We start from the raw sequence: 57671 nt of genomic DNA on the forward strand, positions 1-57671 counted from the left end.
GATTTCAATACCGCATGCTTCACAATAACCAAAATCTTCATTTCGCAAACGTTCTAACGCATCTTCAATTTTCTTAATCAGTTTACGTTCACGATCACGAGTACGCAATTCGATACTGAATTCTTCCTCTTGGCTTGCTCTGTCTGAAGGATCAGGGAAATTAGCTGCTTCATCCTTCATGTGCGTAACCGTTCGGTCAACTTCTTCCATCAATGATTGACGCCAAGCCAGCAATATTTTTTCAATATGTGCTAACTGCTTTTCATTCATATATTCTTCACCTGGGGTTTCCTTGTAGGGGGTGATACCCATACTACCTATTGCGTCGTTTTTCACGTTGTGTTGTCTCTCATTGTTTTTTTCAATTAATTGTTCGGTCATTTTAGCCTCCGTACCCAACTCGTACCACCTAGGTTTACAGAAAGCGGTTAGGTATACCAAAAAACTATTGTATCATCAATAAAATTATCGCCAACCCCCACTTACTCTGTCATTTCCCTGAATGTCTTGCCAACACATTACGTTTTTATACCGTAATTCATTAAGTATAGCTTGTACTTTTAATTTTTGATCATACCCATGTTCTAGTAAGATCAAGCCACCAGGCAAAAGATACTCATGGCCTTGTTTAATAATACATTGTAGATCACCTAAGCCTTCTTGACTACTCACTAAAGCATTTCGTGGTTCAAAACGTAGATCACCTTGTTGTAAGTGTGGATCGTGTTCTGCAATATAAGGAGGATTAGTAACCAGCGCATGATATTGTCGGTGCGGAATATTATTAAACCAGTTGGATAGATAAAAGTTTACATTCTGTATTTTATGGGTTTGCGCATTTTCTTTTGCAACATTTAAGGCTTCTTCACTGATATCCCCAGCAACAATGTGCCAATGGGGTCTTTCTTTCGCAAGTGCCAAAGCAATTGCTCCGCTGCCTGTACCTAATTCAAGAACATAGGTATCCGGTTGATTGGGAATAAGCTCTAGGGCCAGCTCAACCAATCGCTCGGTTTCATGCCGTGGAATTAATGTATGCTGGTTGACTTTTAAATTAAGCGACCAGAATTCACGTTCTCCGATGAGATAGGCAATGGGAGTACCTTGAGCTCTTTGAGCCATTAAGTTTTGAAAGCTCTCCCACTGTGATGGCGTTAATAGTTGCTCCGGATGTGCAAAGAGATAGGCCCTGGTTTTGTTGAGGACATGGCAAAGTAAAATCTCTGTTTCCAGATCTGGAGTTTTTCCCAGAGCTGTACGAATACTAGTCATTGCGCCCCAGCTCTGCGAGCAATTCAGCATGATACTCACGTTTTAATGGTTCGATAACCAAGGTTAAATTACCTTCCATCACATCACCGAGTTGATAGATCGTCAAATTAATCCGGTGATCAGTCAGTCGACCCTGTGGGTAGTTATAGGTCCGAATGCGTTCGGAACGATCGCCAGTACCCACCAGTGATTTACGAGTTTGCGCTTGTTCTTTTTTCTGCTTGCTTTGTTCGGCGTCCAGTAAGCGGGTTTTAAGCAATGACATTGCCTTGGCACGGTTTTTGTGCTGAGAGCGTTCATCCTGGCATTCCACTACGACGCCAGTAGGGATATGGGTGATGCGTATCGCCGAATCGGTTTTATTGACATGCTGGCCTCCGGCACCTGAAGAGCGGTAGGTGTCAACGCGTAAATCATCAGGATTAATTTGGATGTCATCAATTTCATCAACCTCTGGCATAATCGCAACAGTACATGCAGAGGTATGAACACGCCCTTGTGATTCAGTCTCAGGGACACGTTGCACTCTATGTGCGCCGGATTCAAATTTGAGTTGTGAATAAACTGAGTGTCCGCTAATACGCACGATAATTTCTTTATAGCCACCATGTTCACCATGATTGGCGCTGATTAACTCTTGTTGCCAACTCTGATCTTCTGCATATCGACTGTACATACGATACAGATCCCCAGCAAAAATTGCGGCTTCATCACCGCCGGTTCCTGCCCTAATTTCGAGATAAACGTTACGTTCATCATCTGGATCTTTGGGAATCAAATGCCATTGGAGCTGTTCGTCAAGTTCTTCCACTTGCTTTTGGGCGCCTTCTAATTCTTCTGACGCCATTGATGCTAATTCTTTATCATCACTTTCAAGCAATTCGTGCAGTGAGGATAAATTATTTTGGGCTTCAAGGTATGTTTCATAACACGTCGCGACAGGTTCGAGTTGTGCGTATTCTTTAGAAAGCGTTTTAAATTGATTCTGATCGGCAATTACGGAAGCTTCCGATAATAAGCGACCCACTTCCTGATATCGCTCCAGCATTTGCTGCAGTTTGAGTTCAAGAGATTTCTTCATAGGATGATTGATGTGTTGTTGTATTAAAAAGATATTGGGCTAAAGTAAACAAATCTTCGCGACCATCTTTAGCGATTTGTCGTAAGCCTGCAGTAGGATTATGAGTGAGTTTGTTAACCAGACGTTCACTAAACTCATTTAAAACGACGTGCTGACATTGCCCGGCGGAAAGTTTTTTTAAGGCGCGTTGCAGCTCTTTTTGTGCCAAGTCTTGCATTTGACTGCGGTAATCACAGATGACTTTTTTGGCCTTAAGCGAACGATGCTTACGGATGTACTTACTTAACTCTTCATCGACTAATCGCTCTGCATGTAATGCAGCATGACGTCGTTCTTCCATTCCTTTATCGATCATGGTTTGTAAATCATCGATATTATAAAGGTGTACTTGTTCTAATTCTTTGATGTCGTCTTCAACATCTCTGGGAACTGATAAATCCAAAAAGAACATAGGCGCATGCTCTCTTTGCTTTAATGCCTGTTCAACCAAGTCTTTATTAATGAAGTGGATTGGGCAGTTTGTTGCAGAAACAATAACGTCTGCTTGTGGCAGGTATTCAGCAATGTTGGTGAGCGGAATAGTTTTTCCATTAAACGAGCTGGCAAGTTTCTCTGCATTTTCCAATGTTCTACTTGCTATCATAAAACGCTCAACACCTTGTTGGCGTAAGTATTTGGCAACTAATGACGCAGTTTCCCCTGAGCCAATTAAAAAAACATTGAGCAATTTATAATTTGTAAACAGTTGCCCGATTAATTGTGTTGCTGCATAGGCAACTGAAACGGGATTTGTCCCAATACCACTTTGAGTGCGTACACGCTTTGACGCACTAAACACATATTCAAAAATAGGGCGTAACTCCGTCTGTATTGCACCAAGATTGCAAGCATGTTGGTATGTTTGTTTCATTTGTCCAAGGATTTGCGGTTCGCCAATCATCATAGAATCCAAACCACTGGCAACACGTAACAGATGTTTGACTGCCTGATGTCCTTTATGCATGTAAATAAATGGGGACAATGAGTCTGAGGATAACTGGTGTTCTTTGGCAAGCCAGTGCTTAATGACCTGTGGATCTTGAGTATCACAATAAATTTCTGTGCGATTACAGGTAGATAAAATAGCTGCTTCACTTACTTCAGGAAGAGACAACAAGTGATGAAGCACGGAATCCTGGGTAGCAGGAGATAAAGCGACTTTTTCACGCACGTTTATTGGAGCAGTTTTATGATTTAGTCCGCAAGCAACAAACACCATAGAATATGAATTATTTGAATATGAATTGTTAAGTTAATCGTGGGATTGTAAACGATTAGTCATTAAATTTGTAGTGTAGACTGTTTTATTTATTTATTCTGACTCAAGTAGAACGTTTTGTAGTCGGGCTTCATCCAACTACTTCTGCTGAATTGACGTAGCTTGGGCCAAAGCCCAACATTTAATTCGGCAAGTTGGCTGCACGCAACAAAAAAATCATCTGTAAAATTAAAGTACATTTTTATTTGGTCGCTAACAAGAGTAGAGGGTTTTATACAAAATCCCAAGCTATGGGGAGTCGATCATGGACATAATCCTACAGGGTGAGCACAGTGGCGAAGAAGCAGCACAAAGTTTGGCGCGTGTATTAGAATTATTTAGAGAACGATATCATATCGCTGGATTTCGCGAAATTCATTTAACGGTGACCTTAATTGATGAACAAGGCGATGATGTTGAATTAGTGGATAGCGAATCGAATCAAGCGTATCGAATTTTTGAGGTATATCGTAAAGGTTATGAATTAGGTGGTAGAAAAGGAACACCAGTATTACAATTGATCGTAGATAACACACGCCCTCGGTGAAGGAGTAACTTATGTTTTTGGCAATTATCGCCATAATACTGACACTAATTTTGGTAGTAGGTATTCATGAAGGGGGGCATGCATTAGTAGCACGCATTTTTTCAGTAAAAATTAAAAAGATATCCATAGGTTTTGGTAAACCCTTATTGCGCTGGCAAAGCCGCGGCGGTTGTGAATGGGTGTGGGCATTTTTTCCTTTAGGAGGGTATGTTCAACTGGAAAATACACGTATTAGCCCCGTAGAACCCGCACATTATTCAGGATGTTTTGATAAAAAACCGATTTGGCAGCGTATTCTCATCTTATTGGCTGGGGCTGCTGCTAATTTAATTGTTGCCTGGTTTCTATTTATTTTAGTGTACAGCATTGGTCTAACGTACACTTTGCCGGAAATTAAAGAAGTCCTTCCAAATAGTGCTGCAGCCCAAGCAGGAATGCAGCCGGGAGATAAATTCATCTCCATTGATGGTGCTGCTACCCCAACATGGAATGATGTAGGGATGCGTTTAGTTATCCTTTGGGGGAAAAAAGACATTCCTGTTACCCTGACCCGCGCTGATGGCAAAGAATCAATAATCATGCTTGATTTAAGTCATGAACATTTTCATAAAGTGAAAAAATCCTTATTAACTCAGCTGGGTATTCAACCCAATTTAGCTGCAGCTAAGAACAAACTACGCGCCGTATCACTTTTAGATGCGATACATCAAACTAATGCATTCATCAGCAATATGATTTATTTTTTTATGATGATCTTGAAGCAATTATTTATGGGCGTGATCCCTTTTTCCGTATTGTTAGGACCTATAGGTATTTTTGCAGCCTCTGTCGTGTCATTGACGCAAGGAATAGCTGTCTTTTTATTCTTCATCGGTAGCTTGAGCCTTGCAGTAGCAGTGATTAACCTTTTCCCCATTCCTGGATTGGATGGTGGTTCGATCCTTTATGCAGTTATTGAAAAAATTCGCGGTAAACCGGTCTCTGTGCCCATGGAAGTTTTATTACATCGCCTGATAGTTATTGTGTTCTGTGTACTCTTGGTTCACTTATTGATGAATGATCTACAGAGAATCTAAATTGATGTAGCCTGGGTACAACATAGCGGAACCCAGGGCTTCAGCTCCCATGACCCGGGTTACGGCTTCGCCTGCACCCAAGCTACATATTTACACGTTCCCCACTGCTCGTGCACAACACCAGACATCCACTTGTTGCACGCCAGATTTTTTTAAAGTGAGTGCCAGTTCATTTGTTGTGCTGCCTGTCGTTAAGAGATCATCAATAATCGCTACATGACGCCACGGAAGTTTTTTAGTCGTGAAAGCATGACGCAAATTTTTTTGTCTTTGTTCTCCATCAAGGCTTGCTTGTGGTTCGGTATTACGAATTTTCTGGCAACTAGTTAAGTCATAAGGCAGTCGTAATTCTTTTGCTAAGCAACGAACGAGAACTGCTGCTTGGTTGAATCCACGTGATTTGATGCGTTGCGGATGCATAGGTACTGGAATTAAACATTGAGGTAAATTCTTATCGTTTGGCAAGGAGTTAACAATTAAATGGCTTAAAAAAGAACTGAGATACAGCCCATCATGATATTTAAACTGATGTAAAAGACTACGTAACGGCTCTTCGAAGATGTAATGAATGAATGCGCGGTCGAAATAAGGTATTTTTTTAATACAATGACCACAGATATGTAGATGTTTATCAGGCAAAGGATAAGCACAATGAGTGCATGCAGGGCCTAACTGAGGCATAAATTCAATACAATGGACGCAAACTGCCATTTTATTGTTATGAAATTGATTGCATAAAGTACACATTGAGTACAAACGCAAACTTTGTGTTAAACTCCATATTTTCTGGCGCACGAGTGTTGGATTCCTTTAATTTTTCCTGGTTTTATAATGGCTGTTATCTACGAAATTAACAAGGCATTTAATCGACATGCCACTGAATATGAATTTGCTGCCAAAGTACAACAAGAAATTGGGGTACGCTTATTAGAGCGTTTACAGTATTTGAATATGAAACCGCAACGTATTCTTGACCTTGGATGTGGACCAGGTTTCTTTTCTTCTGAGCTGACTAAAATTTATCCAAAAGCGCAAGTTGTAGGTTTGGATTTGGCGCAATTTATGCTGGTTCAGGCACAAAAAAAACAAAGTTGGCGGCGAAAATGGCCTTTGGTCGCTGCGGATATGCGCAACATGCCTTTTGCTGCAGGTACGTTTGATTTGATTTTCGCCAATCAAGTGATTCACTGGGGGGGGGCTTTGATCTCCGTTTTTCGTGAGTTGAATCGAGTCATGAAAGCCAATGGTTGCTTGATGTTTACTACCTTGGGCCCTGATACATTTAAAGAGTTGAAACACGCATGGACTGGGGTGAATCATTACGCTCATGTGAATGAATTTGCTGACATGCATGATGTAGGTGACTGTTTGATGTCTGAACATTTCTTAGAGCCAGTTATTGATATGGAATTGCTGGCAGTACATTACCAGACGCTACCTAAGCTATTACAGGCTTTAAAAGCTCAGGGGGTAAAAAACATTAATCCTCAAAGAAATCAGGGACTAACGGGAAAGACTGCCTGGAGACAATTCGAGCAAAATTATTCTACTTTGCAAACTGATAAAGGAAAATATCCGCTGACTTATGAAGTGGTATACGGGCATGCCTGGAAGGGAGAGCAAAGAAAAACAGAACAAGGGATAGAGACGATGATTCCCATTTCACAGATAGTCAGACGCAAGAGTGAAGTGTAGTTGAAACGTAGGCTGGGCTGAAAGCCCAGCAATGATGCTCTGATTATACGTTTTATACGTTCGTTGCAGCCTACAATTGCTGCACACCCTGGCTACATATCTATGGTGTGGTTGTGCGCTCTTGTAATTTCTTGGTTAACTCAATCAGTGCAGAAGCTTTTTGATCAAATAGTTTTAATGCATCAAGCGCAATTTGATAATGGTTTCTGATTTCCTCTTCTAATTTATGTTGAGAATATAGAGCGGCAAACGTAGTTTTTTGATTGGCCAAATCAGAGGAGCGTCCTTTGCCCAAAACCTCGGTGGGCGCATAGCGGTCTAAATAATCATCTTGCATTTGGAACACTATGCCAAGATGGCTGGCATAAGTGCGCAAAGCGACTTGATAGGCTTCGGGTACTGACGGGTGGGCATTCAGAACCATTTCAACGCATGCTAAAATAAGCCGTCCTGTTTTGAGGTAGTGAATTTCTCTAAGCTGCTCTTCATTAGTAGATGATTTGGCTAATTCAGATAAATCTAGGCTTTGTCCACTCACCATTCCGCTGATGCCGCTGGCCTTAACCAGTTCCAGCGTGATCGCAATCACTTGCTTAGCCTGCAGTAGAGGTGAAAGATTGGTTAATAATACTTCAATGGCTAAAGCTTGCATGCCATCACCAACTAAAATCGCAGTTGCTTCATCAAAGGCTTTATGGCAACTCGCTTTGCCACGACGAAAATCATCATTGTCCATCGCGGGCAGATCGTCATGAATTAACGAATAGCAATGCGTTAATTCTATAGCTGCAGCAATAACATCCAGAACCTTTAGATCCAGATTAAGCAAACTTCCGGTTAAATAGACCAGGATGGGGCGGATCCTCTTCCCACCGGGGAATAGAGAATAATTTATTGCAGAACGTATCGTTATCGCAGGTACAGAGGATTCATTGATGAGTTCACTAAGAAATTCTTCATGCCGTTTTATGTAGTTACTTATCACTTAATTGTTCATCCGAGCTGGGTCCAGCAGAGGTTAATGTTTCTATTTTTTGCTCAGCCTTTTGTAACACATCCTGACAACGTCTGGCCAAGCTAATCCCTTTTTCAAATTGTTTCAGGGAGTCTTCCAAAGAAAGTTCTCCTTTTTCTAGTTGCCTGACAATTTCTTCTAGCTCCGTGATCGATTGTTCAAAATGCATGCCCTGGCTCATAGATTTTGTCCTGATTGTTCAAAATGTACTGATTATACTGAGTTGTTCTCAGGATTCAATGTAGGTGAATTAATTTTATTGGAATTGGCTGTAGCCTGGGTGAAGGTGAAGCCGTAACCCGGGTTCTGCTACGCTGCACCCAGGCTACGTATTATGAAGATACAATAAGATAAATCGTGTATATTAATTGCAACAGAATCTGATGGAATAAGCATGAAAACTAAAACCCAATTTGTGTGCAATCAATGTGCCGCAATTTTTAAACAATGGGCCGGACAATGCACACAATGTGGTGCATGGAATTCGATTGCCGAAGAAGGCGTTGCTGCCAATCGTAGTTCACGTAGTGGTTCTTGGGCTAATCAACGTTCTGTAATCACGGCAGTAGAAGATGTTGTTATGGATAAAGAAGTACGTATGGATTGCGGTTTATCAGAGCTCAACCGCGTCCTTGGCGGTGGTTTGGTTTATGGTTCGGTGGTTCTTATTGGTGGGGATCCAGGTATTGGTAAATCCACTTTGTTATTGCAAACCTTGGCTAATCTTTCGATGCAGGAAACTGTTTTATATGTCACGGGTGAAGAGTCTTTACAGCAAGTCGCCATGCGTGCCAAACGACTGGGATTACCTTTAGCAGGGTTAAGGCTTCTAGCGGAAACACAGGTTGAATCTATTATTGCACAAGCACAAAAAGAAAATCCTAAAGTGATAGTGATCGATTCCATTCAAACTATTTTTACCGAGACTATAAGTTCTGCTCCAGGAGGGGTAAGCCAAGTGCGTGAATCGGCGGCGCAATTAGTTCGTTTTGCTAAATTGACGCAAACTGCAGTGTTCTTGGTTGGCCATGTCACGAAAGAGGGCGCTTTAGCTGGGCCACGAGTTTTAGAGCATATGGTGGATAGTGTTTTATATTTTGAAGGCCAAAGTGATAGCCGTTTCAGGGTAATTCGCGCCATTAAAAATCGTTTTGGTGCAGTCAATGAATTGGGTGTATTTGCGATGACTGACAAAGGATTAAAAGAGGTCGCTAATCCTTCGGCGATCTTTTTGTCGCGTCAGCCAGAACCCACTTCTGGGAGTGCCGTGATGGTGACTTGGGAGGGCTCCCGTCCCATGTTAGTTGAAGTACAAGCTTTGGTTGATGAAGCACATGGGCAGCAATCCAAGCGGGTGACTGTAGGGCTTGAATCCAATCGGCTAGCCATTTTATTGGCGGTTTTACATCGGCATGGAGGAATTGCCACCTACGATCAAGATATTTTCATCAATGTCGTTGGGGGGGTGAAAGTCACGGAAACTGGCTCGGATCTTGCATTGTTAGCTGCGGTAGTGTCCAGTTTGCGTAATCGGATTTTTGACAGGGAAACCATTATTTTTGGTGAAGTTGGCCTTGCTGGTGAAATCAGACCCGTGCAAAGTGGGCAGGAGCGTTTAAAAGAAGCTGCAAAGCATGGATTTAAACGGGCTATAGTGCCTTTTGCTAATGCTCCCAAGCAACAACACGATGCGTCAATGGTGATTGAACCTGTTAAATATTTGCGTGAAGTTTTGGATAAAATGTAAGTCTCTAGCCTGGGTGCCGCCTAGCGTAGCCCGGGTTTCTTATCAATTTCTCGGGTTACGGTTGTACCTTCACCCAGGCTACCAAGCAGTCCGTTGTAACATTTTAAGCGTTTAAGACATTGTTTTTATCGTATTGAATCCAACAATAGGAGTAATAATGACTTTTCCCACCAAGCTAAAACGTGACTTTATGGATATGTTAACCCGCAACAAAATTTCTCACACCCAAGGTTGGTCGAACTATATGGGCAATGTGAAGAATCCTGCTGCGGTGGTTGTTGATGTAGACAATGAACAACAAGTTCAATTAATCATGAAAGAAGTAAAAAAGCTGAATGGAGATCGGAATCCAAAGAATAAAATCACCTTAAGGGCGAGTGCGGGCTGGGATGATCAGGCGAGTGTAGGTTGCTGTTTATTTCCTTGGTCTCAAGTTCAGGAAAAAGAATATGCTGGCAGTTTCTCTTTTTCGGAAGTCGTCGGTGGGCGTGCTTCACCTCAAAGTGAAGGCACAGACATTATCATTCGTTTTAAAAAGAAATTTCATAAAGCAAAAGTGTTAGGGCCACTTAATACAAAACCTGCATGGATTAATCCAGACAATCCGATTCATCAACTCCCAGCCAAGCTGGTTGAGGTCAACGCAGGAATGCAAATTGCTGACTACGCAGATTTTTTACGGAAAAATAATTTATCTTCATCGACACTCAGTATGCTGAGTTGGGCGAGTCTTATAGGATTATTCATCCCTGGTGGGCATGGAACAGGTCGTGATGAACCGGCTGTGAGTGGTCTGGTTGAATCAATCACAATATGTGATGTGGATGGGAACATTCGTGAACTGACTCCCGACAACCCTGATTTTGAAACCTTGCGTGCGGCAAACAGCGGGTTTTTAGGAGTTATTCTGAGCGTTAAGATACGTGCAGTGCAGGCTTTTAATTTACGTGAAACGGTAGCAGTATTTCATAACACTGAAGAAATGAAGGGCAAACTAGGGGACATATTAAAAAACAATCAATATGTGAGTGTTATGGGAATGCCAAGTTCTGCAAGTTCTGAGCTCATTCACCAGTGGCAAGTGCGTATGTGGAACTTTACTACAGATAAACCAACCCAATCCACTAAGGCGACTTATTCCCCCTCACTGACCTCTCTAGTGCAAGAAATGGAGTTAAGACTGGGGTCGGATTTGCTGAATTTCTTGGTTAATTCAGAATTAAGTAGTTTATTACCCGAGTTCATGTTAATTGCGGCTGCTGAATCGATTGAAGGACGTGGTACAAATCCTATCGTTGATTTTGAAAACCATATTACTCATCCCCAAGTTGCTTTTCCTAAAGAAATGCGTGATGTGGATTATTTTATCCCTGTAAAAGATGACAAGGCAGGAGAGCATTTAGAGGCAATTTTAAAGCAAATAGAAAACCAGATAAAAAGTGCCGCGAAAAAAGGAGAGTATCCGGTCACTTATGCGATTTACGTTCGCTATTTGAAAGGTACGAGTGGGGGATTATCTCCAACCAGTACGCAAGCACTCGATGAGCGTATTCTTGCTTTGGATATGGTGACTCATCCGCAGGCGAAAGGTATTGCGAATTTTGAAACAGGATTTCTGGGCTATCTAAAAGAAAAAGGGTTTGAAGTAAGAAATCATTTAGGAAAAGAATTTCCAGCCGGGGTGGTTCGTTATTCTCAGTTTTTAGATCCTAGAAATATGAAGAAATTCATGGATGCAGCGGAGCGTTGGCATGCAACCACTGGGAAGAGCGATGGGGCAGAACGGTTGGCAATGGCTCCTTATTATACGAATTATTTTCAGGAAATGCTGGACTTAAGTCCTCAGCTAGCCAGTGAGTTGGATGAGAAGAGTTCGGATGAGAAGAGCGTAAAAGCGAAACCTCTTGCAGCCAAAAAGAAACCTATGGAATATACTAAACAATATACTAGTGATGAACAGAGACAATTTTTGACTCGTTTATTTGACATAGTTGAGTTAATGCCAGCGCATCATGAGGCAGCAAAAAATGCCAAGGCATCTTTTTTAACAAAGTGTCAGACTGAAATGGAACATCGAAAAGTACATGATTTAGTAATTAGTTAAAATGTTGTAGTTTGTAGCCTGAGTGCAGCGGAACCTGGGATTAAGAGGTTGATATGCCTCGGAAAACCCGGGTTATGGCTGCGCCTTCACCCAGGCTACAATATTTTAAATTAGACTAGGTGATATATGGACATAACTCCTTTTTTTAAATTAATGGTTGATCGGGGTGCTTCGGACTTGTTTTTTAGTGTGGGTGCACCGCCTCATATTAAAGTTGAAGGAATTATTTCACCGGTAGGTCAGACCCCTCTCAAAACACAACAAATGGCGGAAATTGTTTTGTCACTGATGAATGATGATCAGCGCAAAGAATTCGAGGCCACTATGGAGCTGAACATGGGGCTTTCCATTCCTCAAGTTGGACGCTTCAGGATTAACTTGTTTCGCCAACGCGGCGATATTTCTATGGTGGTGCGCTATATCCAGAGTAAGATTCCTTCAATGGAACAATTAAATTTGCCTCCCATTTTAAAATCAATTGTTATGGAATTGCGTGGATTGGTACTTGTCGTAGGGGCTACTGGCTCGGGTAAATCAACTACTTTGGCCGCCATGATCGATTACCGCAATGAAAACCAAAGCGGGCATATTTTAACCATTGAAGACCCTATAGAATTTATTCATCAACATAAAAAATCCATCGTCGATCAACGAGAAGTAGGTATTGATACCATGAGCTATGATAATGCTTTAGTCAATGCAATGCGCGAAGCGCCAGACGTGATTTTAATTGGCGAGGTACGTGAACGCAGCACCATGAAACAGGCTATAGCTTATGCGGAAACAGGGCATTTATGTATTTCAACGCTGCATGCCAACAATGCGTATCAAACGATGGACCGGATTATTAACTTTTTCCCGGAAGATGCAAGAAAACAAGTATTGATGGATTTGTCCCTTAATCTGCGTGCAATTATTTCATTGCGACTGGTTCCTGGGGTCAACAATCAACGTATGGCAGCTGTGGAACTCTTATTAAACACCCCTTACGTCGCTGATTTAATCGAAAAAGGCAAAATCGATGACATTAAGGAGGCTATGGAGCGCAGCACAGAGCAAGGGATGCAGACATTCGATCAGGCTTTATTAAAACTCTATCGCAGTGGTGCGATTTCCATGGAAAATGCGATCAAGTATGCCGACTCAAAAAATAATGTGAGTTTGCAAATTCGTTTGAATAGTGCTGGAAACTTTGATTCTCAAGATGGGACATTGACTATAGATGACAATTGATTTTTTTGTGCCTCATGTTAAAATTTAACACAATTTGACACGCTTGTGTGACATCAATTTGATTTTCATTTATGCCTGCTTTTTTCCGTATTAAAGATATCAAGAAAGGCCCCGCATCACGGTCAACTGCGCATGTGGCATACCTCAACGCCATATATACTCCCCCCAATCAAATCGATCCTTCCTACAAAGTCATTTATAAAAAAAATAAATACGGTCGCTCCGAGCTATCGCGCCTTGAAGTAATGTTTGGCCAATTGGCGCGTCTTTTTCTATTGCCTGATCTGACGCCTTCTAATCACTTAGTGCTTGATGAGGGCAATAATGTTCTTGGCTTAGCAGTCGAACATCTTTGCCATCTCATTACCAAAAAAGAAGGTCTTGATCATAATTTTTATGCTTTAAAAGACACTGATGAGGGCTGGGATTTCGTCCCTAAAAAAAGGAATAATCCCGCCAAAATACCGATTCATTTTCTTGATAAACTTCCTCAAGGATTTTTCGCGCTCTTAGTTGAAGAAGAAGAGGCCGGGCGTATAACTCTTGATTATGAATCATTGGCCAGTATCTTTGCGACTTCGTATACCTTAGAAGAGGATGATTTACATAAGGGAAATTATGGTTTCTATTTAGTCGAACGCAATGGTAAGCCGCATGCGGTATTTTTCAAAATCGATCATGATTTAATGTTTGTTGACAGCATCATGGGATTTCAAACTCGCAGGCCTTTTCATTTATTCCATGGTCCCAATGCTTTTGACATTACCGTATATGATTTGGAATCGCTGATGTGTTTAACCAATTCATCTAACGCCTATTGGCCTACGAAATTTGGTTATGTGTCTAATCCTTTGGACAATAAGGAGTACCACAGTTATGACGAGATCGATGCTTTTTCGCAGTTAAGTGATAACCCACAATTTGTCAGGGCAAAATGGAAATCCTTTTTTAAGCACATTTTAATGCCCAAAGAACTCATTAAGCGGACCTTACAGGAATGTGCTGATATGAATAGGGCTTCAGAGCGTGCCCAAGTTGCCTTAATGAATCAAGCCACCAGTGCACGACTTGCACGCTTGCGTGCTGCATTGTTTTCGAGCGCCAAATTTCGTGATTACTTGGAGCAATTAGATGCAGAACAAATCCGTATTTTAGTGCAAGAAATCATTCCGCCGCAGTGGGCAACAGAGGTGCTACGACAACAAATGCAGAAATCGATTGCTTCTTATCAAGAGTTATCTAAAAAAGACGATGGATTTGATCCAGAAGACACGCCATTACATATTGCAATTAAGCTTGGCGAATATCGCTATGAAGAAACCTTAGGCATGTTTGCCGAATTCATTAATGTACCTAATAGTGTCGGCAAGACTCCTTTAGATATCGTATTGGAACGAGTGCAAGCGGGGTTAGTGGATAGTGAGGATGTACAGAACAATGGTTTCTTAATTGCCAAGCATTTGTTAGCCAACAAAGCACAGTATACAGAAGAATACGAAGAGGAGCTTTTGCTATCTGTTAAAGCATACACGTTTAAAAATCCTTATTTAGAAGGAATAAAAGTGAATATGAGTTATGGAGCCTTCAAAGAGATTTTACGAGATATAGGTGAAGATCATCGCTTTGGTTTGAAGTTTCAAAAGAATTTGGCCATGGAGTGCATGAAACATTTTATCAAGGTGAATGAGGGATGCCCTGGCTTTGCAGACAAACTAGAACAATTAAAAGACGATATCAATGGCGACTCTCCTGAGGAAGAAGCAGCCCCTGTGAAATACATCCGCCAGTTACGCAGTAGATACTGGATTATTCGCCAATTGCGCGGATTATATGGTTGGACTTCAAGCCAATGGGAAATAAATACTATGATTAACCAAGCGATGGAACGCAAAAAAGCTAAAGAACCCAATTCTTTTTCCTTCTTTTCTGGCGATGAATCTGATGATGAAGCTGGCGATGAAATCGAAGCAAATCTAATCGATTCAGGGCCAAGTCAGGAAGCATCTGTTGCCGTGTAGCCTGGGTGCAGGCGAAAGCCGAAACCCGGGTTCCGCTGCGCTGCACCCAGGCTACACATCACCAAAACTTCCCTCAAGAGATGTTCCTCCCCAATTGGAATCAATAATGCCCTGACGTATAAATCGATGGATACTTGAGTAAGGCCATACCTTCGGTGACGTTACTAACCCATGTTTTACAGGATTATAATGAATGTATTCAACATGCCTTTGATAATCTAATTCATTTCGTATCCGATGTTCCCAAAATCTTCTTTGCCAAAAATTATATTCACCTCGTTGATTGGGTTTTAGTGATATTCCAGATTTTATTAGTGAACGAGTAAAATGTGCTTTTATTAAAAGCCAGCGCCGAGAATAATCAAAATCGTTATAAGGTAATTGCCAAATCACATGAAGGTGATCTGGTAGGATAACAAAAGCATGCATTTCAAAATGGGCTTTTTTACGCACCGCTCTAAATGCATTGCCTAAGTTTCTGATGTGTAAGGTCAATAAGTTTGAATGCCTATTGCGTAAGGTAAGAGTAAAAAAATACATACCGCCCGCAGTAAAATCACGTCGATAATTAACCATATTCATTTAAAGGTTGGATTTCCTATACCCAGAATATCAAAAGGGAAGTGCAATGAGAAGCAAAGAAGGTTATTAATCTCAATCCCCGGGTTACGGCTTCGCCCGCACCTAGGCCAAACGATACATGTAGCCTGGGTGCAGCGTAGCGGAACCCGGGAGCGTGATTTTTATTGAAATCCCGGGTTACGGCTTCGCCTTCACCCAGGCTACACTACTCCGAGGTCTGGGACTAATGCGTTTGCATTTCTCCCAAGTGGAAGGGGTAATCATGGCGGCAACGGGCATAGGCGGCGCCAATTTTGGCAGGGTTGGGGTAAAATGCGTAATGAGTGGCCTTGTACGCACAGCAGGGGACTGCGCTGACAAAACAGCCTCTTTTGGCGTTCCAGCGGTAATGGCCATCTTCTGCCAATTGCAATGTTCTGCCATCAAAACAGACATACCGCGGTTGCGAAGGAATTTCGCCAATAACACAGCCTTGAGCATGCACTCCATTTATTAATGCAAATAATAATCCAGTTAGTATGATTTTCACACGTAATCCTTTAATCTTGCTATAATAATGTTATAACGTTAGTCCATCTTACCGCCTTTATTCAAGCAAGATGTACTGGAGCGATGAAATTTAAGGTTATTTTAAGAAAATAAGTTTAAAATAAATACATAATGGTCTGCGGAGTGTTTGATTATGCCTAAGAATAGAGAGTTATTAACTGCGATAAGAAATACCACAGCGTTACGAGTTGCACCGAGGAATGTTCCTATTAGAAATGCTGCATTAGAGGCAATATTGTCAGCTAATGAAACACAAGGCCCTTTTGAAGATGCCGTGATTGCTCATGCCACATTTTGGGGCGGAATCGATCACACTCTTGCAGGACTTTATAAGAGACCTTCGGTACGTGGCGATGACTATATAGAAGCAACCGACCCAACGAATACTTTTAGACTAATGAAACAAGCCGCTGCTGAGCAACGTGTCAAATTTGCATTAGCTGGCGCACCAACTGATGCTTTAGTTGGTCTTTTAACAACGGATTATGCAGATAATGGAAAACAACTGAGAGACTACTTAGAATTAAAACAAAATGCTCTTGGACTTACACTCAACACGGTACCTGGATGGAATACAGCTAATGAGGATATTCTGACTAAAGATGCTTTGCTGCGCGTTAGAACAGAAGCAGCAAACCAGGTATTAATTCAATTAATAGCTAAACCTGGACTCACTGATCCTAAATTATTTGATGATCTAGTTAAGGCTACAAATGAAAGAGAACTTCAAGCAGCTGCGAAAGCACTTGCTACCGCAGGAGGGATTACTCCGCCCACAACAGTAGATAAGCTTGTTGATGCGATGACATTTGCCGACAGGGGGATTGTTGTTGATGCAGCTACAGCACGCCATAAGACCCTGCTTGACGACAAGGCCATAACAGAGTTTGAGAAACAACTACGGGAGTTTAGAAGTAGTGTTACAGACGCGAATCTTTTGGGGATGCAAGCTATCCTTAGCCAGAGGGATCCTGTAAATTTCTTTGATAATTTAGCAACTAGTCCAAATTTAAAAGAGGATGGCGCGAACCTGTATAAGGGCAGAATGCCGGGCGTGGATGATCCCAAAAAACAAAAATTTGCAAATGATCATCAACAAGCATTATGTGAACAATATCTGAAAGCAAAGATACCCACTGTAGCTCCAAATGGGCATTTAATCAGTGCATTGAAGGCAGCAGATGCAACTAATTTAAGAACACACTTAAAAAACTTTATAAACGTCCGTGGTGACGATGCTATCATCGACAAGGCTGTAACAGATACAAATGTGGCCGCGATTAAACTTGCTTTAGCGAAGGATGCAATTAAGCATTTGATTCCAACTCTTAGTGACGTTGAGTTGAAAAAGCTTCAGGAAAACGCTGCTAATTTAGATAGTTTTAAAGTAGCGATGAATGCGAAGGTTGGAGATCCTAATGCCTTTGATTTTCTTAAGAAGGAGGACTTGCCTGAGTTAAGAGCCGCAATTCGTGAGGGGGTTGATGTTAAGGCGCGAACTAAGCGCGAAGCAGATTTTGATGCCGCAGTTGCAACATCTCGTCTAGGCGGCGCAGGAATACATGCACAATTAAAGGTAGTATTTAAAGACTTACCCAGTGAAAAGCAAAAAGAGCTATTTAAAGCTGATGGAACAGTAGATCGTCAAAAGGTTGATGTGTTAATTAATGCAAAAACTGAAGACAGGCTTCACTCCCTTTTGGGAAATAAAAACGCCAAGGGACAACCGCTTGTTGTTGCTGGATTAGCTGCTGAAAATGAACGACTTGCTTTGCTTAGGCAAATTAGTAATCCCGAAATAGCAAAAGTTTTGGCAGGCCGTACTGATGATCTTGATCAAGATAAGATTGATCGTATAAATGCAATTTTATTAAATAGACGACATAATCCAGGAGCTGTACATCCAGCTGTTCCATTTGATATAAATACTGCTGCTGATTATAAAACCTTTATTACAGAAATTGCTACTGTTCTTGGTAAGGGGACTGATGATGTATTTCATCAAGCGTTTAACCTAACAGACCGTAACAGTAATGTTTTAAATGGTGCTGGTGGCAATGCAATCGCAGTTGCTGTTAAAGCACGACAGGTAACGAACCAACACTTGTTTGCTGCTCTTGCAGATCCTACCCCTCCTCCCACTGGTCTAACTGAGTCACAGAAAAAACTTGTGGAGATTTTTGCGAGAGTAGAAGGGACACATGGTCTTACCAAACCGCAACCAGCAACAGTACCGCCAACAGTACCAGCACCACCACCCTATAATATGAATTCTGTGGCTGGTATCAAAAAAATTGTAGAGACATTTTTATATCACAACGATCCTGATGGATTCCTTGATGAGCTTATTCCAAGCCCAGCTGCTAATTCTCCTGAGGAGAAAATGAAAGCGGAGTTGCGTAGAGAATTTACGCCTGAGCAATTTCGTGCTGTAGAAGACCTTAGACTTAAGTCTAATTTTGTTGGTCCTATGGCTACTGATGAGAAAAGACTGAAAGTTATAAAAGAGATCAATGAAAATCTAGACCAACAAGAAAAAATTACGCCAAAGATTGAAAAACATAAAGGGCATTTAGATAAGCTTAATCAAGATCTTGCGATACTCCCTAATTTATTTAGTAAAGCAAATGACGAAATCGCAAAGAATAAAGCTGGGAAAATGATAGGGGAATATAAAGCGCTGTCAGGACAATGCGATCTACTTATAGAGCATTTAGCGACAGCTCAACGCGATCTGCAAGCACGTCTCGATGATACGCCTATGCCCGCTGAAGATCCTACTGCGCCACAACGTGGAGCAGTAAGGAAAGCAACCAAAGAGCTGCATGACAGATTAGAAAAAGAACTTGCTGTAATTGATGAGCAATTGGAATTTTATAAAGGGGTACAAGACAAAATAGGCGGAGCCTTAAGAGACATTGACAAAATGATGAAGGGTACGGGAACTGCTCTTGTAGAGACAGAAACTATTAAATACACAGTTCTTGACAAGGGCAAGGAAAAAGCATCAGATACAGCGATTCAAGCAAATGCTTCAGGACCTGCACCCGTGGTGCACGGTACGGTTAATGCGGATCCCGATGCGCCGATCTTTAAAGTCAAAGACATACCCAAAGCAGGTCAAGTCCTTGCTATTGACATAACTCATCCTAATCCAACAACACCTGGCGGAGCCCCAGTATCCCAATCACGCGTTACAGTTGATTATCATCCTGGTCCAGCTAACACAGATGGCTCTAGACCTATAAGGGTAAATATAGCTGAAGCAGCTACAGGGGGGGATAAATTTTTAGCAGAACAAGCTATGGAGGCTGCAAAAAATCTATTAAAAGACTGGAATGGTAAGAGCCCTATTAGATTAAATGGAGTGCATGGGAAGGATAAGCAATTACAATTTTTATGGACAGCAGTGTGCCGTCTAGGTGAAGAGCACCCTAAGTTCTCGCGTGATAAAATAGAATTTAGAGGTACTAGTTCTTGGAGACCGGATAACGAACGAAGTTTTGGTCGTTATACTGCGGAATCTGCTTATAAGAAGGTATTTGAAGGTTCAGCCAAATCATTAGTTGATGCAAAAGTAGACGAGTTCAAGGCTTTGGTTAATAAAGATAAAAGAAATGCAATCGATAAAGGTGTGAAATCTGCTACCAGTCTCTTTAGAGATTCATTGGATGAAGGTAGGAAACAGGATATTGCCACTAGAGCGAAAAAGGATATTGCAGTGCAGGGTCCGATGGTATCTCGTGCTCCTACTCTTGGCGGTGGGAGTGACGATTAACAATAGAGGGGAATCAATTGAATTCAAACCAACTGGCGATTGGTGTATTTGACTCAGGGATGGGCGGCCTAACGGTTTTGCGTGCATTACGTGAGGGATTGCCGCAAGAATCGTTTATTTATTTAGGGGATACTGCCCGGCTGCCTTATGGGACTAAAAGCCCGGATACTGTAAAACAATATGCGATGCAAATGGTAAAATTGTTGGTAGAGCGACGGATTAAGGCTTTAGTGATTGCCTGTAATACCGCAACTACCGCGGCATTGCCGTATTTGCAAGAAATGCTACCTGACATACCTGTGCTTGGGGTGGTTGCTCCAGGGGCTGCAGCGGCGGTTGCGGCAACTACAAACAAACGTATTATTGTTTTGGCGACTGAAACAACGATTGCATCGAATGCATACCAACAGCTTATTATCCAAAAATTACCGCAGGCCGAAATTAATACGCGTGCGTGTAGTGTCTTGGTTGCTTTAGCAGAAGAAGGCATGGTGAACAACCAAGTGGCTCGTGAAGCATTAAAGCATTATCTGGACGGCTTTACTCACGAAGATACGGTTTTGTTGGGATGTACCCATTTCCCAGTGTTTAAGCCTCTGTTACACAGCTTATTGCCACAAGGAGTGACGATAGTCGACTCGGCACATGCAACATCGCTTGCACTGCAGCAGCTGCTCGAAAAGCAGGATTTGTTGAGTAATGTTCCTGCCTTGCATCGCAAAATGAACTATTTAGTCACTGATTCTATCAAGCGCTTCCAGATTGTAGGTGAGATATTTTTAGGAGAACAGCTGGCATCGGCTGATATTGAGCTTGTGGATGTTAGGCCTTGACATTGTTTGTGTGATTCTGAACCCCAGCTCCGCCGTGCTGCACCTAGGCTACTTGGTAACTACGGACCGCGATCCCTGCATGTGTTAAGCAATTCGTTGACAAAACTAAATAACCGTAGGCTGGGCTACTAAGCCCAGCATGTAACAGCACCAATATTTTCTTAAAAACAATGGATAAGTATTTGTTAATTGGGCTTACGGTGATGGATTTCGTGAATGGATATTTTGGGGCGTAAGAGTTAATTCAGCAAATGCTGGGCTTAGCAGCCCAGCCTACACTTGCTTGACATTTTTGTGTAATTTTTAGCGGGTTATAATGTTAATCCGAGATTAGAGTGGAAATCACCGTTCTTTAACCCGGGTTTCGGCAATAATCATGCTCCCATATCCCGGGTTCCGCTGCTGCGCTGCACCCAGGCTACATGTTACGTTGTATCGCTTGAGCGGAGCCGTAACCGGGGGAGATCATTCATCCTTTGGCGGTCTACTCATTAGATTTTGTACCACTTGTTTTGCACTGATTTTACCTTGTAACAGTGCATTAATCTGCTCACAGATGGGCATTTCGACTTGGTGTTGTTTGGCGATGAAGCAAACTTGTGAGGCATTGTATTTGCCTTCTACAACTTGGCCAATTTGCTTTTCAGCATCGGTGATGCTGATATTTTGTCCTACAAGCAAACCAAAGCGACGATTTCGTGATTGATCATCGGTACAGGTCAACACCAAATCACCAACGCCAGCTAATCCAAGAAAAGTCTCTGCGCGTGCGCCCAATGCAAGCCCCAGTCGCTCCATTTCTGCTAAGCCACGTGTTATTAATGCTGCTTTGGCATTCGCGCCATAACCCAAACCATCACTGATCCCACAGCCTATAGCCAAGACGTTTTTAATCGCACCACAAACCTGGATGCCAATCAGATCGTCACTCATATAAACACGCACATTGTCGTGATGAAGTAATTCGCGAATGTTTTTTTGATATTGCGGATCATTGGAAGCCAAAGTCATCGCCGTAGGTAAAAAATGAGCGACTTCTTTAGCAAACGATGGGCCTGAAATAATTGCTTGCGGAAAGGAAGGGCCAAAAGTTTGACTTACTAGATCACTTAATAATTGATGGCTTTGTGGATCGATGCCTTTAGTCAGCCAAGCTAAACCTTGGGGTGGTTTTTTTATTTTTGTAATAATTTCCGCAAATGCATGGGAAGGAACCGCAACAATGACGTATTGGGCTGCGTTGATGCAGTGATCGAAATCAGCTGAAACCTCCAAAGTATCAGGAAAATTGATGCCTGGTAAAAAGCGTGGGTTTGCTTTTTTTTCTTTCATCAGCGCAATATGTTGAGGATCATGTCCCCACAACAAAACATGATGCCCTGCCTTAGCCAGGTGAATTGCAACGGCAGTGCCCCAAGAGCCGGCACCTAATATAGCAATGGTTGTTTGGTTCATTTTTATATTCTTAACTAGAGTTAAATGAAGCTCGAAGCCGTGTCCTATTAAGTTAAAGTTAAAGCCTTGCACGTAAATTGTCATCCCCGCGAAGGCGGGATCCAACCCTAAAGCGAGGCCAAAGCCAATTTAGGAATGGATTCCCGCCTACGCGGGAACGACACGTTATTTAAGCAAGGTAGGCTGGGGCTGTTAAGCCCAGCGTTTGCAGAATTAATTCGTACTTTCGAAATGCTATCATGAAACCCATTAATGTAAGCCTAATTAGCAAGTATCTTTTTCATATGCTCCTAAGGAAAAATACTTTGGCGCGTCGTTGCGTGCTGGGCTTAGCAGCCCAGCCTACGTTTATTAAGCTATTTTTGTACGCTTCAATGTAAATTTTTAAGCTTGGGTTTCTTTTTGTTTTTCTGCAACTTGTTGCATGTATAGTGCATCAAAATTAATAGGTGCCAGTACCAGTTGTGGGAAGCTGCCACGAATTACTTGTGATGTAATTGCTTCACGAGCATAAGGGAATAAAATATTGGGGCAGAAACTATTTAATAAGTGATCCAGTTGATTCTCTGGAGCGCCTTGGATGGTAAAAATACCTGCTTGTTTTACTTCAACAAGAAATGCCGTAGCTTTCTTATTGGATACTGTTGCCGTAACCGTTAATACCACTTCAAAAACACCTTCCTCCAGTTTGGTATTGGCGGTATTGAGTTCAAGATTCAGTTCAGGTTCCCATTGTTGTTGGAATACAGCAGGAGTATTAGGGGTTTCAAAAGATAAATCTTTAACATAAATCCTTTGAATCATAAATTGGGTTTCATTTTGATTTTGTTGCGCCTGGTTTTCTTGTTCGTTCATGACTTTGTTATCCTCTTAGTAATGTATCGAGTTTCCCCTGGGCGTCCAGGGCATATAAATCATCGCAGCCACCAATATGTTGGCCATTAATGAAAATTTGTGGCACGGTACGTCTGCCACTTTTGCTTATCATTTCATCACGTAATTCGGGCTGTACATCCACACGAATCTCGGTAAATGAAGCGTGCTTTTGCTGTAATAACTCTTTGGCTCTGACACAGTAAGGGCAATAAGCAGTACTGTACATGATGACTTCAGCCATAATCTTACTTTCCTTTAACTAAGGGTAACTCGGCATTTTGCCAAGCAGCAATCCCGCCACTCAGTACATGGGCTTGGTACCCTTGAGCACGAATTTTGTTGGCAAGAGACTGAGCATCAAAAGGGCGTGTAGCGATCAGAATAAGGGGTTTATTTTTATACTTATCCATTTTCTGTTGTTCAAAATCCTCGCTTTTCGCATGGATTGAGTCAATAATGTGACCTTTGGTATAGGCTTCTTTGTCACGCAAATCAATGACCACCGCATTTTCATTATTGATTAAATCGACAGCAACTTGCGGCGTGAGTTCCTTGGCCTTCTTTTTTTGTGTGATGAGCTCGTTGATAAAGACTAAGAATAAAATCACGATAAAGGCGAGCCATAGCTGCCAATGATTTATGATGAATTGACCTAAATGTTCCATGTTCTCTCTTGATATTTTATTAATGTAGCGAATTATCGCCAGAATGAGGTCTTAACGCAAGTAAGGGAACCATTTAAATGTAGTCTGGGTGCAGTGCCTATCTTTTTCTTTTAAGCAGGACATAGACTGCGCCACTTCCCCCATCTTTGGGAAGTGCACTGTGAAAAGCCAAGACCTCGTCTAACTGGGGTAACCAGCGATTTAGCAAATTTTTAATGACGGGTGGCGCACCAAGATAACCGCCTTTACCGTGAATGATTAAGATGCATCTTTTGTCATTTTCCGCTTGCGTTTGAATAAATTGACACAAGGTATCGCGCGCATTTTCACTTTTTAAACCATGTAAATCCAAGCGGGCTTCCCAGGGGATTTGGCCTGTTCTTAATGCTTTAAACCTTTGGTTGGAAAGGCTGGGATGCATATAGGACAGGATTGTTTCGGAAAGAACTGTATCGACAATCATATCAGATAAATAATATGTCTTTTTTTCTTGTGTTGGTTGTGGTGGTTTTTTTTTAGGAATTGCAGGCTTAGGTTGCGACACCTTGACCTTTTTTGCTTGTTGAGTCAACGGTTTTACAGAGCGCATGGATTCGCGAAACAGGGCTTTGTCTTCATCCGACAAAAAATCGTCAGCCATATTTTACTAAAATAATTAAGTGATAACTAAAGTATAACCCGGGTTACGCTACGCTGCACCCCAGGCTGCGCAGTATTTTGATATAGTTTCGTTGTGGCCGCGTATGCTGGGCTGTTAAGCCTGGCATTTGTAGCATTAATTCTTTCTCCCCAAAATGTCCATCATCAAACCTGCACGGTAAGCTCAGTTATCAAGTGTTTATCCATCTACTTAGAAAGAAATATTGGTTTGGTTACATGCTGGGCTTAGCAGCCCAGCCTATTGAGCTTGGCAACCAATAACACATGCAATCCGGAGCGTAGTGGGGGAGCTCCATGCACCTGGTTACTCAATAGGCTACTTTTGTTGATTAACATAGGGTACAATTTGTACTTTTTCTGGATGAGAATTGAAGCCCCATGAGCAACTATATACTTAAGGAAACGGAAGAATTAGTCACGATTTTAGATTTTTTACGTTTTAGCGTCTCTTGCGCAACTCATGCGAATTTATATTATGGCCATGGCACCGATAATGCTTGGGATGATATGCATTCATTAATCTTGAGAAGCTTGTCTTTGCCCTATGATCTAGATGCAAATTGGCTTAACGCACGTCTCACTACAAGTGAAAAAAAATATTTATATCAACAATTGGAAAAGCGCATTAATCATCGCGTACCAGTGCCTTATCTAATCAAAGAAGCTTATTTCTGTGATATTCCATTTTATGTGGATGAACGGGTTCTTATTCCGCGCTCACCTATCGCGGAGCTGATAAAAAATGAATTTTCTCCTTGGGTCGAGGCGGATAAGGTGCACCGTATTTTGGATTTGTGTACGGGAAGTGGATGCATTGCAATTGCTTGTTGTTATGCTTTTCCTGAGGCACAGGTCGATGCAGTTGATATTTCCAGTGAAGCACTTGCTGTTGCTGCGATGAATCGCGAAGAGTTGGGTGTTGAAGAGCAACTTACTTTAATTGAGTCGGATTGTTTCTCCAAAGTGCCAAAGGTAGGCTATGATTTAATTGTCAGCAATCCGCCCTATGTGGGTAAGGAAGAGATGCAGACTCTACCTGATGAGTTCCGGCATGAGCCTGTTTTAGCTTTGGAAACCGGCAATAATGGATTAGCTATTGTTAAAACAATTCTCCAGAATGCGTCTGACTATTTAAGCGAAGAAGGTGTTTTGATTGTGGAAGTAGGGAACAGTGAAGAGGCTTTATGTGAGGCTTATCCCGATCTTCCCTTCACCTGGCTTGAGATGAGCCATGGTGGACAAGGTATATTTTTATTAACGAAGCAGCAGCTAGACGAGTACTTTAATGTCCGGTAACACATTGGGAACTTTATTTACGGTAACCACATTTGGTGAAAGCCATGGCCCGGCTATTGGCTGCGTGGTAGATGGCTGTCCTCCTGGATTGATGTTGCAGGAAGAGGATATTCAACCATTTCTGGATAAACGTAAGCCTGGACAATCTAAATACACAACACAACGCAGAGAAGAAGACAAGGTACAAATTCTATCTGGCGTATTTGAAAGTAAAACGACGGGGGCACCGATTGCCTTATTGATTCATAATACCGATCAACGCTCGAGGGATTATGAAGAAATCAAAAATTTATTTCGTCCAGGTCATGCAGATTTTACCTATCATCATAAATATGGGCATAGAGATTATCGTGGTGGCGGTCGTTCTTCGGCCCGAGAAACAGCAGCACGTGTAGCAGCTGGCGCGATTGCGCGTTTGTATTTGCAGCGTCATTTAAACTTGGAAATAGTGGGTTATTTGCAGCAGATGGGCGATTTGATTTTGGACTTTGTTGATGAGGCAGAGATTAATAATAATCCTTTTTTCTGCCCTAACATGACTCAAACTCAGGATCTTGCTGATGCAATTGAACGCTTAAGACGCCAAGGGGACTCTGTGGGCGCTCGGGTTAAGGTGATTGCGAAAAATGTGCCTGTAGGATTAGGCGACCCCGTATTTGATAGACTGGATGCTACTTTAGCTTATGCTATGATGTCCATTAATGCTGTTAAAGGTGTTGAGGTTGGTGCGGGATTTGCTGCGGTGAATCAGTTGGGTTCTGTACATAGAGATCAAATGTCACGTCAGGGATTTCTGAGTAATCATGCGGGTGGTATTTTGGGTGGTATTTCCACAGGACAAAATATAGAAGTGAGTATCGCATTAAAGCCTACTTCGAGCATTATTACTCCAGGTAAGACGCTTAATACTTCTGGGGATGAAGTGACGGTCGTAACTAAGGGACGTCATGACCCTTGTGTAGGAATTAGGGCTGTGCCTATAGCGGAAGCAATGATGGCTTTGGTGTTGATGGATCACTATTTGAGAAATAAAGCGATAAGTTCTTTTCCATAATAAGAGCGTAAATAATCCCTTCTTCCCTAGGGAGAAGGTGCCCGAAGGGCGGATGAGGGTAAACGATGTAATAAAACATCCTTTCCCTAGCCCTCTCCCGCAGCGAGAGGGGATTTTTCCTTTTCCCAATAGGGAATAGATGATGATGGAATTTAGATGAGGTTGAGAATGAGCAGAGAATTAAATGTAGCCATAGTTGGTGCCACTGGGGCCGTAGGTGAAACGTTTCTAACCGTGTTGGAAGAACGAGATTTTCCTATAAAAAATCTTTATCCATTAGCTAGTTCTCGCTCTGTTGGTAAAACGGTGCGATTCAGAAATAAGCAATTGGATGTTTTAGATCTGGCCGAGTTTGATTTTAGCAAAGTAGACATCGCTTTATTCTCAGCAGGTGGTTCTGTATCTAAAGAATATGCCCCCAAGGCGGCTGCCAGTGGATGTGTGGTTGTCGATAATAGTTCTTGTTTCCGCTATGAAGAAGACATCCCTTTAGTTGTTCCTGAAGTCAATCCTCACCGTATTGCTGACTATAAAAATAGAGGCATTATTGCCAATCCTAATTGCTCGACGATTCAGATGGTTGTTGCGCTAAAGCCTATATATGATGCAGTAGGAATTGCGCGAATTAATGTGGCAACGTATCAATCTGTTTCAGGTACTGGAAAGAAAGCCATTAGTGAACTTGTGGCGCAAGTAGGGGATCTTTTGAATGGCCGACCTGCTAATGTTAATGTGTATCCCCAACAGATAGCGTTTAATGCGATCCCACATATTGATCAGTTTGAAGAGAATGGGTATACCCGCGAAGAAATGAAAATGGTCTGGGAAACACGTAAAATCATGGAAGACGACCACATTATGGTCAACCCTACAGCAGTGAGAGTACCTGTCATTTATGGTCATTCTGAAGCCATTCATTTGGAATTAAAAAAACCGTTAACTGCAGACGAAGCGCGTAAAATTCTTTCTAAAGCTCCGGGAGTAAAGGTTGTTGATAATGTGAGCAAGGCCAGTTATCCAACTGCTATAAAAAATGCTGTAGGACATGATGATGTATTTGTGGGGCGAATTCGCCAAGATATTTCCCATCCTAATGGATTAAATTTGTGGGTCGTTGCAGATAATATTCGTAAAGGTGCGGCATCGAATGCAGTACAAATTGCTGAAATTTTGCAAAGAGAGTTTTTGTAATATATTGATGTTATTGTAATTATTGTAGCCTGGGTGCAGCGTAGCGTAACCCGGGGTTATTATTTATGCCTCATTCCTGGGTTCCGCTGCGTTGCGCTCAGGCTACAATAAGTCATAGTTTTTAAACAATAAGCAGAACTTTAAAAAAATCCTCCTACTTTTTACAACCTAAGTTATACTTTGATTAACACGATTGGATTTTTAAAATATGCTAAATGAATATTATTTGACTGATGATATTGAAGAGCCGGTTCTTGCTAGCAGTGTTTTGTCCTATGTTACTCCCTATGTTTCTGGTAAGCAGTTTCACGAATTAAAAACAGGACAAATTTCTTGGGAAGCAAAACTGGATCTCTCTAATTTAATGCCAGAGGATGCTCGTCAGGCTTTGTTGGGATTTATTCAAAAACAGGTGAAGAAGAACAAATATTCTTTGCTTATTGTTCACGGTACACAAGGTGCTACCAATGCTCCTCCACTACTAAAGAATTTAATTAATCACTGGTTGCCGCAAATTGGAGAGGTGGCTGCTTTTCATAGCGCGAAGCCTAGTGATGGTGGTGTTGGTGCTGTATATGTTTTGCTAAAAAAGGTATCGAATCTTCCCGTACTGACGCGCGCAGAACAAAGCACTTCTTTTTTAGTTGTTGAAACTAAAGACATGGAACGACAAAGACGGCTTGCCGAACAGCAAGGTGAACGACGGATAGCACTCGTGAAGGCACGTGAGCACTCTAATCAGGAGTCTCAACCTGGTCTTGAAGGTGAGTTACAAAATAGCATTTTACAACATCCTGCTTTAGATAGTCAGCGTTTTGATGGTATTGATTCTCCTTTAAATCCAGAACCTCCTTTAAATACTGATGCGCGACGTGAATACGATAATGAACGACGTAATCAGGAACAAGAAAAGCAACTGCGCTTAGGTAATATGCCGAAATTCACTAATACGCCTAAACCTAGAGGTCCCTAATGACAATTGCAAGTGACATAATCAGCCATCGAATGCCTGATTTTGAAGCTTATCTTCGAGCAGGAGAATCGTTGGATGACATTGATGAATACGGTTTTACACCCTTAATCGAGTGCGCTATCACACGTCAACTCGAAATTGCTGAACAATTAATTGTGCGTAAAGTCGACGTAAATAAAGGCGATGTGACCGGACGTACTCCCCTGCATTGGGCCGTAGATAATAATGATGTCGAGTTGGCAGAATTATTATTAAATAGTGGCGCAGACCCTAATGCTTATACACGTAATGGACTTTCGATATTGGTTTATCCTGTATTACGCAATCAAGAACCTCTCAAACATTTACTCTATCGCTATGGAGCGAAGCTTGATTTTGCTCTTGATTTTATTAATGGCAAACTCATTGGGCATCGTTTTGAATTACAAGGAGATGTCGATATTGTTAATGCCAAGGGTGAATTTATTGAACTGGATTATGAAGGGTTTATCCTTGAATTTACTGTTGCTGTGATAAGAGATGCGCTTAGACGTTTTATCAGCAGCTATTCAACACGTCATTTACGCGATTATTTTCCATTGGCGCATGTGATTATCGATGCGTTTGTACTTGCGGAAGAACTGTTACAATATCAACATGTGCCTATTTTAGGGGAACAACACTTTAGACGTCTCAATGAATGTTTAAAGGCCCCAATGCTGATTCTTCCGGCAGCCAGTCGCGGTCATGCCATGGGATTTATCCGCTTTGGTTTATGGTGGGCTAAAATTGATCGGGGTGAAAACAGCTTACAAGAGGGCAGTGTTAATATCTATAAAATAAATAATCCTGAAGCTTTGAATGCGAGTTTTCTACAAAATTTTCTTTATAAAAAACAACCAAGACGTTATTTTCATCAGGTGATTAATCAACAATTAGGATTGATTCCCGTTGCAAAAATGCCAATTAGTTCGCAAATTAGTGGCAATTGCTCTTGGGCCAATATACAAGCGATTATAGCAGTTGCTTATGCCATTCAAGAATTGGAAAAAAACAATTTTTTAAATCCCGATCCCGCGATGTTCTTTTATAATGAATGGGTATCCTGGGATAAGGAACGTGCCATAGATGAATGCATCCAGCGTTTTTATTTGGCCAATCCTGTTCGTAAAGCCAGTATTGCGGCAATGTTAGGTGGTGTTTTATATCAGGCCTGTAATTATGAAAACAAACGGCATTTGGAAATGGCGGAGAAAATACTCCGAATTCTCACTTTACCTGATTATGAGTATATTTTAAAAAGTTACCTTGAAGAGTACTGCATCAAACGATTAACCAAAAAAGGTAATAATTTACTGAAAATTCTCGATGATTGCGGTATCAATCCCAATATTGGTGTTAATCCTATTGCGACAGGGTTGTAAGCGTTGCCATAAGTAGGCTGGGCTGTTAAGTCCAGCGTTTGCATTAATTGTACTCGCTAAGCCCAATTTTATAGCGTGTTTCTATGCAAAAGAAGCTTTGGGCTCGTTGTTATGCGCTGGGCTTAGCAGCCCAGCCTACGATTGCTTACCTGATTTTTAATCCTCAGTTCTACACTCAGGCTACGCTTGGTGTTTTTCTTTGCCCTTATTTTTTCGACTATAATTAAAGGATAAGCATGTCGCTTAAGATAAGGAGATCATCATGTTAAAGTGGGCGCTCATCTTTTTGGTTGTTGCCATTGTTGCGGGATTATTTGGTTTTCGCGGCATTGCGTCCACAGCAACCGGCATTGCTAAAGTGCTCTTCTTTTTGTTTATCGTTATTTTCCTGGCATTTTTAATTTTGAGTTTATTTGGAACCGGATCACTTAACTCGGTACCGTAGTTGCAGCGTAGGTGAGCCTTCGTCATCCCGAACGTAGCTCGGGATGACGGAGGCAAATTTAGAGACTATAGAGTGGCAATGTCAATGACAAAACGATAGCGTACATCGCTTTTTACAACACGTTCATAAGCCTCATTAACTTGTTGTATGGGAATTAATTCAATATCAGACACGATGTTGTGCTTGCCGCAGAAATCAAGCATTTCCTGAGTTTCTTTAATGCCGCCAATTAATGATCCAGACAGACTTCTGCGTTTACTTATCATGGAAAAGGGATTAATTGGGATGGCTTCCTCTGGAATACCAACTACAACCATAGTTCCATCACGTTTGAGTAATTGGATGTATTCATTCCAGTCGATTTTGGCGGAAACGGTACAGATAATGAGGTCAAAATAAGTGTTTAATTTTTTGAATGTTTGCGGATCTGAAGTAGCAAAAAAATGATCGGCACCCATACGTTTGCCATCAGCTTCTTTATTGAGTGAGTGGCTTAACACCGTAACCTCTGCTCCCATTGCATGCGCTATTTTGACACCCATGTGTCCAAGTCCACCCAAGCCTAAAATGCCCACGCGTTTTCCAGGACCAATATGCCAATGTCTTAAAGGGGAATAGAGGGTTATTCCTGCACAAAGCAGAGGTGCTGCGGCATCCATAGGTAAGTTTTCTGGGATTTTCAGAACATAATTTTCATCAACAACAATTTTGGTCGAGTAGCCACCTTGAACCAAATTACCGTTAGCATCCAGATTGTTATAGGTTAATGTCATTCCACCTTCGCAAAACTGTTCCATTCCTTCATGACAACTTTCGCATTGTCGACACGAATTAACAAAACAACCCACACCAACGTGGTCACCTACTTTAAACTTACTGACTGATGATCCTACTTTGCTGACTATACCAACAATTTCATGGCCTGGAACCATTGGAAATAAGGAGCCACCCCATTCATCTTTTATTTGATGAATATCTGAGTGACAAATACCACAATAATGGATATCAATGAGCACGTCATTTTTTTCAACCTCACGACGTTCAAATGAGTAGGGTTTGAGTGGTGCTTTTGCGCTATGAGCAGCATAGCCTTTTACGGGTATCATTTAAAACTCTCCTTGTTGTATCGCGTTAGTTCACTTTCGTTAGTGAGTGAGGGAAATCCTTAATTCGAGGAGTAAACATACAGAAAAGGATGTTTCTCGAATTTTAGAATTATAGCCTAGATGGAAGGGAAGTCGTAACTAGGGAACTTTTGCTGTGTCATCTTTTATTGCATTCGGATTGTATGTGTTAGGGTAATTTGTTGACAAACAAAGCAAGTGCAGGCTTAGCAGCCTAGCCTACGCTTTATTGAGCTATTTTTGCCAACGAACTAGCTAACACATTCGGGGATGATGGGACGCAGCCCCTCATCCACGTTACAATTTATTCTTTTACAGCAGTCTCTCTTTTTTTATTGCCTTCTCCCTTAGGCGCTGCTTTGACATTTCCTTGTTGCTGCTGGCCTGTTTTTCTACGATTCTGGTTGGAGGCTGTTGCATTATTACCTGTACCTGTTCGTTGCTGCTGGCCACCACTGGGGCGACGTCTTCTATTTTGTGGTCTTCGGTCACCACCAGAATTAGAACCTTTCGAAGTTCTTGTCTGATTTTGATTACGTCCTGGCATTCTTTTAGATTGGCTTTGTGGTGCTACAGCCGAGGAATCTGTGTGTCCACCAAATAAACTTGACCATAAGCGTTTGATAAAGCTGGCTTGCGTGCTTTTTATAGGCTGATGTTCTATTAATGGTTTGACTGCGGGTTCATCCCGTAAAGAGCCTTCTGCGTCACTACCAGTAATATGTAATTCTGGTTGTTGGATTAAAGTATAACTAGGCTTTTTCGATTTACCTACATTGTCTTCTTTTAGACGATTGATTGAGTACTGTGGTAAGTGCATGTAAGGATTAGCGATAATCATTACGGATACACTGTGTCTTTTTTCAATGTCTTTAATGAAATCGCGCTTTTCATTCATGATGAAGGTTGCCATTTCTGCAGGAAGCTGGACTTGGATTTCAGCGGTCTTTTCCTTTAGGGCTTCTTCTTCAATAAGACGCGTAATGGCTAGTCCATGAGATTGAATGTTACGAACAGTACCTCGTCCTTCACAACGTGGACATACTTCTTGAGCACTTTCACCAAGTGATAATCGCAAGCGTTGACGCGACATTTCTAACAGGCCAAAACGGGAAATACGTCCAACCTGAATGCGTGCTCTATCTGCCTGTAATGCTTCTTTCAGACGATTTTCGACATCTCGTTGATTTTTACTTGAGCTCATATCGATGAAATCGATTACAACTAAACCGCCCAAATCACGTAGTCGTAACTGACGAGCAATTTCGTCAGCTGCTTCAATATTGGTATTGAACGCTGTTGCTTCAATATCTGCTCCGCCAGTTGCTTTGGCTGAGTTGACATCAATTGACACCAGAGCTTCGGTTCTATCAATCACCAAAGCACCTCCAGATGGCAACATCACTTGACGTTGGTATGCAGTTTCTATCTGACTTTCAATTTGATAGAAATTGAATAAAGGGATACTGCTGTTATAGAGCTTCAAGTTTGGTAAGAATTCTGGTTTTACTCGCTCGATATATTGCTTGGCTTTAATGTAAGAAATCTGGTCATCTATGATAATTTCACTGATGGATTTGCGTAAATTATCACGAATAGAACGAATGATGACATCACCTTCTTGATGAATCAAACAAGGAGCTAGTTCTGTGTTATAAGCCTGCTTGATGGATTGCCATTGATTGCACAGCATATCCAAGTCATCTTGTAATTCTTCTTGGCTTTTACCAACACCCGCTGTACGGATAATAAGTCCCATGTCTTCGGGCAAAGTCAATGCATTGAGTGTCTCGCGCAGTTCATCACGCTCTTCACCTTCAATGCGTCGTGATATCCCACCAGAGCGGGGATTATTAGGCATTAAAACGAGATAGCAGCCTGCTAACGTAATATAAGTAGTCAGTGCGGCGCCTTTACTACCACGCTCTTCTTTATCTACCTGGACTAGTAATTCCTGGCCTTCACGGATTAACGAAGTGATTGGCGGTTTTTCATCGCCAAATTCTTCAGGATTTTTGCTTAAATATTCAGGAGCGATTTCTTTAAGAGGCAGGAAACCTTGGCGTTTCGAGCCGTATTCTACAAAAACAGCATCGAGGCTTGGTTCTCGTCTGGTGACGGTTGCTTTATAAATATTCCCCTTTTTCTTCACTTCACCAGGACATTCAATATCCAAGTCAAATAAATAACGGTCTTTAATGAGTGCAACACGAACTTCTTCAGTTTGCATTGCATTGATTAACATTTTTTCCATCTGGTTACCCCATAATTTAGGGCGCCCATCATTTAAGTTGAGATAGTATAAGGCTCAAAATACCTCAGAGGTTCAATAGGATTTACTGCTATTTCTACACTTTTGGCTGATGTCTGGATTTTCTGTGCTTTATGGCACACAACAGTATGCTTTGTTGCAATGTTTGAAAATCCGAGTGTTTTGCCGCAAGTAGATAATAGGTCAGTAGCACCTGGGATTGAACAATAAGCGATGTGATCTTTAAGCGAACCCATGGCCTCATAAACAGACTTTACGCATGCTCCCTGTTCAACAGACTCTTTTTGAACCGCTAGTGTAGAGGACAACTGTGCTGTTGGCCCGGTGCGCGAACTTTCATGTACTGATGGGTACACTCTAGTTCTGCGCTCAGCGAGTTTCGAAAAAGATCTAACGAGAGGTGCATACTGTGAAATATACTGGTTACAAATCAAACGGGTTGGAATAGATAGCCAAAGGCGTGCGAAGGCCCGGAAATAATTCGTAATCGGTATAAAGCATGTCTGGCATGCGTAGGTTTCTGTCAAAAATATGGTCAATTTATCTCTGGCATTGGGTCGCTTCCTTATATCTTTATGCTTAAATGGAAGCGCTATTTTTTATGTAACTCTATTTAACAAATAATCATTCATTTAGATCGGCCAAAGCCTAACTTCCTCAATGATTGGCATATACTTTAAAGTAAATAGTCACGCTTTTTTTATTTAAATGCGTTATAATTCGGTTGCATGGAAATTTTCCCACGCTACAGGTGATCATATCAAAAAAATCACGCTCAGCAAACAGGTTTATTGACAATGAATGAAGTAAGTTATAAAGAAATTAGTAATGAAGAAGAAGGGCAACGTCTAGATAATTACTTGATTCGTATTTTAAAGGGCGTTCCCAAGAGCCATATTTACAGAATTATACGTGGTGGTGAGGTCCGTGTTAATAAAAAAAGAGCACAAGTCAGTTCACGATTACACGCCGGAGACAGCATTCGCATTCCACCAATTCGCTTGTCCGAGTCAAAAGAGGTATTTGTAGGTGATGCTTTAGCAAAACGACTAAAAGATTGTATTATTTTTGAAGATTCCTGTTTCTTAGTAATTAACAAGCCCGCGGGTATTGCTGTTCATGGTGGAAGTGGTTTAAGTCTTGGGGTAATCGAAGCGTTGAGAAAAACCAGACAAGATTTAACTTATTTAGAGTTGATCCATCGACTTGATAAGGACACTTCGGGTTGTCTTTTATTAGCTAAGAAAAGAAGTACTTTGAGAGCAATGCATGCACTGCTTGAGGCGCGTGAGGTGCAAAAAACTTATTGGACGTTATTAACTCATCGCTGGGAAGGCAAAAAACAAGTAATCGTCCGAGCCGCACTTGAAAAAAATACTTTAAAATCAGGTGAACGTATTGTGTCTGTTAAAGAAGACGGCAAGGCATCTGAAACAGCATTTAAACTTCTTGAAAACTATCAGCAAGCATGTTGGGTTGAGGCTAGTCCTAAAACGGGTCGTACACACCAGATTCGTGTACATAGCGCACATTTAGGACACGTTATAGTTGGAGATAAAAAATATGGGGCACTTGCAGGAGAAGTAGAAGGGATAGATAATCAGCATCATCGCCTTTTTTTACATGCGCGATCCGTGCAATTTGAATTGAATGGCACGAAGCATTTGTTTCAGGCTGATGCAGATAACCATTTTTCTACCGCACTAAAACAATTACGTGCGAGGAGCGTAGTGAGCAATGAGCAATCCATATGATTTGGTAGTATTTGACTGGGAAGGTACTATTGCGGATACTTTAGGGATAGTGTTACATGTTGTTGCTACCGAAGCGAATGTGCTGGGATTTGGTGATTTTGATCCCCAGCAAGCGAGAAAATTTGTTGATTTGGGTTTGGTACAGGCTTTGAAGAAGACTTATCCTCATTTGACAGAACCACAACATCAACAATTATTACAATCGGTGCAATTGGCTATGCATTCTCGGTCTGCAGATGTATGCTTGATGCCTGGCGTACGTGAATTGATCTTTCAATTACATGATGCAGGGATAAATCTGGCAGTTGCAACGAACAAGGGGCATCAATCTTTGTTTCGAGCATTACAGGCAGCAGGTCTTGATAAGCTATTTAAAGTAACCCGTTCTGCGGGACAAGTACCTGCAAAACCTTGTCCACAAATGTTGGAAGAAATTATTGCCGAATATAGCGGAGCTGCTGCTACGACTTTGATGATAGGTGATTCACTTATCGATATGGAAATGGCAAAAAGTGTTAAAGTAACCGCCGTAGGAATAGACATTTATCATCAACAGGAAGAGGCCGCACTTAAGGCTGCTGGAGCACTGGCAGTTTTTGATGATTATAAACAAGTAGCGGATTTTTTAAATTTGTCATAATAGAGAGTGAACCACGTACAGCTTGTTGTAATGTGGTAAAGAACATAGACCTAGAGTCAGAATTCCCGGGTTATGCTTCGCTTCACCCAGGCTACATTTTTATTTTTGCGCTACTCATAGTACGGGAGTTTATTTAGTCATCTGTAAAGGGAGTATCAAACGTTGAGTACAATAACCAGTTTACCAAATTTATTAACTTTGCTGCGCATCGTGCTGATTCCAGTGCTTGTTGTCGTATTTTATTTACCATTTTCATTTGCGCATATGTTTGCCGCAAGTATCTTTGCTGCAGCAAGTTTTACCGATTGGTTAGATGGTTATTTGGCGCGCAGACTGAAGTTGATGTCTCCTTTTGGTGCTTTTCTTGATCCTGTTGCAGACAAATTATTGGTTTCTACAAGTTTGTTGTTGCTCGTAGGTGCTAAGGAAATTAATTACATTACTATTCCTGCTATTGTAATTGTTGGGCGTGAAATCGTTATTTCGGCCTTAAGGGAATGGATGGCTGAAATTGGTCGACGTGCGAGTGTGACTGTTGGATATGTGGGGAAGATAAAAACATTTTTACAAATGGTCGCCTTATTTTTATTGTTGGCATTTAATTCGTTAGATAGTTGGGGTGGGATTTTCGGTTTTGTCCTGCTATATGTGGCCGCAATTTTAACTATTTGGTCGATGATTATTTATTTGGCGATTGCCTGGCCAGAATTAACGAAAAAAAATTAATTTTATTATTGACAGGGTGTTAAATTTCGGTAGAATCACACCCCGTAGAGACGCGGGAATAGCTCAGTTGGTAGAGCACAACCTTGCCAAGGTTGGGGTCGCGAGTTCGAGTCTCGTTTCCCGCTCCAAATTAAAGCGACAAAAAAAGTCGCTTTTTTTTTAGAGCAATAGACATAGACGTATTAGAAGTATAAATGAGGCTGTGTGGCAGAGTGGTCATGCAGCGGCCTGCAAAGCCGTGTACGCCGGTTCGATTCCGGCCTCAGCCTCCATAAATAGATTGCCCAGGTGGCGAAACAGGTAGACGCAAGGGACTTAAAATCCCTCGGACCAAAAGTCCGTGCCGGTTCGATTCCGGCCCTGGGCACCAATCACCAGTTATTCTGTAGCAAATAAGACTAACGCAAGAATCGCAAAAATCATTCCTAGGACATGTTTCACAGTTAACCCTTGCTTGAGAAATACAACGGACAATAATAGGGTAATCATAGGATACATGGATGTCACGAGTACCACAGGCATTGTAGGTCCATTGCGTAATGCCAAAATGAAAAAAATACAGGCAATGCCACTTGCTAAACCGTTCAATAATCCATATGTCCCTCCTTTGGGACAAAGATCCAATTTAAAATCAAGTAATACAAGGGCGATGAGTCCTGAAATTAATACACCAATGCTTGAATAAAACGTGATGGATAAAGGATTAATAAAGCTTGATGCTCTTGTACCCCAATACCCCCAGGCACCATAAAGACATAAAGCAATGAGTGAAGGAAAATACCAAGAGCTAGGATTCATACAAATTTACCTCACCTGACAACAGGCTTTACAAAGTGTCTATATAGGATAACCGGTAGCTTATTAAAATAATACTCCCAAAGTTATCTTTGTGACTATCCTGGGTACGATTTGCGCGATAACCTGATGCATCGAAACCCATTTGGAGTCCCTGTATATGTTCGATAATTCGTTTGAAAAATAGTCAAATAAGGCTGGGTTTAATAGCCTGAGGACATCTCAGGCGTTAACAGCGCAGCCTTCAGAATAATCTTGTATGATTGTCATATCTTGCTTTTAGCTAGAGGGAGCTACAGCAGCAGCTATTGATGGACTGGATTCATGCTCTAGTGATCTTTGTTTGTCTAACCAATCAACTAAGCGGCTGCGGTATGCTTTAAAAAACAAGGAAAAGCGATTGGATGAACGAATCTGGGCACTTTCACTGCTTTCAAACAATCTCGTTACTTCTTTTGATGTAGCTAATTTCAAATTTAAGGCAATTTTATCTGCATGAAAGGCGATGTCAGTCAGCGCACAATTTCTTAATTTGAAGGAGCCCTCAATAATTTCACCTCGTTCTCCTTCGATTATGAAATCAGTAAGCGTAAATGGATGTTTTGCGAAATAAGTACTGTTTTTACCATTCGATGCGATCAGTTCTTCTTTGGCGCCAGCGGCAACAAGCTCTATACATAAATCATCAAAGTGATAAAATCTTGCCCAGTGAAGTGCGGTCATCCCGTGATTGTCAGCCTGATTTACATCACAGTGTAACTCAAGCATTTTTTGCAAAATTTGCTTTGCAGCTTCTTTATCGGCCAGCTTACAAGCTAAAATCAAAGCGGTATTGCTAAAAGAGGTTGCTAAGAGCAGTTTCGAGTTTGCCATTCTCAGTGCATAGTTTAGGTTGTAATGATTTCGGTCAATAATGGCTTGATGTAATGGGGTATTGGCTGGTTCTATATCATCATAACTTTCCATGTCTCGACGAGAAAGTTGGCAAAATAGAGCTAGTTTTTCTAACGTTTCTTGGCGTGAGCTAACTGCTTTTATCTCATCTTGGTAGATATTGAAAAAAGTTTTAATAGTGTCCAAATTAGTTTCTAATAAGGGTAGGGTGCGTTTTAGAACACCGGGTAATAGTAAATCTTGGCTCTGTAGATAGCTTAGGAACAATTGCAGTTTATCTAATTCACTTTTATATTTTAATTTAGGGAGCATTGCTTCGATTATATCTTTTCGTAACAGATCAACTTGCTTCATGAATTTAAAAAAATTATCAAGGAGTTGTAGATCTTCTGCCGAGGGATACGCTGTACTTAATAATTCTGCTATTAAAGGAATCAAATCAGGAGGTAGTGTTTTACAGAGTCCAAATAGTTCAAAAATTAAATGCCAATCACTATGTTCTTCCGTATATTCCTGGTCACCCCTGCTCATCGTAAAGCGTAGTGGAGTGACCTTGGTTATTTGGGTATATCGTTCTAGCTTATTTTTTTTGGCTAATAAGCAGATGAGTTCATAAATTTTATCGTCGCCTGCAGAGGACATCCTAATTGCCTGAATCATTGCCTTGCGTGTTTCTGGAGTTGTATCACTAGCCACATATATTTGCAGGGCTCTCATAGGGTCAGAAAAACGTTTTGTTTTAATGAATGAAGCTAAGTGAAGAAAATCAGTGAACTGATCGAGTGCTACTCCTGCCGAGACGTTATGAAGCTCTACATCTATTGCTGCATCAACCTCATCAAAACGCACGTCGGGTGAGTTAATTAAGGCAGTAAGCTTATCACTAAGAATGATTTTTTTTACCTGCAATTGTGATGATGCCATAAGATTCCCTCCAATTAGATTAGTTTGATGAATCAGTCTACGTTAAATAAATTTAATTTACAATTTGTAAAATTAATGGCTTAAAAAATCTTATGTGCGACTAAATATCCACAAATTTTGTGGATAACTATGTGGGTTATCTGATGACGAAACAATAAAATAGCAGAACCAGCTATAGGGTATATCTCTTAGGGGATTTTTTCTCTACAATAAGACTTTAACCAAAAATCAAAGCAAATATGTATAAACCATTAGCCCTTTTTATGGGCTTACGCTATACGCGTTCTCGAAAAAAGAATCATTTTGTTTCTTTTATATCTCTGAGCTCTATGCTTGGTATTGGCATAGGAGTGATGGTTCTGGTTACTGTTTTATCAGTAATGAATGGATTTGATGAACAGATACATAACCGTTTTTTTGGTATGGCCCCTGAAATTACGGTTTCTGGACCCAATGAGCGACTCGATAATTGGTCTGAAGTAGCTAAAAAAATTCAAACGGTTCCTGAAATTAAAGCATTATCTCCTTATGTCGGTGGACAAGGATTAATGGTGCACGAAGGACAGGTTTTACCTATTGTCTTAACGGGCGTATTGCCTGAGCAAGAAGAAAAGATGAGTCACTTGCAAGATAAATTGTTGGCTGGAAATCTCAATAATTTAAAAGATTTTGGCATAATCCTAGGTAAAGGCCTTGCAGACAATATGGGGACGATGATTGGGGATAAGGTTACAGTGATGATTCCTCAGGCAACGGTGACTCCTGCGGGAATGATTCCGCGTTTTAAGCGATTTACAGTAGTAGGTGTTTTCTCTGCTGGAACAGGATTTAGCTTTGATACAAAGCTGGCTTTTATCAATATGGGGGATGCCCAAAAGTTATTGCAAATGGGGGATGATGTCACCGGCATCAAAATGAAAATAGATAATGTGTACCAAGCTCCTGAACTGTCTGTTCGCTTGTCTCAATTGTTAGGTGGAGAATACCAGGTTGGTAATTGGACGCAGCAGTATGGTGCGTTTTTCCAGGCGGTCAAAATGGAAAAAACGATGATGTTTATGATCTTATTGCTCATTATCGCGGTAGCTGCATTTAATCTGGTCTCCTCTTTGGTGATGGTTGTTAATGACAAACAAGCAGAAATTGCAATTCTACGAACGATTGGTGCAACCCCTTCTACCATATTATGGACGTTCATTGTTCAAGGCATGATGGTCGGAATTGTGGGGACGTTTTTTGGTTTGCTTGCTGGATTAGTCTTGGCTGAAAATGCGACCACGATCGTGAATCATCTGCAAGCCTGGTTTCATTTTAAAGTCTTGTCATCGAGTATTTATTTTGTTGATTATTTACCTTCTAAGATTATGTTGAGTGATCTATGGAAAGTTTGTGTTATGGCTTTATTAATGAGCTTTTTTGCAACCATTTATCCTGCCTGGCGCGCCTCAAAAACAGTGATTGCGGAGGCTTTGCATTATGAGTGATATTATTTTACATGCGACAAAACTGTGTAAATCCTACAATGATGGAGCCTCTAAGGTTGATGTTTTACGAGGTGTCGATTTGTCCATCGCGAAAGGTGAGCGTTTGGCAATTATCGGTCCTTCGGGCTCTGGGAAAAGCACTTTATTGCATCTAATGGGCGGGTTGGATAAGCCAACAAGTGGCGAGGTATTAATTAAGGATGTGAATTGGCAGAAAGTAAATGAAAAGCAACGTTGTCGATTACGCAATCAAGGCTTGGGATTTATCTATCAGTTCCATCACCTGTTACCGGAATTTACCGCGCTTGAAAATGTTTCTATGCCACTACTGCTAGCCAAAATCTCAGTGATGGATGCCATGGCAGAAGCAAGTAAAATACTGGATGATGTTGGCCTGAAAGAAAGAAAAACACATAAGCCCGCCCAGCTTTCCGGAGGAGAGCGCCAACGGGTTGCTATCGCTCGAGCATTGGTACATCAACCATACTGCGTATTGGCAGATGAGCCAACAGGTAATCTCGATCAAACAACTGCAACAAAAGTATTTAATTTAATGTTGGAGTTGAATCGAAAAATGAATACAGCTTTGGTCATTGTAACTCATGATCAACAGCTGGCAAAACAAATGGACCGTGTTTTAGTACTGGGCGAGGGTATTTTGTCCGAATTTAAATAAGCTTGTATCAACAGAGACTCTCTGAGCTATTGTTTTTGCAGGTAAGAGTTATCTATAGAGGAGTTAATAAAAGAATGCTTAAAGATAAGGATAAGGGGAGTAGTGCCCAAGCAACCCAGCTTGCGAAAAGTTTTTTAGATGGGCTTAGAAAGAATAAAGAAGCTTATGATTTTGTAGATATGGGGGTAAATCCACATCGATTTTTAAAAAATAAAGTGGCTCCTCAAGTATTAGCACCTATTGCTGAAGACGATGCAGAAGAAAGAGCCGGAGTAAGTGGTCCTGGTTTGTAGATTGTAGCCAGGGTGAAGGCATTCGCCCAACCCGGGTTTCGCTGTGCGCTACCCGGGTTATTAAGAAATCTAGATGGGTGTTTTAGTAGTCTGCATGCCCTGGTGTACGTGGGAAAGGAATTACATCGCGTACGTTGGCTAAGCCAGTAACATAACTCACCAAACGTTCAAAGCCCAAACCGAATCCTGCATGGGGTACAGTACCATAACGACGTAGATCTCGATACCATTGATAGCTTTCTTTGCTTAGATTGCATTCTTCGATACGCTTATCCAGAATGTCGAGACGTTCCTCACGTTGACTACCTCCGATGATTTCACCAATTCCAGGCGCTAAAACATCCATCGCCGCAACGGTTTTTTCATCATCATTGAGGCGCATATAAAACCCTTTGATTTCCTGGGGATAGTTAGTCAGAATCACCGGTTTTTTGCAGTGAACTTCTGCCAAATAACGCTCATGTTCCGATTGCAAATCCAAACCCCAACTAACTGGGAATTCAAATGACTGTCCACACTGTTCCAAAATTTTAATGGCATCAGTATATGTCATAATTTCAAAATCAGAGTCAGCAACGTGTTCCAGTCGTTCAATACATCCTGGTGCAACAAATTGATTGAAAAATTCCATATCATCAGCACGCTCTTCGAGAACTGCTTTACATAAATAACGCAACATCTTTTGACTTAAATCGCAAATATCTTGCAACGTGGCAAAAGCGACTTCGGGCTCAATCATCCAGAACTCAGCTAAGTGTCGGCTTGTATTTGAGTTTTCAGCACGGAAAGTGGGTCCAAAAGTATATACTTTGGACATCGCCATGCAATAAGCCTCAAGATTTAATTGTCCTGAAACCGTAAGAAATGTTTCTTTACCAAAAAAGTCTTTATTGAAATCGATTTGGCCGTATTCGTTTTTAGGAGTATTTAAGAGGTCTAAAGTGGACACGCGAAACATTTCACCCGCACCTTCGCAATCACTGGAAGTAATAATGGGGGTATGGATCCAAAAGAACCCTTGTTCGTGGAAAAAGCGATGGATGGCTTGTGATAAACAATGACGAATCCGTGTAACAGCGCTAATCGTATTCGTACGAGGACGTAGATGAGCTACCTCGCGTAGAAACTCCAGAGTGTGTCGTTTTGCTTGAATAGGGTAAGTATCTGGATTATCTACCCAGCCTACAATTTGAATAGACTCCGCCTGAATTTCAAACGATTGGCCTTTACCTTGAGAGGCTACTAATTTGCCTGAGGCAATTATCGAACAGCCTGCAGTCAGTTTACTGACTTCAGTGGTGTAATTGTCCAAATTGTCTGTAGCTACGATTTGAATGGGAGCAAAACAAGAACCATCATGCAGGCTAATAAAAGACAAACCTGCTTTGGAATCACGTCGAGTCTTAACCCAGCCTCTCACTGTGACGTGTTTATCAATGTTGATTTCACCATCTAAACACTGCTTTATGGTAAAAACTTCACTCATTTTTTTACTCCTCGCTCTGAGTATACTTTGTACAGTCGCTGAGCACTGTTTTAGTGCATTTAAATTCCATCAGTCCTAGGACGCTTGTTGAAACAATGCATACGTATTGTGTTACATCAAGCATGTTCCGATTGAAGGATTTATCTGGTTAGCGAAACAGGGTAATGCCAATCCCAATTTGTGACTTCACGAAGTATAGATACCTTTAACTAAAAATGAGATGATACACCGGGGTTATCAGCATTTCTACTATATTAGTGCTAAAACACATTGATTTTCTCGCTTTATTAGGGTAATCCCAAACAAGAATGAAAGTGCTTCAGTATAATCATTGAGGAAAGATTATGTTGCAAAAAATGTTCTGTATCTCATTGTTTTTTTGTTCTTTGGGGGCGGCAGCAGATGATACGGTATTAAAATTATTCAGGCCTTATGGTGATATAACGAATCAAGTGGTTCCACAAGTGAAAAAAACACTCATGGGAGAATGTTATTCTCAATCCCAATTAATTGAACGGGAAGATGCTTGGCGTTGCCTTGCAGGCGGCAAAACGTATGATCCTTGTTTTGTTAAGGCCGGTCCAAACAGGACGGAGGCTTTATGTCCTCAATCTCCTTGGCGCGGAGACAGCGTGTTGATTATGGTGAAAGAACCTTTGAATAATGAGCAAAACAAAACATTAGATATGTCACGCGCTTATCCTTGGGGCATCGAATTAACTAATGGCGAACGTTGTAAAGCGATTAATTCAGGGAAAATTTATGATCAAATGCCAGTGCGCTATAGATGCAGCAATAAAAATTATCTGATTGGTCATTTACAGCGATGCAAAACTGTGTGGAGCATGCTTGAGAAAACGCCAAAAGGTGTTGTGACTGTCGAATTAAAGAAGGCATGGTTTTAAATAAATTTATTACCATAAACTTTATAGCCTGGGTTCCGCTGCGCGTCACCCAGGTTTCAACCAATACCTATTGAACCTCGGGAATTGCCTTTTGAAATGGTTCCAGAGTCAAACAATGGGTGTTGATTTCATTGATAAGCGGATAGTTATCCATAGCAAAATGAAAACGGTTTGCATTATAGACTTGAGGTATAAGGCAGAGATCAGCCAATGTCACTGTGTCACCAAAACAAAAAAGTTGTCGACGTTTAATATGTTGTAGCTTCGCTTCAAAAGCATCAAATCCTGCTTTAAGCCAATGATGATACCATTCCATAACTTGTGATTCGCTGGCTTGAAATTGTTCTTTTAAGCGGTTTAAAACCCTTAAATTATTTAAAGGATGCATATCACAGGCAACAATTAAGGCAAAAGATTTTATGGTCGCCTTATCCCACGGGTCTTGTGGTAATAACGGAGGATTAGGGTAGGTTTCATCCAGATAGTCAATTATGGCAAGTGATTGACTAATCACTTGTCCATTGACTTCTAAGCTGGGAACTAATTGTTGGGGATTGATCGCTTGATACTCTGGACTATGCTGTTCTCCACCATGATTCACTAGATGAATGTTCATTGTCTCATAAGCAATATTTTTTAAGTTCAGAGCAATTCGGACACGATAACATGCTGTTGAGCGAAAATAATCATATAGTTTCATTATTTATACCTGCTTCACCACTTGATCGATGGCCCCAAATAGACTTCGGCCTTGTTTATCACGCATTTCAATACGAATTCTGTCACCAAAACGCATAAAAGATGTTTTTGCTTGACCTTGCTCTATGATTTCCAGCATTCGTTTTTCGGCAATACACGATGAACCTTTGCTGCGATCAAGATTTGAGACTGTACCTGAACCAATAATAGTTCCTGCACGAAGGACTCTGGTTTTGGCTGCATGTTCAATTAGTTTTGCGAAGGAAAACGTCATATCAATTCCTGCATTGGGCTGGCCAAATAATTGCTCATTCAGATGACTTAATAAAGGCAAATGCACTCGTTGCCCATCCCAATCAGGGCCTAGTTCATCAGGAGTGATGGCAACTGGAGAAAAGCTGCTGGAGGGCTTGGATTGAAAAAAACCAAAGCCTTTTGCGAGCTCATTTGGTATTAAATTACGTAATGAGACATCATTGACCAGCATCAGAAGTTTAATATGTTGTCCTGCATTGTCCTGACTTATGCCCATAGGAACATCATCAGTAATGATTGCAACTTCTGCTTCAAAATCGATGCCATATGCCTCATCTGCCATCAATATGGGGTCTCTAGGTCCCAAAAATGAATCAGAACCACCTTGATACATTAAGGGATCAGTCCAAAAATTCTCTGGCAACTCCGCACCACGCGCCTTACGCACCAGCTCGACATGATTCACATAAGCGCTGCCATCTGCCCATTGATAGGCGCGAGGAAGAGGTGAGTCACATTGTTGTGGATCAAAACTAAAGGCATTTTCTAAATGTCCTTCATTAAGTTGTTGAGACACTTTTTGCAATTGTTCTTCTACTACATCCCAATGATCTAAAGCATATTGTAAGTTGGGTGCGATTTGAGGTACTCGTACGGCAAGAGTTAATGTTTGATTGACCACACATAACTCTCCGTCGCGTGATGATGCTGATTTTAAACTGGCAAGTTTCATAAGCTCCTCGTTTAGTTGTAGCCTGGGTGTTTTGTAGCCTGGGTGAAGCTGAAGCCGTAACCCGGGTTATGGGCGTGTATTTTTGATCCGAACCCCTGGGTTCAGCTGCGCTTCACCCAGGCTACAATGATATTTTTTTAAGCTGATTTTTCTTTCAAGGTGCCACGTTTGATTTGATCTCGCTCAATGGCCTCAAATAATGCTTGAAAGTTACCCTCACCGAATCCTTGATTTCCTTTACGTTGGATAATTTCAAAAAACACAGGGCCAAAAATATTTTCAGTAAAGATTTGCAGCAATAAACCATGTTTTGGATCGACGTCACCATCAATCAATATTTTCTCTTCTTGTAGTTGCTGAACTTGCTCTTGATGCCAAGGAAGGCGATCATGCAGCATTTCATAGTACGTATCTGGAACATCAAGGAATTTAACGCTTTGCTCTCTTAATGTATGCACTGTATGGTAAATGTTGTTAGTAGTTAATGCGATATGCTGGATGCCTTCACCTTTGTATTCATGTAAAAACTCTTCAATTTGAGATAAATCATCTTTGGATTCATTCAATGGGATTTTAATTTTTCCGCAAGGGCTACCTAGAGCACGACTTAATAAGCCCGTCATTTTTCCTTTAATGTTAAAATAACGAATTTCCTGGAAGTTAAAAATAGACTCATAAAACTGAGCCCATTTATCCATGTTGCCACGAAATACGTTATGGGTTAAATGATCAATAAGTACTAAGCCATTTCCTTCTATTTTTTTATTGGGTTGATGCTCCCAATGAGCAGAGAAGGGGTGGTGTTGATCGTCAACAAAATAAATAACACTACCACCTATGGCTTGGATACCCAGTAAACCATGATGTGCATGTGAGCAATCTTCAAATGCACTGGCTCCGTGCTGAAGTGCATATTCGAAAGCGGCTTGAGCATTTTTCACTTTAAATCCCATGGCACAAGCACCCGCGCCATGAGTTTTGGCATGTTCTTCTGCTTGGCAATTTGTTGCTGCATTAACTATAAATTGAATCTGGCCTTGCTGGAATAAAGTGATGTCTTGATTTTTATGATGCGCAACAGCTTGGAAACCCATGTCTATGAACTGTTGATGCAGACGTTTTTTATCTGGGCCTGAAAACTCTAAGAAAGCAAAACCATCTAGTCCACAAGGGTTGTTGTTTGTTTGCATTGTTGATTACTCCTTTAAAATGATTCAGTACTTATAAAAAACCTTCCTCTACAAGAAATGGCAGAAAGCAAGGTCAGTAATCTGGGTGAAGTGCAGCGGAACCCAGGGTTAAAGACACGAAGGCCAACAACTTAAACCAGGGTTACGGTTTCGCTTTCATCCAGGCTACAAGATACTTAGGCATACAGTATGCGCTAAGATGGTTGTACTAAAAATAATCCATCAGCTATTGGCAATAAACTAATAAACACGCGTTGATCATTTTTAATCAAATCGTTAAGTTTTTTTATTTCTCTGGTTTGTCCACCTGTTTCATTTTTATCAATTACTTTACCATCCCAAAAAATATTATCTATAGCGATTAATCCTTTTGGTTGAATTAGTTTTAATGCCAATTCATAGTAATGCACATAATTGGTTTTATCAGCATCAATAAAAATGAAATCGAATTTTTGCTCCCAACCTTCGGCGATGAGTGCATGTAAGCTATCTAAGGCACGGCCGAGTCTTAATTCGATTTTATGGTCTTGCTGTGCTTCCTGCCAGAAGGGATGTGCTTTGCTCGTCCACTCGGAGCTGATGTCACAAGTGATGAGCTTGCCATCATCCGGCAAAACTAAAGACATGGCTAAAGCACTATAGCCAGTAAATGTTCCCAGCTCCAAAACATTTTTTGCACCGATAAGGCGCAGAAGTAATTGCATAAATTGAGCTTGTTCCGGCGCAACTTGCATGTTCGCCAGGTCCATAGTCGACGTCACCTTACGTAAACCAGTTAGAGATGGATGCTCACGCAAAGATTTGTCCAGCATGTATTCATAAAGTTCGGGGGTTAGGCTTAAATGTTTCATAGATTCCTAAAGTTCTGCTATTTTGGCTAAAGTGGCACGAATTTTATGTTTTCTGATACCGCACATACTAGTCCGTCATCCCTCGTTATACTCGGGATGACGCCTTAACAACCCTAAGATAATTTTTCTTTTGCTAAATTATCTGCAATTTCACTTGTAGGTAAGTTTTCTTGAGCGGAGCGCGCAAAAATTTCAGTTAAATGAGTATAAATTGCATCGATTTGTTCGTTAATTTTTTCTTCAGGAGTATGCAGATACTTAGATGCTGCAAAAATTAATCCTCCAGCATTAATGACGTAATCTACTGCAAATAAAATACCTTTATCATGTAATTTATTACCATGATAAGTATGCGCTAATTGGTTATTTGCCGCACCTGCAACAATGGTTGTTTGCAATTGAGAAATGGTGATGTCATTGATAATTGCGCCTAAAGCACATGGAGCAAAAACGTCGCAGGGAACTTTATGAATTTGATCCGTACTTACCGCTTTAGCACCTAATTCGGTCACAGCACGTTCTACCGCAGCCGGAGAAACATCGGCAACAGTCAATGTCGCACCTAACTCATGCAAATGTCTGGCAAGCAAAAATCCAACATGGCCTAAACCTTGGATGGCCACATGAACTCCATTTAGACTTTCTTTTCCTAGTTTAAAAGCCACTGCAGCTTGAATACCACGTAGAATACCTCTGGCAGTAGAAGGTGATGGGTCACCATCGTATTTGGATAAACTGGCTACATAGGGGGTATGTTCTGCAATAATGTCCATATCTGGTAATTCGGTGCCACTATCAAGAGCAGTAATGTAGCGACCATTTAATTCATTAACAAATCGACCAAACTGGTGCATGTATTGGGCACGATCAAATGAGCCTTTGGGTTTGATAATTACAGATTTGCCGCCTCCCAATGGCAAGTTGACCGATGCTGCTTTAAAGCTCATTCCTCGGGCAAGACGCATTGCATCTTGAATCGCTGCATAAGTATTTGGATACTCAATGAAACGGCAACCACCTAAAGCAGGGCCTAATTTGGTATTGTGGATGGCAATGATTGCTTTCATTCCAGTTGCTGGGTCTACTTTGAAGTGCAAGTCACCAAAACCGTGAGAGAGAGCGTAATCGAGGAAATCATCATCGGTTATTATTTGGTTAGTATTTGATATATTGTCCACAGAAATCATTATTTATGCTCCTCTTTTGCAAATATTTTTGCAGAAGTTATATTCCTATTTTTTGATTAAATCAATGGTATATACCCAAGAAACTCCAAAATGCTATTTTTAGCAAGTCGTCTAAAACCAGCATCTTGGCGTTTCTTGGTATGGTGAATAATTTGGTATCTGAAGGCATGCTGGTATACACTAATTTGTTTATTCATCAAAAATCGGAGAGGGTTATGCGCCAAATAGCTGTCAGAATACTGGCTTTAATGGTTATCACATCGTTCGCTTTTGCTGAAGGCGTCTTACCGCCACCACCTCCACCACAGCCGCAGTTAGTTCTTGATAAAATTGATTTCCAACTTTCAGCAAAACAATGGGTCACAACACAAACTGCTTTACTAGGAGTTAATATTAATGTGACGTTAACCAGTGCTGACTTGGTAAAAGCGCGTGCTGACATCATTGAGCGATTAAATAAAATTGCGAAAGGAGATTGGCACCTAATCGAGTTTGATCGCTCTCAGGACAATTCTGGACTTGAGAAGCTCTATGTGCAAGCACAAGCGCGAGTCAATCAGGAGGCGTTAACTGATATTTATAAAAATGCCAAAGAGGTCAGTTTACCTGGTGCTAAATATGAGATATCCAGTGTGGATTTTAAACCAAGTTTTGATGAAACTCAGAATGTTTTAGGTGAAATTCGCCAACGGTTATATCAGCAGGTAAATGATGAGCTCGCCCGTATTAATAAGGCTTATCCAGGACAAAATTATAGCTTAAGCAACTTGACGTTTATGGAAGGCTCTAATCCGTCTCAGCCACGACCTTTGCAAGCAAAGGTGATGAACACGATGATGGCTGGTGAAGCAGCAGCTGCAGCGCCCGCATTAACAGTAAGTAATGAGTTGATATTGACTGCAATCGTTGAGGTAGCCTCAAATCGTAAGCAAAATATTATAAAGTAGGTTGCTCAATAAGTTAAAAATCTCCCTCATCCGCCCTAATGGATACCTCTACCCCAAGGGGCGAAGGGAGATTTACTTCCTGGCAGTTTGTAGCCTGGGTGCAGCCTAGTGTTATAATTTCACTTTCACCCACATTTTATAAAAGGGGAATGAATTTTGTTGGTTGTTGAAAAAATTATTGGACATCGAGGAGCTGCAGCTTATGCTCCTGAGAATACATTAGCTTCATTCGACAAGGCGTTGGCTTTAGGATGTCATTTCATTGAGTTTGATGTCATGTGCAGTGTTGATGGTGAACCTTTCGTTATTCATGATGATAATTTAAAGAGAACAACAAATGGACGTGGTGATGTAGGCAAGGTTGAGTCTGCTTATGTGCAATCTTTGGACGCAGGCTCTTGGTTTTCACGACAATTTAAAGGCGAGCGTATTCCTCATTTTAAAGAGGCATTGAAGTGGCTGTCTTTTTCGGGTGTACAAGCAAATATAGAAATTAAACCCTATCCTGGTACTGCAGAACAAACGGCAGTAGCTGTGATGAGCCACATTCAACGTTATTGGCCACAGGGAAAAGATTTACCCTTGGTGTCTAGCTTTTCTTGGGATGCTTTGGTTTTATGTCGCAGTATTGCTCCGGAAATGCCATTGGGTTTACTTCTGCATGCTTGGGATGAACAATGGTTACAAAAAGCCAAGCAATTAGAATGTTTTTCAATTCATTTTAATCGCAGAGTTTTAACAGAAGAGCGTGCTAAAGCAATTAAAGCAGCAGGTTATGTTCTCTGTGCATATACGGTGAATCGCAGACGCTTGGCTAATAAGCTATTTGCTTGGGGTGTTGATGCGGTTTTTAGTGATTATCCAGACTTATTGGCATGAAAAAATTAATTCTTCTTTTAGTCGGCATCTTCTTTACTCTATCAGCCCAGGCAAAACCGGTTGAACTGCTGTTGTGGCATGGAATGGCTGGACATTTGGGTGATGAAGTTCGCCTACTTGCCGATGATTTTAACCGAAGTCAAAATGAATACATAATTAAACCCGTTTATAAGGGCCATTATGTAGAGACATTAACGAGCTTTGCCGCTGCATTCAAAGCACATCATCCACCTGCCATGGTACAGGTTTTTGAAGTGGGAAATGCCATTATGGAGTCGCCTAAGGGCGTAATCAAACCAGTAGATGAGCTGATGCAAGAGCAAGGAATAAGCTTGCCTAAAGAAGATTTTATTCAATCTATTCGTGAGTTTTATAGTAAAGATGGGCAATTAATGGCTTTACCTTTTAATCTTTCGGTTGCAACCTTGTATTACAATCAAGATATTCTTGCCAAGGTAGGTTACTCCCAAGTGAATTTCCCACGCACTTGGTCTGAGATGGAAGTATTGGCAGAGAAGTTAAAAAAAGCAGGCTATGATTGTACTTATACAACCGCGTACCCAGGTTGGGTGCTTTTTGAATCCTTTTTAGCAATTCATGGATTGCCATTAACTCAAGAAAATCCCGCACGCGCTGTGTTTAATACCCCGCAATTAGGCAGTCATTTTAAGCGTTTAAAACGGTGGCATACATTGCATTATTTTCGCTATGCAGGAAGGGTAGATGATGCCACTATTTTATTTACCAGTGGTGTTTGCCCTTTGTTGAGCCAATCATCTGGTGCTTATAATAGTTTGTCCGCTTTAGTTCCTTTCCGGTTAGGAATTTCCAGCATGCCTTTGGATACAAAAGTGAGTAAGATACGACATGCAAATGTTGCTGGCGGTGCAGCATTATGGGCCGTAGCGGGACAGACCAAGGAACAGTATAAAGGAATCGCTCAATTTTTTGCATTTATCGTGAAACCCGAGACCCAAAAGCATTGGCATGAGCATACAGGTTATATCCCCATAGGTTTACAAGGTATCTATGCTAATATTTTGCGAAGCAGTCATCATCCAACTTTATTGATGGCGCGTACGGATTTAGCCGGGGACTTGCAGGAAAAACCGTTACCACGTTTTGGTCCGCAAAATCAGATTCGCGGTATTAACGATGAGGTTTTGGAAGCGATGTTTGCAGGTTTTCTAAGCCCAAGTGAGGCGTTACGAGAATCCTCAGTACGTACCAATCATGTATTGTCACGTTTTGTGAGAAATACGACAGGACCATAATGATAAGAATATCGAAGATACTTTGTATTGTAGCACTTGCTTTTTACTGTTTTCTTGTTGTCTTAGGTAATATTACCGATTATAAGGCGAACTATGTTCTGGTAGAACATACATTGGCGATGACGGACATCTTTGCGGACTCGCGAATTGGTTATCGCGCAATTTTCAATCCTATAGTGCAGCACACAATCTATCTTATGATCATTGGCTTAGAAATCCTAACCATGGTGCTTTGTGCTGCAGGCGCTTGGAAGTTATTTAAAGTGCGGCATGAAAGTGCATTGATTTTTAATGGAGCTAAAAATTGGGCGGTAGCCGGCCTCACATTAGGCTTTTTAACTTGGCAAGTGGTTTTTATGTCTATAGCAGGTGAGTGGTTTGGTCTATGGATGTCTTCATTGTTTAGAGGGGCTCTAACAACGGCTTTTCATCTATTTATTACTTTTTTAGTTCTTCTAATCTACTTGGTTATTAAGGATGAGTGAATACTTGTGAATGGTGTTGGATTAAATTTGTAGCAGGAATCCAGTTCGTAGAAATAAAAAACCTCCGCCTAGGCGGAGGTTTTAATGAAGTACAACTTAAAGCTATTTAAACTTGGAATTGTCTGTTGAGCTCTTGCATTTGTTCTAACAATCGAGCTTCTTGCTCTTTCAGTTTACTCAACTGCATAGTCCCTTCTTGGATAGCTTGCTTCAGTTCAACTATAGATTTTTCTAGTTGTTCTACTTCCTCTCCAAGTTCCTGAATAGTTTGCTTGACAACTGTTGTTGACGTTTCGAGCTCTGCTTGTTTAAGTTTTATTTTAACCCACGTTAAAAACAGAACCGGATTGCGAGCATATTCAGTTGGAAGTTGGGCGCCTTTTTTTCTTCCTGGTACAATTTCTAATTCCTTTTCAAGCCTATCAAGTTCCCTAAGAATAGATTCTGATTCACTAGCACCTACTTCGGCAACTTTAGCCTGAAGTTCTTTTTTCGTACTCTTGTTTTTTTCTTTGTCCTTTAATAGGCCATCGAGTACTTCCAGTTTTTGAGAAAGCTCCACAATCTTTTGATGTAAAGGGACACTTTGTTGGAACAAGGTAAAAGTTTGGAACCCTCTTATTACACTTTGCAGTGTAACAATCGCTTTCGCCTCTTTTTTTGCTTGTTCCTCTCGATTCAGCATCACTTCTCTTGTTTTTGCGGCTGAATCTTTAGGATCAATGATATCATCTACAGTAAGAACGAGACCTTTATCTTGATATCGCTTATCAATGTATTGTTGAGCACGAGCTGAAACATCTTTATTTCGTACGCAACGTCCAGTTGCCTGAGGTCCTGACAGTATTCCGTTAATCGCATTGATATTCGACTCAACAACTGGCGAATGACTATTGATAACTTGCACATTTAAGATATCTCGAATACTCACACCTGTAGCAATTACTTCATCTGCAACAATATGTGTTCTCAGACCAACTTCAATTTGCGCAAGCTGCTCGTCGATTATAGACTGTTTCGTCTTCATATCAATTGCACTGGCATAACCTTCAGTTGCTTTTAAGGCAACTAAATCAACAGGAGTAGCATGAGTTACCACATCAGAAATAGGATTTGACGTTTTGATCTTAGCTACCATTGCTTCTGCTCTGTCCAAAATTAATTTAACCATTGCTTCTTTTTGCGCAGTAGGCAATTTGGAAATAGGTGGTCCTAATTTCGTCAAAGCTGTATTTAATTTTATCCTATCTGCGTCTTCACAGGCTTTAAGCTTGCTTAAAAACGGAGGAGGTATCTCACCATCTTTTGTTTTGTATTTCTTGATATGCTCATCGCATTCTTTTAAATATTCATCAAGCTTGTGAGATCTGTCTTTCTCAGCAATATCAGTGAACTTTTCATTAAAGATAAGTGCAAGAGCAAAGCTATTGACCGTTCTTTGAATGTCTTTTTGTTGTTCAATATCGATATCATTTTTTAAATTCACTGCACGTAAAGGAACTTGTCTACGTAATTCCAGTTCATCGACAGCACCAAATTTTTTGGCCAATTGCACTCTTGCTTGAGATTCAGACTCTTTGCGGAGCTCTGCTACTTTCCCTTGATATTTTTCCAGGGTAGGTCTATCTCCATTCGCAAGCTTCTGATAGGTTTCAGCTAATTTCTCACGAGTTGCTTGGTCATCAGAAAAACCCATGTTGCGTTGAGCACGAATGCGGTTCAACTCTAAAGCTTGTTCAATGGCTTGTTGTTGCGCCACAGCGTCTTCAATTCCCATTGTCGCTTTTTTAATTTGTGCTTTTAATTCGACCGGATCAACATAACCAACCATTCCCTCTTGGAGATAATAATCATCAAAGTAATGAATCACTGCTTGATCAATCAAATCTTTTTCTTCTAAATAAGCTACTTCAGGCTTAATCGGACGAATTGTTCCTAACTCAATTGCAGCACCAAGACTTAAATCATCTAAAGGCGTACCAGTAAAGAGATCATACAATTTCGAAGTTGGTGTCGCTGTTAATGCTAGAATTGAATTGCGAGCTTTCAATCTTTGCAAAATTTGTGTATCTTCTTCAGTAAATGTATGGCGATGGCTTTCATCAATTAACACCATTGAATCTTTTATTTCGCCAGCGATGATCTTGAATAATGGATGTTCCGCCTGCAAAACAACTTGATCAAAATGCTCAGTACCTGCAATTACTTTGGCAAAATATGCTCTAATTTTTTGTTTGTCTTCCTCTTCCATGTCACTTAAATCGTCCTTCAAACCGTCCCAATCCACATCAACGTTGGGTTTAATCGTTTCCAAAGTAAATACGGTAGGAACATGTGTGCTGCCTCCGACCTTACCTGCACCTAACATTTTTTGGGTTTCAGATGATTGCTGATCAACTAGTGTCTTATCAGGAACAATCATGACCGTGCGCCCAACTGCCTGTGCAATACCTGCCATTACAATACTTTTGCCTGAACCTGTTCCCATGACGGCAAGACGTTGTTCTTTTCCTGCGGCCAAGCTATCAGAAAATTTGGCTAATATTTCATTTTGATATGCATGAGGAACAAACGATTTAGTATCAACAGCTAAACCTTTCTTAGTTACTGCGTGAAGATCACCTACTCTATCATAGGTTAATTTAACAGTGGCGGAATGGTCATGATCGAAGAATAATTTACCTCTGCTCACTTCTGCATCTAATTTGCTGGTTATTTTAACCGTGTATTCTTGTTGCTCGTCTTTGATACCATCGTAAGTAAAATCTACTGTATATACAGCACCACCAATTGTAATCGCAGCTTCAAGATGTAACTTTTCGTCTGCTTTCTTAGTCCATTGGCTTCTTTCTTCTCCGGGCTTGCCTGCTTTTGCCAAAATTGCTTTGACAACATTTCCAATCTTAGGATCCTTTTTTGAGTTTTCTACAGCAATAATCTCTTTTGCTGAACCTACTGTAACCACTGCTCCGTTGGTTACAACTTCTTTTAATAAATGAACTGCTGCAACTGTGTCTGTGTAATCCCTAAGATCTGCAATCTGTTTTCTAACAATTTCGCTGTTGGCGCCCATAAGAATCTCCCCATAGAATATTTTTTAAATATAAAAATATAATCAAGGTCCTTATAAATTATATTTAGAAACATAGGTGATTATCGAACCTAATGTTTTCCGATTATACATAATTAATATTAAGCAACCATTAAGTACTTTTATTGTTTAATTGGATAACCTAGTACACAGCTTACTTAATGTTGGCAATTATACAAAAAGAATATTAAGTGACTATTAAGCGTCTTTATTGAATGTAAATTGATCACTTTGTGGTGTGAGTGTTGCAGGTAGCTAGATAAATAGGGTATAGAACTATGCTTCTGACAGCGGGCCATTGTCGTTATTTCTTCATATAGGGTATTTAAAATATATTTATTTGATAATATTTTGACCTTGGTGCCCCTTTTGATGATAAAATCAGAAATAATAGATAAAGATTTTTTATAGCTGTCAAACGACACAGGATAGTGAGGCGGTATATGGCATATATTAAGTTTAATCAAGTAACTGAAGCGAGAAGTAAAATCATGGCACGCTTAAGTCAATTAGGTTTAGAGCCTGATGAAGACATGATGCACACTCTTGAAGCGAATCCTCAATATCTGAATCGATTGACTTCTTTATTCAAGGCATTAAAAAAATATAATATTGCGCTTAATGATAAACTCCATAAGACTATTGCAAGTAACGCTGCTAATGCGGGCTATGTGGTTCATCTATTAGAGTTTATGCATGAAGCTGGCATTGACACTGCAATTATTGCACCCGAGGTTTTGTTTCAAGTTGCAAAGTCAGAAACCACTCTCATTCATGGGATTCGTCAACTTATCGCTCATAATGCAATTGGTACAGCCAATTTAAAACTAATGTTTTCTTATCCTGAGCAATCGTACTTACTTGCTGATTTAATCATTAACTTTCAAGCACATGCTTATCCTACTGAAAAAATAGTTGAAAAGCTGGGTAAATTTCATTCAAAAAAAATGAATACAGTGATTGAGTTGCTTACTCTACTTTTAAATAAAAATCTCTATTACAGCGAATGTTTGGACATTTTTTTAGCTCAGCAAGAGCATATAAGTAATATTTATGAGGGAGCGAAAAAGCTTGCCGTAGAAAATAAGTTGGCAGCAAGTTATTTAGATACCATCGGAAAAGCGCCAAAAAATGCCAATATTCTCGCTAATATTATTTTGCTACTACATAGCACCTCACTTATTGATTATAAAAAAACAGAGGATCTTTTAATTGCAAGTAGATTGGGAGCTGGCGCGTTTCATTTGTTGATGCACTTGCAG

52 protein-coding genes and 3 tRNA genes (2 of these 55 cut by a window edge) are annotated in these 57671 nt (G+C 40.9%); 30 read left to right on the forward strand and 25 right to left on the reverse strand.

Annotated elements, in window-relative coordinates; translation table 11 throughout:
- From dksA to hemA, 4 genes are all read right to left on the reverse strand, one after another.
- On the reverse strand, positions 1-381 hold the 5' portion of the coding sequence (gene dksA / locus Lste_RS15200) for an RNA polymerase-binding protein DksA (RefSeq protein WP_058511849.1). The gene continues 96 nt to the left of window position 1, outside the view; 381 of the gene's 477 nt are visible here — the first part of the coding sequence; its start codon is at positions 379-381; the stop codon falls past the left edge of the window.
- 84 nt (positions 382-465) lie between these two features.
- Complete coding sequence (gene prmC / locus Lste_RS15205) at positions 466-1272, reverse strand: peptide chain release factor N(5)-glutamine methyltransferase (RefSeq protein ID WP_058511850.1); 807 nt, start codon at positions 1270-1272, stop codon at positions 466-468.
- A complete protein-coding gene (gene prfA / locus Lste_RS15210) occupies positions 1265-2353 on the reverse strand; it encodes a peptide chain release factor 1 (protein ID WP_058511851.1) in 1089 nt (362 codons plus the stop codon). The genes prmC and prfA overlap by 8 nt, the downstream gene beginning before the upstream one ends.
- Positions 2337-3611 (reverse strand): glutamyl-tRNA reductase, encoded by a 1275-nt coding sequence (gene hemA, locus Lste_RS15215; protein WP_058511852.1) that lies wholly within the window; start codon positions 3609-3611, stop codon positions 2337-2339. The genes prfA and hemA overlap by 17 nt, the downstream gene beginning before the upstream one ends.
- 304 nt (positions 3612-3915) lie before the next feature.
- Between hemA and Lste_RS15220 the strand changes: the two genes are divergently transcribed.
- Positions 3916-4197, forward strand: coding sequence for a hypothetical protein (locus Lste_RS15220; RefSeq protein WP_058511853.1), 282 nt, complete (start codon positions 3916-3918; stop codon positions 4195-4197).
- A gap of 11 nt (positions 4198-4208) precedes the next feature.
- A complete protein-coding gene (locus tag Lste_RS15225) occupies positions 4209-5273 on the forward strand; it encodes a M50 family metallopeptidase (protein WP_058511854.1) in 1065 nt (354 codons plus the stop codon).
- A gap of 90 nt (positions 5274-5363) precedes the next feature.
- Here Lste_RS15225 and Lste_RS15230 read toward each other — a convergent pair whose 3' ends face one another.
- Positions 5364-6068 carry a ComF family protein gene (locus Lste_RS15230; protein ID WP_420324193.1) on the reverse strand — a complete coding sequence of 235 codons (705 nt, stop codon included), beginning with the start codon at positions 6066-6068 and terminating at the stop codon, positions 5364-5366.
- Positions 6069-6104: 36 nt separating this feature from the next.
- Here Lste_RS15230 and bioC point away from each other — a divergent pair, with 36 nt between their 5' ends.
- Entirely contained in the window at positions 6105-6968 is an 864-nt protein-coding gene (bioC, locus tag Lste_RS15235; RefSeq protein WP_058511855.1) for a malonyl-ACP O-methyltransferase BioC, read from the forward strand.
- A gap of 100 nt (positions 6969-7068) precedes the next feature.
- Here bioC and Lste_RS15240 read toward each other — a convergent pair whose 3' ends face one another.
- Positions 7069-7953, reverse strand: coding sequence for a polyprenyl synthetase family protein (locus tag Lste_RS15240; protein WP_058511856.1), 885 nt, complete (start codon positions 7951-7953; stop codon positions 7069-7071).
- The gene (locus Lste_RS15245) at positions 7943-8164 is read right to left on the reverse strand and encodes an exodeoxyribonuclease VII small subunit (RefSeq protein ID WP_058511857.1); all 222 of its coding nucleotides are present in this window, start codon (positions 8162-8164) and stop codon (positions 7943-7945) included. The genes Lste_RS15240 and Lste_RS15245 overlap by 11 nt, the downstream gene beginning before the upstream one ends.
- A gap of 213 nt (positions 8165-8377) precedes the next feature.
- Between Lste_RS15245 and radA the strand changes: the two genes are divergently transcribed.
- The 4 genes from radA (at position 8378) to ankK (ending at position 15085) form a co-directional block, all read left to right on the forward strand.
- A complete protein-coding gene (gene radA, locus Lste_RS15250) occupies positions 8378-9730 on the forward strand; it encodes a DNA repair protein RadA (protein ID WP_058511858.1) in 1353 nt (450 codons plus the stop codon).
- A gap of 157 nt (positions 9731-9887) precedes the next feature.
- Entirely contained in the window at positions 9888-11834 is a 1947-nt protein-coding gene (locus Lste_RS15255) for an FAD-binding oxidoreductase (RefSeq protein WP_058511859.1), read from the forward strand.
- Between the two features lie 126 nt (positions 11835-11960).
- A complete protein-coding gene (locus tag Lste_RS15260; protein ID WP_058511860.1) occupies positions 11961-13067 on the forward strand; it encodes a PilT/PilU family type 4a pilus ATPase in 1107 nt (368 codons plus the stop codon).
- A gap of 71 nt (positions 13068-13138) precedes the next feature.
- Positions 13139-15085 (forward strand): Dot/Icm T4SS effector AnkK/LegA5, encoded by a 1947-nt coding sequence (gene ankK, locus Lste_RS15265; RefSeq protein ID WP_058511861.1) that lies wholly within the window; start codon positions 13139-13141, stop codon positions 15083-15085.
- Between the two features lie 51 nt (positions 15086-15136).
- On the opposite strand, the gene Lste_RS15270 is transcribed toward ankK, so the two are convergent.
- Positions 15137-15667 carry an REP-associated tyrosine transposase gene (locus tag Lste_RS15270; RefSeq protein WP_337589291.1) on the reverse strand — a complete coding sequence of 177 codons (531 nt, stop codon included), beginning with the start codon at positions 15665-15667 and terminating at the stop codon, positions 15137-15139.
- Positions 15668-15890: 223 nt separating this feature from the next.
- Entirely contained in the window at positions 15891-16196 is a 306-nt protein-coding gene (locus Lste_RS15275) for a hypothetical protein (protein ID WP_083503996.1), read from the reverse strand.
- Positions 16197-16349: 153 nt separating this feature from the next.
- Between Lste_RS15275 and Lste_RS15280 the strand changes: the two genes are divergently transcribed.
- Together Lste_RS15280 and murI are read left to right on the forward strand one after the other, a co-directional pair.
- Complete coding sequence (locus tag Lste_RS15280; RefSeq protein WP_058511863.1) at positions 16350-19994, forward strand: hypothetical protein; 3645 nt, start codon at positions 16350-16352, stop codon at positions 19992-19994.
- Positions 19995-20011: 17 nt separating this feature from the next.
- Positions 20012-20827 carry a glutamate racemase gene (gene murI / locus Lste_RS15285; RefSeq protein WP_058511864.1) on the forward strand — a complete coding sequence of 272 codons (816 nt, stop codon included), beginning with the start codon at positions 20012-20014 and terminating at the stop codon, positions 20825-20827.
- A gap of 465 nt (positions 20828-21292) precedes the next feature.
- On the opposite strand, the gene Lste_RS15290 is transcribed toward murI, so the two are convergent.
- From Lste_RS15290 to Lste_RS15310, 5 genes are all read right to left on the reverse strand, one after another.
- A complete protein-coding gene (locus tag Lste_RS15290; RefSeq protein WP_058511865.1) occupies positions 21293-22282 on the reverse strand; it encodes an NAD(P)H-dependent glycerol-3-phosphate dehydrogenase in 990 nt (329 codons plus the stop codon).
- Positions 22283-22666: 384 nt separating this feature from the next.
- Complete coding sequence (gene secB, locus Lste_RS15295; RefSeq protein WP_058511866.1) at positions 22667-23137, reverse strand: protein-export chaperone SecB; 471 nt, start codon at positions 23135-23137, stop codon at positions 22667-22669.
- Positions 23138-23144: 7 nt separating this feature from the next.
- Positions 23145-23399, reverse strand: a complete 255-nt coding sequence (gene grxC / locus Lste_RS15300) for a glutaredoxin 3 (protein ID WP_058511867.1) — start codon at positions 23397-23399, stop codon at positions 23145-23147.
- Positions 23400-23403: 4 nt separating this feature from the next.
- Complete coding sequence (locus Lste_RS15305) at positions 23404-23823, reverse strand: rhodanese-like domain-containing protein (protein ID WP_058511868.1); 420 nt, start codon at positions 23821-23823, stop codon at positions 23404-23406.
- Positions 23824-23920: 97 nt separating this feature from the next.
- Positions 23921-24463 (reverse strand): Smr/MutS family protein, encoded by a 543-nt coding sequence (locus tag Lste_RS15310; RefSeq protein ID WP_058511869.1) that lies wholly within the window; start codon positions 24461-24463, stop codon positions 23921-23923.
- Positions 24464-24861: 398 nt separating this feature from the next.
- Between Lste_RS15310 and prmB the strand changes: the two genes are divergently transcribed.
- The 6 genes from prmB (at position 24862) to Lste_RS15340 (ending at position 30845) form a co-directional block, all read left to right on the forward strand.
- A complete protein-coding gene (gene prmB / locus Lste_RS15315; protein ID WP_058511870.1) occupies positions 24862-25779 on the forward strand; it encodes a 50S ribosomal protein L3 N(5)-glutamine methyltransferase in 918 nt (305 codons plus the stop codon).
- Complete coding sequence (aroC, locus tag Lste_RS15320; RefSeq protein ID WP_058511871.1) at positions 25769-26833, forward strand: chorismate synthase; 1065 nt, start codon at positions 25769-25771, stop codon at positions 26831-26833. Before prmB ends, aroC begins: the two co-directional genes overlap by 11 nt.
- A gap of 168 nt (positions 26834-27001) precedes the next feature.
- Complete coding sequence (locus Lste_RS15325) at positions 27002-28024, forward strand: aspartate-semialdehyde dehydrogenase (RefSeq protein WP_058511872.1); 1023 nt, start codon at positions 27002-27004, stop codon at positions 28022-28024.
- Positions 28025-28232: 208 nt separating this feature from the next.
- On the forward strand, positions 28233-28997 hold the full coding sequence (locus Lste_RS15330) for a Smr/MutS family protein (RefSeq protein ID WP_058511873.1): 765 nt from the start codon (positions 28233-28235) through the stop codon (positions 28995-28997).
- On the forward strand, positions 28997-30400 hold the full coding sequence (gene ankH, locus Lste_RS15335) for a Dot/Icm T4SS effector AnkH/LegA3 (protein WP_058511874.1): 1404 nt from the start codon (positions 28997-28999) through the stop codon (positions 30398-30400). Before Lste_RS15330 ends, ankH begins: the two co-directional genes overlap by 1 nt.
- 262 nt (positions 30401-30662) lie before the next feature.
- Positions 30663-30845, forward strand: a complete 183-nt coding sequence (locus Lste_RS15340; RefSeq protein ID WP_058511875.1) for a DUF1328 domain-containing protein — start codon at positions 30663-30665, stop codon at positions 30843-30845.
- A 65-nt stretch (positions 30846-30910) separates the two neighbouring features.
- Here Lste_RS15340 and Lste_RS15345 read toward each other — a convergent pair whose 3' ends face one another.
- Both Lste_RS15345 and Lste_RS15350 read right to left on the reverse strand, forming a co-directional pair.
- Positions 30911-31951 carry an NAD(P)-dependent alcohol dehydrogenase gene (locus tag Lste_RS15345; RefSeq protein ID WP_058511876.1) on the reverse strand — a complete coding sequence of 347 codons (1041 nt, stop codon included), beginning with the start codon at positions 31949-31951 and terminating at the stop codon, positions 30911-30913.
- A gap of 322 nt (positions 31952-32273) precedes the next feature.
- On the reverse strand, positions 32274-34223 hold the full coding sequence (locus tag Lste_RS15350; RefSeq protein WP_058511877.1) for an Rne/Rng family ribonuclease: 1950 nt from the start codon (positions 34221-34223) through the stop codon (positions 32274-32276).
- Positions 34224-35038: 815 nt separating this feature from the next.
- Between Lste_RS15350 and Lste_RS15360 the strand changes: the two genes are divergently transcribed.
- From Lste_RS15360 to Lste_RS15385, 6 genes are all read left to right on the forward strand, one after another.
- Positions 35039-35995 carry an RluA family pseudouridine synthase gene (locus Lste_RS15360; protein ID WP_058511879.1) on the forward strand — a complete coding sequence of 319 codons (957 nt, stop codon included), beginning with the start codon at positions 35039-35041 and terminating at the stop codon, positions 35993-35995.
- Positions 35979-36635 (forward strand): HAD family hydrolase, encoded by a 657-nt coding sequence (locus tag Lste_RS15365; protein WP_058511880.1) that lies wholly within the window; start codon positions 35979-35981, stop codon positions 36633-36635. Before Lste_RS15360 ends, Lste_RS15365 begins: the two co-directional genes overlap by 17 nt.
- Before the next feature lie 162 nt (positions 36636-36797).
- A complete protein-coding gene (gene pgsA, locus Lste_RS15370) occupies positions 36798-37361 on the forward strand; it encodes a CDP-diacylglycerol--glycerol-3-phosphate 3-phosphatidyltransferase (protein ID WP_058511881.1) in 564 nt (187 codons plus the stop codon).
- 52 nt (positions 37362-37413) lie between these two features.
- Positions 37414-37489: transfer RNA gene (locus tag Lste_RS15375), tRNA-Gly, on the forward strand.
- Between the two features lie 70 nt (positions 37490-37559).
- Positions 37560-37633: transfer RNA gene (locus Lste_RS15380), tRNA-Cys, on the forward strand.
- Between the two features lie 10 nt (positions 37634-37643).
- Positions 37644-37731, forward strand: a tRNA-Leu gene (locus tag Lste_RS15385).
- Positions 37732-37739: 8 nt separating this feature from the next.
- On the opposite strand, the gene Lste_RS15390 is transcribed toward Lste_RS15385, so the two are convergent.
- Positions 37740-38159: an EamA family transporter gene (locus tag Lste_RS15390; RefSeq protein ID WP_058511882.1), complete on the reverse strand. Its 420-nt coding sequence runs from the start codon at positions 38157-38159 to the stop codon at positions 37740-37742.
- A gap of 276 nt (positions 38160-38435) precedes the next feature.
- Positions 38436-39974, reverse strand: coding sequence for a Dot/Icm T4SS effector AnkQ/LegA10 (gene ankQ / locus Lste_RS15395; RefSeq protein ID WP_058511883.1), 1539 nt, complete (start codon positions 39972-39974; stop codon positions 38436-38438).
- A 239-nt stretch (positions 39975-40213) separates the two neighbouring features.
- Between ankQ and Lste_RS15400 the strand changes: the two genes are divergently transcribed.
- From Lste_RS15400 to Lste_RS15410, 3 genes are all read left to right on the forward strand, one after another.
- A complete protein-coding gene (locus Lste_RS15400; protein ID WP_058511884.1) occupies positions 40214-41458 on the forward strand; it encodes a lipoprotein-releasing ABC transporter permease subunit in 1245 nt (414 codons plus the stop codon).
- On the forward strand, positions 41451-42134 hold the full coding sequence (gene lolD, locus Lste_RS15405) for a lipoprotein-releasing ABC transporter ATP-binding protein LolD (protein ID WP_058511885.1): 684 nt from the start codon (positions 41451-41453) through the stop codon (positions 42132-42134). The genes Lste_RS15400 and lolD overlap by 8 nt, the downstream gene beginning before the upstream one ends.
- A gap of 74 nt (positions 42135-42208) precedes the next feature.
- Complete coding sequence (locus Lste_RS15410) at positions 42209-42427, forward strand: hypothetical protein (protein WP_058511886.1); 219 nt, start codon at positions 42209-42211, stop codon at positions 42425-42427.
- An 82-nt stretch (positions 42428-42509) separates the two neighbouring features.
- Here Lste_RS15410 and asnS read toward each other — a convergent pair whose 3' ends face one another.
- The gene (asnS, locus tag Lste_RS15415; RefSeq protein ID WP_058511887.1) at positions 42510-43913 is read right to left on the reverse strand and encodes an asparagine--tRNA ligase; all 1404 of its coding nucleotides are present in this window, start codon (positions 43911-43913) and stop codon (positions 42510-42512) included.
- 344 nt (positions 43914-44257) lie between these two features.
- Between asnS and Lste_RS15420 the strand changes: the two genes are divergently transcribed.
- On the forward strand, positions 44258-44818 hold the full coding sequence (locus tag Lste_RS15420) for a hypothetical protein (RefSeq protein ID WP_058511888.1): 561 nt from the start codon (positions 44258-44260) through the stop codon (positions 44816-44818).
- 67 nt (positions 44819-44885) lie between these two features.
- On the opposite strand, the gene maiA is transcribed toward Lste_RS15420, so the two are convergent.
- The 5 genes from maiA to Lste_RS15445 all read right to left on the reverse strand — a co-directional run bounded on the left by maiA (position 44886) and on the right by Lste_RS15445 (position 49733).
- Positions 44886-45518, reverse strand: a complete 633-nt coding sequence (gene maiA / locus Lste_RS15425; RefSeq protein WP_058511889.1) for a maleylacetoacetate isomerase — start codon at positions 45516-45518, stop codon at positions 44886-44888.
- A gap of 3 nt (positions 45519-45521) precedes the next feature.
- Positions 45522-46505, reverse strand: coding sequence for a fumarylacetoacetate hydrolase family protein (locus tag Lste_RS15430; RefSeq protein ID WP_058511890.1), 984 nt, complete (start codon positions 46503-46505; stop codon positions 45522-45524).
- Between the two features lie 137 nt (positions 46506-46642).
- Positions 46643-47695 carry a 4-hydroxyphenylpyruvate dioxygenase gene (gene hppD / locus Lste_RS15435; RefSeq protein WP_058511891.1) on the reverse strand — a complete coding sequence of 351 codons (1053 nt, stop codon included), beginning with the start codon at positions 47693-47695 and terminating at the stop codon, positions 46643-46645.
- Between the two features lie 194 nt (positions 47696-47889).
- Positions 47890-48546 (reverse strand): class I SAM-dependent methyltransferase, encoded by a 657-nt coding sequence (locus tag Lste_RS15440; protein ID WP_058511892.1) that lies wholly within the window; start codon positions 48544-48546, stop codon positions 47890-47892.
- A 113-nt stretch (positions 48547-48659) separates the two neighbouring features.
- Positions 48660-49733, reverse strand: coding sequence for a Leu/Phe/Val dehydrogenase (locus Lste_RS15445; protein ID WP_058511893.1), 1074 nt, complete (start codon positions 49731-49733; stop codon positions 48660-48662).
- 215 nt (positions 49734-49948) lie between these two features.
- On the opposite strand from Lste_RS15445, the gene Lste_RS15450 reads away from it, so the two are divergent.
- From Lste_RS15450 to Lste_RS15465, 4 genes are all read left to right on the forward strand, one after another.
- On the forward strand, positions 49949-50680 hold the full coding sequence (locus tag Lste_RS15450) for a hypothetical protein (protein WP_058512456.1): 732 nt from the start codon (positions 49949-49951) through the stop codon (positions 50678-50680).
- 159 nt (positions 50681-50839) lie between these two features.
- The gene (gene ugpQ, locus Lste_RS15455; RefSeq protein ID WP_157070798.1) at positions 50840-51559 is read left to right on the forward strand and encodes a glycerophosphodiester phosphodiesterase; all 720 of its coding nucleotides are present in this window, start codon (positions 50840-50842) and stop codon (positions 51557-51559) included.
- The gene (locus Lste_RS15460; RefSeq protein ID WP_058511895.1) at positions 51556-52833 is read left to right on the forward strand and encodes an extracellular solute-binding protein; all 1278 of its coding nucleotides are present in this window, start codon (positions 51556-51558) and stop codon (positions 52831-52833) included. The genes ugpQ and Lste_RS15460 overlap by 4 nt, the downstream gene beginning before the upstream one ends.
- Positions 52833-53318: a DUF2165 family protein gene (locus Lste_RS15465; RefSeq protein WP_157070775.1), complete on the forward strand. Its 486-nt coding sequence runs from the start codon at positions 52833-52835 to the stop codon at positions 53316-53318. The genes Lste_RS15460 and Lste_RS15465 overlap by 1 nt, the downstream gene beginning before the upstream one ends.
- Before the next feature lie 106 nt (positions 53319-53424).
- Here the strand turns inward: Lste_RS15465 and Lste_RS15470 are convergent, their stop codons facing one another.
- Positions 53425-56391, reverse strand: a complete 2967-nt coding sequence (locus Lste_RS15470) for a DEAD/DEAH box helicase family protein (protein ID WP_058511897.1) — start codon at positions 56389-56391, stop codon at positions 53425-53427.
- 461 nt (positions 56392-56852) lie between these two features.
- Here Lste_RS15470 and Lste_RS15475 point away from each other — a divergent pair, with 461 nt between their 5' ends.
- Positions 56853-57671, forward strand: partial view of a hypothetical protein gene (locus Lste_RS15475; protein WP_058511898.1) — the 5' portion only. Its footprint extends 237 nt past the window's final position; only the first 819 of its 1056 coding nucleotides appear in the window; it begins with the start codon at positions 56853-56855; its stop codon lies beyond the right edge, outside the window.

The sequence above is a fragment of the Legionella steelei genome (assembly GCF_001468005.1).
Lineage (GTDB): Bacteria > Pseudomonadota > Gammaproteobacteria > Legionellales > Legionellaceae > Legionella > Legionella steelei.

Excerpts from the sequence above, each read along its gene's own strand:
- prmC (WP_058511850.1), bottom strand. The coding sequence starts at position 1,272 with ATGACTAGTATTCGTACAGCTCTGGGAAAAACTCCAGATCTGGAAACA.
- prfA (WP_058511851.1), bottom strand. The coding sequence starts at position 2,353 with ATGAAGAAATCTCTTGAACTCAAACTGCAGCAAATGCTGGAGCGATAT.
- hemA (WP_058511852.1), bottom strand. The coding sequence starts at position 3,611 with ATGGTGTTTGTTGCTTGCGGACTAAATCATAAAACTGCTCCAATAAAC.
- Lste_RS15220 (WP_058511853.1), top strand. The coding sequence starts at position 3,916 with ATGGACATAATCCTACAGGGTGAGCACAGTGGCGAAGAAGCAGCACAA.
- Lste_RS15225 (WP_058511854.1), top strand. The coding sequence starts at position 4,209 with ATGTTTTTGGCAATTATCGCCATAATACTGACACTAATTTTGGTAGTA.
- bioC (WP_058511855.1), top strand. The coding sequence starts at position 6,105 with ATGGCTGTTATCTACGAAATTAACAAGGCATTTAATCGACATGCCACT.
- Lste_RS15245 (WP_058511857.1), bottom strand. The coding sequence starts at position 8,164 with ATGAGCCAGGGCATGCATTTTGAACAATCGATCACGGAGCTAGAAGAA.
- radA (WP_058511858.1), top strand. The coding sequence starts at position 8,378 with ATGAAAACTAAAACCCAATTTGTGTGCAATCAATGTGCCGCAATTTTT.
- Lste_RS15255 (WP_058511859.1), top strand. The coding sequence starts at position 9,888 with ATGACTTTTCCCACCAAGCTAAAACGTGACTTTATGGATATGTTAACC.
- Lste_RS15260 (WP_058511860.1), top strand. The coding sequence starts at position 11,961 with ATGGACATAACTCCTTTTTTTAAATTAATGGTTGATCGGGGTGCTTCG.
- ankK (WP_058511861.1), top strand. The coding sequence starts at position 13,139 with ATGCCTGCTTTTTTCCGTATTAAAGATATCAAGAAAGGCCCCGCATCA.
- Lste_RS15270 (WP_337589291.1), bottom strand. The coding sequence starts at position 15,667 with ATGAATATGGTTAATTATCGACGTGATTTTACTGCGGGCGGTATGTAT.
- Lste_RS15280 (WP_058511863.1), top strand. The coding sequence starts at position 16,350 with ATGCCTAAGAATAGAGAGTTATTAACTGCGATAAGAAATACCACAGCG.
- Lste_RS15290 (WP_058511865.1), bottom strand. The coding sequence starts at position 22,282 with ATGAACCAAACAACCATTGCTATATTAGGTGCCGGCTCTTGGGGCACT.
- secB (WP_058511866.1), bottom strand. The coding sequence starts at position 23,137 with ATGAACGAACAAGAAAACCAGGCGCAACAAAATCAAAATGAAACCCAA.
- grxC (WP_058511867.1), bottom strand. The coding sequence starts at position 23,399 with ATGGCTGAAGTCATCATGTACAGTACTGCTTATTGCCCTTACTGTGTC.
- Lste_RS15305 (WP_058511868.1), bottom strand. The coding sequence starts at position 23,823 with ATGGAACATTTAGGTCAATTCATCATAAATCATTGGCAGCTATGGCTC.
- Lste_RS15310 (WP_058511869.1), bottom strand. The coding sequence starts at position 24,463 with ATGGCTGACGATTTTTTGTCGGATGAAGACAAAGCCCTGTTTCGCGAA.
- prmB (WP_058511870.1), top strand. The coding sequence starts at position 24,862 with ATGAGCAACTATATACTTAAGGAAACGGAAGAATTAGTCACGATTTTA.
- aroC (WP_058511871.1), top strand. The coding sequence starts at position 25,769 with ATGTCCGGTAACACATTGGGAACTTTATTTACGGTAACCACATTTGGT.
- Lste_RS15325 (WP_058511872.1), top strand. The coding sequence starts at position 27,002 with ATGAGCAGAGAATTAAATGTAGCCATAGTTGGTGCCACTGGGGCCGTA.
- Lste_RS15330 (WP_058511873.1), top strand. The coding sequence starts at position 28,233 with ATGCTAAATGAATATTATTTGACTGATGATATTGAAGAGCCGGTTCTT.
- ankH (WP_058511874.1), top strand. The coding sequence starts at position 28,997 with ATGACAATTGCAAGTGACATAATCAGCCATCGAATGCCTGATTTTGAA.
- Lste_RS15340 (WP_058511875.1), top strand. The coding sequence starts at position 30,663 with ATGTTAAAGTGGGCGCTCATCTTTTTGGTTGTTGCCATTGTTGCGGGA.
- Lste_RS15345 (WP_058511876.1), bottom strand. The coding sequence starts at position 31,951 with ATGATACCCGTAAAAGGCTATGCTGCTCATAGCGCAAAAGCACCACTC.
- Lste_RS15350 (WP_058511877.1), bottom strand. The coding sequence starts at position 34,223 with ATGGAAAAAATGTTAATCAATGCAATGCAAACTGAAGAAGTTCGTGTT.
- Lste_RS15360 (WP_058511879.1), top strand. The coding sequence starts at position 35,039 with ATGAATGAAGTAAGTTATAAAGAAATTAGTAATGAAGAAGAAGGGCAA.
- Lste_RS15365 (WP_058511880.1), top strand. The coding sequence starts at position 35,979 with ATGAGCAATCCATATGATTTGGTAGTATTTGACTGGGAAGGTACTATT.
- Lste_RS15390 (WP_058511882.1), bottom strand. The coding sequence starts at position 38,159 with ATGAATCCTAGCTCTTGGTATTTTCCTTCACTCATTGCTTTATGTCTT.
- ankQ (WP_058511883.1), bottom strand. The coding sequence starts at position 39,974 with ATGGCATCATCACAATTGCAGGTAAAAAAAATCATTCTTAGTGATAAG.
- Lste_RS15400 (WP_058511884.1), top strand. The coding sequence starts at position 40,214 with ATGTATAAACCATTAGCCCTTTTTATGGGCTTACGCTATACGCGTTCT.
- lolD (WP_058511885.1), top strand. The coding sequence starts at position 41,451 with ATGAGTGATATTATTTTACATGCGACAAAACTGTGTAAATCCTACAAT.
- Lste_RS15410 (WP_058511886.1), top strand. The coding sequence starts at position 42,209 with ATGCTTAAAGATAAGGATAAGGGGAGTAGTGCCCAAGCAACCCAGCTT.
- asnS (WP_058511887.1), bottom strand. The coding sequence starts at position 43,913 with ATGAGTGAAGTTTTTACCATAAAGCAGTGTTTAGATGGTGAAATCAAC.
- Lste_RS15420 (WP_058511888.1), top strand. The coding sequence starts at position 44,258 with ATGTTGCAAAAAATGTTCTGTATCTCATTGTTTTTTTGTTCTTTGGGG.
- maiA (WP_058511889.1), bottom strand. The coding sequence starts at position 45,518 with ATGAAACTATATGATTATTTTCGCTCAACAGCATGTTATCGTGTCCGA.
- Lste_RS15430 (WP_058511890.1), bottom strand. The coding sequence starts at position 46,505 with ATGAAACTTGCCAGTTTAAAATCAGCATCATCACGCGACGGAGAGTTA.
- hppD (WP_058511891.1), bottom strand. The coding sequence starts at position 47,695 with ATGCAAACAAACAACAACCCTTGTGGACTAGATGGTTTTGCTTTCTTA.
- Lste_RS15440 (WP_058511892.1), bottom strand. The coding sequence starts at position 48,546 with ATGAAACATTTAAGCCTAACCCCCGAACTTTATGAATACATGCTGGAC.
- Lste_RS15445 (WP_058511893.1), bottom strand. The coding sequence starts at position 49,733 with ATGATTTCTGTGGACAATATATCAAATACTAACCAAATAATAACCGAT.
- Lste_RS15450 (WP_058512456.1), top strand. The coding sequence starts at position 49,949 with ATGCGCCAAATAGCTGTCAGAATACTGGCTTTAATGGTTATCACATCG.
- Lste_RS15460 (WP_058511895.1), top strand. The coding sequence starts at position 51,556 with ATGAAAAAATTAATTCTTCTTTTAGTCGGCATCTTCTTTACTCTATCA.
- Lste_RS15465 (WP_157070775.1), top strand. The coding sequence starts at position 52,833 with ATGATAAGAATATCGAAGATACTTTGTATTGTAGCACTTGCTTTTTAC.
- Lste_RS15470 (WP_058511897.1), bottom strand. The coding sequence starts at position 56,391 with ATGGGCGCCAACAGCGAAATTGTTAGAAAACAGATTGCAGATCTTAGG.